Source organism: Bradyrhizobium liaoningense (assembly GCF_018130955.1).
GTDB classification, from domain to species: domain Bacteria; phylum Pseudomonadota; class Alphaproteobacteria; order Rhizobiales; family Xanthobacteraceae; genus Bradyrhizobium; species Bradyrhizobium liaoningense_C.
The window spans coordinates 55,046-95,834 of record NZ_JAFCJM010000025.1 but is presented as its reverse complement, the minus strand read 5'-3'; the positions used below and the strand labels follow the sequence as shown (position 1 = coordinate 95,834).

The window sequence follows — 40,789 nt, the reverse complement described above, 5'->3', positions numbered from 1 at the left end:
ACCGAACCGCCGTATACGGACCCGTACGTACGGTGGTGTGGGAGGGGCGGAGCTGAGAGGCTCCCCCCTATCCCGATCGATGACGAGCGAACGGCGCGTGCTCACATCTGAGGACAGGCCAGCCCCAGAAAGCCGGAGCGTCGTGCGATCGCGGCCTCAAGACCATTTGGCAAGAAACTCACCGCCTCGTCCAACTTGTCGTCGCACACGCTGCAGCGGCAAAACCGCCTGACTCCGGCGAGCAGTTCCTCCCGCGACACGCCCTCATAGGCTCGTCGCGTCGTTTCAAGCGCCGCCTCGACCTCAAGCGGAGATAGCAGCAGGTTTCCCATCTGCCCCGGCAACGCTTGCGCGTGCTCGGAGCCCAGCGCATGCCAGACGATGCTGACGGTCGGATGACGACCTGTGATTGTCATCCGGAAGACATGTTGTTCATCGACGAGGTCCGAAAGCGCGCCCTCCATCGCCACCAGCTTTCTTGCGAGCTTGACGAACCCCGGACGATCGAATGCGCGGAAAAATGGCGTGGACCCGGGAGGCCAACTCGTCGCTTGCGGTGAGCCATGCGTCTTCCTCATATTCGCGCGGGTGCGCCCGCCAATCGTCGATGGCCTGCCATGCCTCCGCGGACAACGGGCTTTCCGCCGCGGCCGCAGCAAAATGTGGCTGAATGCGCGCATGCTCGCGCTCATCGACGAACAAACCGATCCACCAATAGTCGAAGGCCACGCGTCACCCCCTGCAGCACGTTTCAGGCTGCGCTGGATGGCCGACGGGTTACCAAGCGCCAGCCGTCTTCGGGACCGCGTGTTGGTCGCGGCACGCGAGCAACCGGTTCGCCTCACCAGTCGTCAGAGCAGGACAGAACCGCCGTGTGCACTATGTGCCGGCCTCCGGTACCGGCTTTGGCCGCGGCTTCCGTGGGGCGGGGGGCGGAGGAGGAGGGGCCTTCGGCTGCATGGTCACGATGACGGGATTCGGCTTGTGGTCGGTCGCGGCGCCCGTCACGGCGTCGACCCCCATGCCCACGAGACCGCCCGCGATGATATTGCCGGCGAAGCCGGCGGCGCCGGTCGCCGGGACTTCCTTCGTGAGCTGCACCGTCTGCGATTCAAAACCTTCCTTCTGGAGGGTGATGGAAATGTCGGCGTTGCGCTTGGCGACCACGGAGCACGGCGTCATGCAGGTGGTCGGCACCTCGAGACCGCTAACCACGGCTTCAACGCCTGATGGTGTCGATGAAATGCTGATGTTTTCCGTCGTGCCGCGTGTAACGGACGCGCAGCCGCCCAGCATGGCGCCAAGCGCCAAAATTCCCACAATACGCATGAAACAAAATCCCCAGCCCGAGATGCAATCAAGTGCAACCGGAGCGCGAAGGCAAGGGGCGCTACGACGAATAGTTAAGCCACGCCAAGGTTGTGCGCTGGCTTACTCGCCCTTCATGCGCTGGCCGTCGTGGATGCGGACATGTTCGGCGCCGCGCGCGCCGGAGGGGGAGAGCCTCAGCATGCTCAACATGGCTCCGCACAGCGCAAAACCGACGGCGGCCAGAAGCGCGATCCGCGAGCCCTCGATGGCGTAGCGGCCAAGGAAGAGCGCGACCAGCGCCGCGCCTGTGGTCTGACCCAGCAGCCGCGCCGTGCCTAACATCCCGCTGGCGCCGCCGGAGCGCTCGCGCGGGGCGGCCGCGATCATGGTGCGGTTGTTCGGGGTCTGGAACAGGCCGAACCCGAGACCGGCAAGCGCCATTCGCCAGATCACATCGGTATGTGCCGGGCTGGCAGGCAGCAATGCGAGCGAGGCGAGCCCGGTCGCGAACAGCAGAAGGCCGATGCCGCCCAAGAGCCCGGCCGGATAGTGCTCGACCAGCCGTCCGGCCAGCGGCGCGGCAAAGGCCACCGCGATCGGCCAGGGCGTGATCAACAGTCCCATCTCGACTGCCGAATAGCCAAAGCGGTGTTGCAGGAAGAAGGGGATCGCGACGAAGGCCAGCATCTGCGCGCAGAACGAGGCGATCGAGGTCGCGATCGACAGGCCGAAGATCGGGATGCGCAACAGATCGATCGGCAGCAGCGGCACGGCGACGTGCGTCTCGCGATAGATCAGGAGCGCGCCGGCGGCTGCTGCGACGCCGAATTCGATCAGGCAGATGAGCAGCGGCTCGCCATGGCCGACACTGTCGATCGCGAAAATGCCGACGCCGAAGGTAAGGGCGCTGAGCGCTGCGCTCTGCCAGTCGAAAGGGTGCGATGCGAGATGCGTGTGCGGCAGGCAGTTCCAGCCGAGAACCAAAGCGACGAGTCCGAGCGGGATGTTGATCGCGAACAGATAGGGCCAGTTCGCAACCGAAAGGATGGCCGAGGCGAGCGTCGGTCCGATCGCGGCCGACACCGCGACGACCAGCGCATTGCGGCCGATGCCGCGTCCGAGCAAGGCGTGCGGATAGGTGAACCGCACCAGCGCGGTGTTGACGCTCATGATGCCGGCGGCGCCAAAACCCTGGATGATGCGCGCGAGCGTCAGTTCCAGCAGCGTGTGCGACAGCGCGCAAAAGGCCGAGGCGAGGGTGAACAGCAGCAGCCCTGCGAGATAGACGCGGCGATAGCCGACGATCTCACCCATCGAGGCCAGCGGCAGCAGCGAGATGGTGATGGCAAGCTGGTAGCCGTTGACGATCCAGATCGAGAAGGCGGGGCTGGCGTTCAGATCGGCCGCAATGGTCGGCAGCGCCACATTGGCAATGGCGCCGTCGACGACCGACATGGTGATGCCGAGCGCGATGGTGAGAATGGCCCATTGTCGCTGCGGCAGCGGCAGGCCGTCGGCATGCTCGATGATATTCGTCGACATCGTGAACGGCGTCGGCTCGCGGATCGCCTGCGATGAGATCGCAACTTGACAGAGTCGCGATGGTTCCGGAACTGCGCCGCTACCAGCGCGCCGTTAACTTGCCGAACAGGTAGAGCGCGATCAGCCCGGCCGTCACCGCGGTCGAATAGATCAGGATATTGCGGTCCCAATCGATCCGCTTGCGCCCGGCCTTGCTGAAGGTGAGCGCCGCGAACAGGGCCTTCATGGCAAATCGGCGCATATGGCGTCCTCGAAAGCCGGAGGATGCCATCGTCGGCCCCGGCGGGCTTGATGCACGTCAACGACGCGGAAGCCGCACGACCGCGGCGTGACGCATTGCCAGCAGGATATGAGTCCGCGTGACGAATCCCCAAAGATCTTGCTTGACTGATACATTCCTCGTTGGCTATACGTTAATCAATAACTTACTGGTTATGGATTTGGAATGCCGAGCGCCCACGACGTGATTTTCAGGACGCTGGCCGATCCGACGCGGCGGGCCATCTTCGAACGTCTCTGTCGCGACGGCGAGCAGACGGTCGGAGCGCTCACGGCGCGCGCCGGGATCTCGCAGCCGGCCGTCTCAAAACATCTCGGGGTGTTGAAACAGGCGGGCCTCGTGCGCGACCGCCATGAGGGCCGCCAGACCCACTACAGCGCGCAACTCGGGGCGCTCGGCCCGCTGATCGACTGGACCCGCCAGATGGCCGGGTTCTGGGAGCGGCGGTTCGACGACCTCGAAGACCTGCTCAAGAGGATGGATCAATGAACAAGCCTGAAACGCGCTCCGTCATCGTCGAGCGTGAGATCCCGCATCCGCCGGAAAAGCTCTGGCGCGCGCTCACGCAGCCGCATCTGATCGAGGAGTGGCTGATGAAGAACGACTTCAAGCCCGAGGTGGGGCACCGCTTCAATCTGCGCGGCGAATGGGGCGGCGTGCTCGATTGCGAGGTGCTGACCATCGAGCCGCACAAGACGCTGTCCTACACCTGGAATTTCGCGCATGCGGACGCGGCCTTCGACTTGCGGAGCGTCGTGACCTTCACGCTGACCCCGACGGGCCGGGGAACGCATCTGCGCATGGAGCAGGTCGGCTTCCGTCCCGACCAGAAGCAGGCCTTTGGCGGCGCGCATGCCGGCTGGAAGCAGTTCTTCGACAAGCTCGATCAGGTTTTGGCGCGGGCAGAGTGACGCCTGCGGCGTCGTTGATCGTTTCGTCTCAAGGGAGGGGTTCTTGAACAACTGGATTCGTCAGATTCACCGCTGGCTGTCGATCGCCTTCACGCTGGCCGTCCTCGGCAATGTGATCGCCATGGTCAGGCAGGAGCAGGCCATCTGGATCGGCCTGCTGGCGCTGTTCCCGCTGATCCTGCTGCTGTTGAGCGGTCTGTACTTGTTCATGCTGCCTTATGCCGTCAAATGGCGCAGCCAGTGACAGGAAAGACGCGCAAGACGTCTGCGAGGGCTGCAAAGCCGGCTCTCCTCGCAGGCGGCAATCCCCAGATTGCGAAAGCCGAGGGCGACGCCCCCGTTCAGGCCTATATCGCAGCCATGCCGGGCTGGAAGCGCGACATTGGCCGCCGGCTCGACGAGCTCATCGTGCGCACCGTCCCCGGCGTGCGCAAGGCCGTGAAATGGAATTCGCCTTTCTATGGCATCGCTGACGAGGGGTGGTTCCTCAGCTTTCACTGCTTCACGAAGTACGTCAAAGTGGCGTTCTTCCGCCGCACGTCGCTGCGTCCTGTTCCGCCCGGCGAGTCCAGGAGCAAGGACACCCGCTACCTCGACGTCCACGAGAATGACCAGTTTGACGAAGCTCAGCTCGTCGCCTGGGTAACGCAAGCCAGCCGATTGCCTGGCGAACGCATGTGAGGCAACCAACAAGATGAAGAAAGCGATGGCAACCGCGAAGAAAAGCCTTGCGAAGGATGCAAAGGGAGGAGCGTCTCCTTCCGAGCACATCGATGCGCGGATCAAGGAGCTCGGCGACTGGCGCGGCGAGATGCTGGCGCGCGTCCGCGGCATCATCAAGCAGGCCGATCCTGAAATCGTCGAGGAGTGGAAGTGGCGCGGCGTTCCCGTCTGGGAGCATGACGGCATCATCTGCACCGGCGAGACCTACAAGGCGGTGGTGAAGATGACATTTGCAAAGGGTGCTTCGCTTGACGACCCTTCGGGCCTGTTCAATTCGAGTCTCGAAGGCAACACACGGCGTGCCATCGACATCCACGAGGGCGACAAGATCAATGAAAAGGCCCTGAAGGCGCTCATCAAGGGCGCCGTGGCGCTGAATACCGCGAAGCAATCGGCCAAGAAAAAGAAGAGCTAATGCGGCAACTGGCTCTGCCGGAAGTCGCGCGGCGACAGGCCGAAATGCTCGCGGAAGACGCGGCCGAAATGCGAGAGGTCGTTGAAGCCCCAGGCAAAGGCGATCTCGCCGACATGGCGGTGCGCGAGCACGGGTGAGGCAAGGTCGCGCTTGCATTGCGCAAGGCGCTCGGCAAGGACGTAGCGTTGAAACGAAGTCTGCTCGTCGGCGAGGAGGTCGTTGACATAGCGCGCGGAGATGCCGAGCGCGGCCGCGGTATCCGACAGCGAGAGATCCGGATCGGAGAGGCGCGCGCGGATATGCGCCTTGAGCCGGTAGAGCAGGGCGGAGCGATGGGTCGATGACGGCAGCGCCGTCTTGCCGAGACGTTCGCTCAGCGCCATCGCGACGAGGTCGACCGCCTGCTCGGACAGCGCGACGGCGTGGCTCGCCTCGATCTGGTCCGCGCTCTGGCAGACGCGGTAGACGAAGTCATAGGCAAGCCTCTGCAGCGGCGAGTCCGGGCCGAAGGTGATGGCGGTCAAGGCCTCGGTGCCGCCGAGCCGCCGCTGCAGCATGTCGCGCGGCACCTTGAAGATCGTCTGGGTGAAGGCGTCGTCGAACTTCAGCTCATACGGGCGCGTGGTGTCGTAGAGCGCGAATTCGCCGGGATGGATCACGGTCTCGCGGCCGTCCTGCACGACGCCGCCGATTCCGCGATTGCCGAGCGCGACGAGCACATAGTCCTGATCGGAGCGCGCGATGCGCGACGGCGTGCGGTAGACATGCTGGCGGTCGGAGCTGACATCGGAGCAGACCGCGCGGCCGAGCGAGGCCTGCGTCACGGTGCCGTGAAAGGCGCTGCCGAGGTCCGATTTGCAGTCGAGCCCGACGAACACGTCGCAGACGATGTCCTGCCAGAGCGACAGGCGGCGGTAGCCGGGGCTGCCGTCCGTGGTGAACTGGATGGGCATGCGTGAGCCTCCCTGTCACATCCCGCGCATTGTGCTGGCACTCGACCTGCCGGGCGGCGAGGCAATTTCCGTACCGCCCTGTCCATCGCTCCCGGTCGACTTTTCGTTCCGCCGCGGTCGAGCGCCGGCCTCCCGCTTGGCGCAATAGACTGCATCGGACGTGGTCAGATTTCAATGGAGGCGGGAATGGGCATCGAACATCCAAAATACAAGGTCGCGGTGGTGCAGGCGGCACCGGCCTGGCTCGATCTCGACGCGTCGGTCGACAAGTCGATCGGGCTGATCGAGGAGGCCGCCCAAAAAGGCGCCAGGCTGATCGCCTTCCCGGAAGCGTTCATCCCCGGCTACCCCTGGCACATCTGGATGGACTCGCCGGCTTGGGCGATCGGCCGCGGCTTTGTGCAGCGCTACTTTGACAATTCGCTCGCCTATGACAGCCCGCAGGCTGAGAGGTTGCGCGCTGCCGTGCGCAAGGCAAAGCTCACCGCCGTGATCGGGCTGTCGGAGCGTGACGGCGGCAGTCTTTATCTGGCGCAATGGTTGATCGGGCCCGATGGCGAGACCATCGCAAAGCGTCGCAAGTTGCGGCCGACCCACGCCGAGCGCACCGTCTATGGCGAGGGCGACGGCAGCGACCTCGCGGTCCATAATCGTCCGGACATCGGTCGCCTCGGCGCGCTCTGCTGCTGGGAGCATCTCCAGCCGCTGTCGAAATACGCGATGTACGCGCAGAACGAGCAGGTGCACGTCGCGGCCTGGCCGAGCTTTTCGCTCTACGACCCCTTTGCGGTGGCGCTCGGGGCCGAGGTGAACAACGCGGCCTCGCGCGTCTATGCGGTCGAGGGCTCCTGCTTCGTGCTGGCGCCGTGCGCGACCGTCTCGCAGGCCATGATCGACGAGCTCTGCGACCGGCCGGACAAGCACGCGCTGTTGCATGTCGGCGGCGGTTTTGCCGCGATCTACGGTCCTGACGGCAGCCAGATCGGCGACAAACTCGCGCCCGACCAGGAAGGACTGTTGATCGCTGAGATCGATCTCGGCGCCATCGGTGTCGCCAAGAACGCGGCGGATCCGGCCGGGCATTATTCGCGCCCCGACGTTACGCGGCTGCTGCTCAACAAGAAGCCCTATAAGCGCGTCGAGCAGTTTTCGCCGCCGGCCGAGGCGGTCGAGCCTACGGATATCGCAGCGGCGGCAAGCTGAGCGCGGAGGATATGACCATGGAATCCGCGATCCCTCCGCATCTGGAGACAAAGCGCTCGCGCCACAAACGCGTGCCGGATGACTACCAGCCGCCATATCCGTCCTTCGTGGCGCGCTACAAGCCCACCGTCAGCCGCGTCGTGATGGCTTATTTCGGCGTGCAGTATCGCGGCGCAACGCCGGCTGCTGCGACTGACGCACTGGCGCGGATCGCAAGGCGTTTTGCGGCGGCAGATGGCCCCTCGCATTGGGACCGCGCGAGTTACGTGGACCATGCCGGCTACTCGAATGTCGTCTCCGTCGCCTATTGGGACGACGTCGCGCGCTTCGATGCCTGGTTCGCTCTTGCGCGTGAGGATTGGACCGGGACGGCGACCGAGGGCATCGGCACCTTCATCGAGGTGCTGCGCCCCTCGGTCGACAGGCACGAGACGCTGTTCTCATCGCTCGGCCGGCCCGAAGGCGTTGCTGTGATTGCCGACGGCATGAGCGGCGACGTGCAGGAGCACGCCTATTGGGGCGGCATGCGCGACCGCATCCCGCTGTCGCAGACCAATGAGATGGCACCTGCCGGCAAGCCGGAGCTGGTGCGCGATGGCGCGCGGCTGCGGGTCAAGGCCAATGACAATCTCTGCCTGATCCGTTCGGGCCAGGACTGGAGCGATACCGAAGCGTCCGAACGGAAGCTCTATCTCGAGGACGTCGAGCCGGTGCTGCGCGAGGGTATGGACTTTCTGCGCGATGATGGCGTCGCCATCGGCTGCTACGCCAACCGCTACATGCAGGTGCTCGGAAGCGACGGCCGACCTACCGAAAAATCCTACGGCCAGAGCTGGTGGAAGAGCCTGGCCGCGCTGGAGCGCTGGGCGGAATCGCACCCGACCCATGTCAGGATTTTTGGCGCGGCGATGAAGTATCTCTCGACGCTCGGGCCGTCAGCAAAACTGCGGCTCTATCACGAGGTCACTGTGGCAGCATCGGACGAGCAGTTCTTCGAGTATCTCAACTGCCATCCCAAGACGGGGATGCTGACGGCGGTCGAGGCGGTGATCGCCTAGTTTTACGCTGGGAGCGCCGCGCAGCGGTCGAGCAATTCGGGATGCGCGGCGCAGATGTGATGCGCGCCGGCGTCCCGCAGCTCGGCCTCGCTGCCATAGCCATAGAGCACGCCGATCGCCGTCATGCCGTTCCTGCGCGCGCCGACGACGTCGTGGCTGCGGTCGCCGATCATGACGCCAGAGCGCGGGTCGACCTTCGCCTCATCGAGCGCGTAGGCCAGCAGGTCACCCTTGTCGACGCGGGTGCCGTCGAGCTCGGAGCCGAACACGCGCTCGAAATAGCGGCCCAGGCCAAAATGGTCGATGATGCGCTCGGCAAAAACCCGGGGCTTGCTGGTCGCCACGAACATGCGCGGGCTTGTCGCCGCCAGCGCCGACAATGTCTCCTCGATCCCGCCATAGGCCTCGTTCTCGAACAGGCCGACATCGCCAAACCGCTCGCGGTAGAGCAGCAGCGCGCGGTCGGCAAGCTCATCGGTTCCCGTCAGCCTCTTCAGGCTGGCATGCAGGGGCGGGCCGATGCACCAGGTCAATTCGTCCTCGGTCGGGACGGCCTGGCCGAGCGTCTTGAGGGCATACTGGATCGAGCGGGTGATTCCGGGCTTTGGATCGGTCAGCGTGCCGTCGAGATCAAAATAGATTGTATGCATCGGGGTCCGGCTCGCGTTGATTATCCTGGCCGTTGCTAGTTGCCTTGCTGCCCGGTTTCAAGGCCGAATTATGTGATGTTGCGGACCCAATCGCGGATATCCTTGCCAGGAACGCTGCTCGGCTGTGGCCTCGCGACGCTGCTACTGCATGCGCCTGTCAGGGCCGAGGAGCAGCCGATCCGCGGCGCGCGGCCGAGCGTCGAGGAGCTGGCGATGGCGCCGGACAAGCCCGCCGATGCCGCGCGCGAGAGCGACACCCGTGAATCGATCTGCCTGATGATCGAGGCCGCGGCGAAAGCCTCGAACCTGCCGCTCGAATTCTTCGCCCGCGTGATCTGGCAGGAGAGCCGTTTCCAGACCGACGCGGTCGGTCCCGTGACGCGCAATGGCCAGCGCGCGCAGGGCATCGCGCAGTTCATGCCGGGCACCGCGAGCGAGCGCGGTTTGCTCGATCCCTTCAACCCCGTCCAGGCGTTGCCGAAATCGGCCGAGTTTTTGGACGAGCTGCGCAACCAGTTTGGCAATCTCGGTCTTGCCGCCGCTGCCTACAATGCCGGTCCGCGACGGGTGCAGGAGTGGCTCGCCGGCACCGGAGGGATGCCGCAGGAGACGCGGAACTACGTCGTCGCCATCACCGGCTCGACGGTGGAGGATTGGGCCGCGACGGGAAGGGGCGGCAAGGCCACGCCCAGCGCGCCGCCGACGAGCTGTCGTGATCTGATGGCGCTGCTCAAGCGCGCGCCCAATCCCTTCATCGCCGAGCTCGAACAGCATGTGCAGTTGGCCGCGGCAAAGCTCTGGGGCGTGCAGCTCGCCGCCGGCTTCGATCGCAACAAGGCGCTGGCGATGTACTCCCGCGCCATCAAGCGGCTGAGTGACATCATCGGCGACCGCGATCCGAGCCTGCTGAGTTCGGTGATGCGCAGCCGCGGCACGCGCGCCTTCTACCAGGTACGCATCGGCGCCGACACGCGAGGCGAGGCGGACGAGCTGTGCGGTCGCATACGTAAGGCAGGAGGGGCGTGTTTTGTGCTCAAGAACAGGGGCGTGAGCGGGTGAAGGTGCCGTCATTCCGGGGCGCGACGAAGTCGCGAGCCCGGAATCCATTGGCCCGCAGAGTTTGCCGAACGATGGATTCCGGGCTCGCCCAAAGGGGCGCGCCCCGGAATGACGAGCGATTGTTGCAGCACGCATGCCAGCCCCGCCGCACCCTTCCTTGACGTGACGCGCCGTCTCGCCCGTTATGCCGCCACCATTTCTCTCATCCCCGGCAGCCCGTGGCGCTTCCTCCGCTCGATTCCCCGCAATGGCACAGCTCTTCGCGCGCCTTTCTGTGGGGCCTGCGCTCGATCACGCAGACCATCCTCACCATCGTGCTGTTCGTGACCTATCTCGGCATCGGGGCGCTGGCTCATGATACGGGCTTCAGCCTGGCCTGGGCGCTGGCCTCGACCCTGTTCGTGTGGGCGGGACCGGCGCAGATCATCCTCATCACCACGCTCGGCTCCGGTGCGACCATCATCCAGTCCGCGATCGCCGTGACCGTGAGCGCGATCAGGCTGTTCCCGATGGTGGTCTCGGTGCTGCCCTTGATGCGCGCGCCCGAGACCAAGCGGCGACAGCTCTTCTTCGTGGCGCATCTGACCGCGGTGACGCTGTGGGTCGAATGCCACCGCTTCCTGCCGCTGGTGCCGCGCGACCGGCGCATCGCCTTTGTCCATGGGCTCGGCTTTGGCCTGGTCTCGGTCTGCCTCTGCGCCAACACGGTCGGCTATTTCCTCGCGGCCAACCTCACGCAGACGCTCGGTGCCGCGATCCTGATGCTGACGCCGCTGTCGTTCCTGTTCTCGACCGCGCGCAACAGCCGCGAGCTCGCCGACATCGTCGCGCTCGTGCTGGGGCTCTTGCTCTACCCGCTGGCCGCGAAGATGAACTCAGGCCTCGACATCCTCGTCAGCGGCGTCGTCGCCGGCACCATCGCTTACGGCGTGCATTGGTTCCGGGAGGCGCGCACATGAGCAGTTTTATCGGCGACTGGCACGCGCTTGCCGTGCTTTTCGTCGCGGGCGTTATTCCCAACCAGATATGGCGCATGCTAGGTCTCTGGTTTGGCGGCGGTCTGGACGAGGGCTCGGAAGTCCTGGTCTGGGTGAGGGCGGTGGCGACCGCGATCCTTGCCGGCGTCATCGCCCAGATCGTGGTGCACCCGCCCGGCGCGCTGGCAAGCGTGCCGGATGTGTTGCGCTACGGCGCGGTGATTGCCGGCTTCATCGTGTTCACCCTGACGCGCCGCTCGATCTTTGCCGGCGTCGTCACTGGCGAGTTCGTGATGCTGGCCGGCCGGGCGTGGCTGGGCTAGAGTCGGGCTGAACAATAGGGAACAGTGAGAATGGTTCGCGAAAACGAACTCCGCGAAGGCGAGCTTGCGATCGAGCTGCCGAAGGCCGAGGACGCCGGCCTCGTCTTCATCGGCCGCATCCGCACGCCCTGGACCTCGCGGCTGGAGACGCCGCGGCAGGGACGCCATGACGGGCCGGTATGCCGGCTCGAGATTTTTGGGCCCTTCGTGCCGGCGATCAAGGGCGTCGATTTTTACAGCAATCTCGAAGTGCTCTACTGGCTCGACAAGTCGCGCCGCGACATCCTCTTGCAGAGCCCGAAGAACAACGAGAAAACACGCGGCACATTCTCGCTGCGCTCGCCGGTGCGGCCCAATCCGATCGGCACGTCGATCGTCAAGCTGGTCGGCATCGAGGGCAACACCATCCTGGTGCGCGGCCTCGACTGCCTCGACAACACGCCGCTGATCGACATCAAGCCCGACCGCTGCGAGTTCACGCCGCTGGCCGCTCCGCAGCCGGGGGATTTTGAGACGGAGTAGGTGTCTCCATCCGTCATTCCGGGGCGACGCGAAGCGTCGAGCCCGGAATCCATCGGGCTGCAGAGACAGTGGAGAAATGGATTCCGGGCTCGCGCCAAGTGGCGCGCCCCGGAATGACGAGGGGAGAGACCTACCCCTTCAACGCCGCGATCAGCTTCGCCGCGTTTTCCTCGAGCACCTTGTTGTCTTCCTTGCGGCTCGCAGGTGGCAGCATGGCGACACCGTCATGGCGCGGCATCACGTGCATGTGCAGGTGAAACACCACCTGTCCGCCGGCCGGCTCGTTGAACTGCTGCACGGTGATGCCGTCCGCTTCAAATGCCTTCATCGCGGCCGCGGCAACCTTGTGCGCGCCGCGCGCGACGTGCGCGTAGTCGTCCGGCTTGATGTCGAGAATGTTGCGGGCAGGGGCCTTCGGAATGACCAACGTATGCCCTGATACTCGCGGCATGATGTCGAGGAAGGCGAAGACGTGCTCGTCCTCATAGACCTTGTGGCAGGGCAGCTCGCCGCGCAGGATTTTTGCAAAGATGTTGTTGGCGTCGTAGGCGGTCATGGCGCGGCTCCTCGTAGATTTCGTGTACTGTCACCAGCCGGCGCAAGGCGTCAAGGCGCCTCTTCGGTCGCTTTTCGGAATGGCCCCATCTCGGTGAGTTCGCGACCGGCTTCCGCGACATAGGCGCGCTCGCGCTTGAGGTAATCGTCGATCGCGCGGCGCAGGCCGGGATCGGCGATGAAGTGCGCGGAATGCGTGGTTTGCGGCAGGTAGCCGCGCGCGATCTTGTGCTCGCCCTGCGCGCCGGCCTCGACGTTTTTCAGTCCGCGCTTGATCGCAAAATCGATCGCCTGGTAGTAGCAGACCTCGAAGTGCAGGAACGGGTGGTGCTCGACCGCGCCCCAGTTGCGGCCGAACAGCGTGTCGGCGCCGATGAAGTTGATGGCGCCGGCAATCCAGCGGTTGTTGCGGCGGGCCATCACCAGCAGCACGTCCTTGGCCATGGTCTCGCCGATCAGCGAGAAGAATTCGCGCGTGAGATATGGCCTGCCCCATTTGCGCGAGCCGGTCTCCATGTAGAACGCAAAGAAGGCGTCCCAGGCGTCCTCGGTGATGTCGCTGCCGGTGAGCCAGTGGATGGTAATCCCGGCGGCGAGCGCCTCGCGCCGCTCGCGCTTGATCGACTTGCGATGGCGCGAATTCAGCGTCGCCAAAAAATCGTCGAACGTTGCGAAGCCGTGATTGTGCCAGTGGAACTGCTGGTCGGTCCGCTGCAGGAAGCCGTGGCTTGCGAGCAGCTTCCATTCGGCCTCGCGTGCGAAGGTGACATGCACGGACGAGGCCTTGCTGACACCGCAGAGCGCGATCAGCCCGCTCGCCAGCGCATCCGCAATGCGCGGGCGATCGACGCCGTCGCGGATCAGGAGGCGCGGGCCGGTTGCAGGCGTGAAGGGAACCGAGACCTGGAGCTTTGGATAGTAGCGGCCGCCGGCGCGCTCATAGGCGTCGGCCCAGCCGCGGTCGAAGACATATTCGCCCTGCGAATGCGATTTCAGATAGCAGGGCACGACTCCGGCGACGGCGCCGTCAACCTTGGCGACGAGATGCCGGGGCCCCCAGCCGGTGCGCGCCGTGGCCGCGCCGGAGTATTCGACGGCCGACAGAAAGGCATGCGAGACGAAGGGGTTATAGGCGGGTGTTGAAAGTCCGGTGCAATCACCCGGCAGCGCGGATGAAGCGGTCGGATCGGCGATTCCCGACGGATTGGCGCAAGCGTTCCAATCCTCAGCGGACACCTCGCCAATGGAAGGAACGGCCTCGAGCGTGATTTCGGAAGATGCCATCGCGTATCTTGAACAACCCCTGCGTCAAAGATCGTGCATTGCAGCAGCGACTTCAAGGGGTGTGGGAACTCGGGGCTGTGCCGCGGACTCGTCTTGCAATAGGAGCGAGATGCCTTTCAAGAGTCGTCTTGGCGAAAGCCAGGACCCATATGTGGACGGCCCCCGTGGCACAAGAGCTTTTTGGCGAGATCGGGTCGCTTGCATCCATATGTCCGGCCTGTTGAGTGCGATCGGGTAGATCGCTGGCCAAGATGGTTTGCGCGATGCGAGTTCCAAACACCGCTGCGACCTGTTGACGGCCGATGGGTCCCACGGATTGTCTCGCATCGTTGCTCGATCGATCGCTCCATCTGCTCTTGCAGCTCCGGGTCGTCCGGCGAGCGAGCCCGCCGGACGGCCAATCTGTTAGGCGGCGACTGCTGCAGCGGCATTCAATCGTGCCGCGTCATAACTCTCGCCCGTCGCCATCAGCTTCCAGGCGATGCGGGCCACCTTGTTGGCGAGAGCCACGGCCGCAAGCTTCGGCGGCTTGCGCGCGATCAGGGCCAGCAGCCAGCGCGAGTGATGACCACGTCCCCGCCTGGCCTGCTGGATCACCGCTGTGGCCCCGATCACGAGCAGCCGTCTCAGGTCCTCATCGCCCGCCCGGGTGATCTTGCCGAGCCTGGTCTTGCCGGCGGTGGAATGGTCCTTGGGCGTGAGGCCGAGCCAGGCCGCAAAGTGACGGCCGGAGCGGAACGCCCGCGGATCAGGCGTCTTCATCACCATCGCCGTCGCAATGATCGGGCCGACCGACGGGATTTGCGCCAAACGTCGGCCCATGGCATCGCCACGATGCCAAGCCATCAGCTTGGTCTCGATTGCCTCCAGCTCACTCTCGAGTCTGGCGCATTCGCGGCCCAACACGACAAACAGCTCGCGCGCCAGGACGGGAAGCGTCTCGTCCTGCGCAATCTGCGCCAATAACGGCTCGATCTTGTCCAGCCCCTTGGGCAATCAGGCCGAACTCCGCCGCATGGCCGCGGATCGTATTGGTCAACTGAGTGCGCCGGGCGATCAGTCCGTCGCGGATACCCGTCAGCATCAATGCGGCTTGCTGCTCGGCGCTCTTAACCGGCACGAACCGCATGCTCGGCCGGCTCATCGCCTCACATAGCCCTTCCGCATCCCGGCAGTCGTTCTTGTTCCGCATCACGTAGGGCTTCACCAGTTGCGGCGCCATCAGCTTCACCTCGTGACCGAGCTTGCGAAGCTCTCGCGCCCAATATTGCGAAGCCCCGCAAGCCTCCATCCCGATCACGGTCGGCGGCAATTTGGCGAAGAAGCCCGCCACCTGCTTACGCGATAGCTTCTTGCGCAACACCACCTGCTCTGCCGCATCAACCCCATGCAGTACAAAAATATACTTCGACGTATCCATCCCAATGCGGATAATCTGGCTCACGGACGGCTCCTGTGAATGTGTTTTTGACAACCTCATTGGCACACTGATGCCGTAGGGGGCCGTCCACCCCATCACCCCAGGGAGAGGTTTGGCGAAGACTCGTAGTTTTCAATCCTCCCGCGGTACTCACACCGCGCGTCACCGAGCGATCACGCGGTATGGGTCCTGGCTTTCGCCAGGACGACCTCTGGGCTACGGCACGAACCCCTCAAAGATCATCTGATCGGCATATTTCGCCGCCGCGGCGCGCTGCTCGGCCGTGCGCACAGTCCAGGTCAGCAGCGGGCAGCCAAAGACGTTGCGCGCGATCCAGGGGGCGGGCGCCGGGAGCTGGTTGACCGAGAAGGCGACGAAATGCGGCTGGGTCTGAAAACCGTGGCGCAGATACAGCATGCTGTCGCGCTGCCCCTCGGTGAGCTTGGTCCAGTGGCCGTCGTCATAAGTCCGCTGCGCGACGATGCCGCGTGGCCGCGACGGAATCAGCTCGCGCAGTGCCAGCACCTGGTCGGGATCGAAGGACATGCCGACCGCCGGCCCCTGGTAGGAGGCGAGCACCTCGGCCATCCGAGCTACCAGCTTGCGGTCGCCGCCAAAATGGCTCTTCACCTCGATCACCAGCGGCACGCGGCCGGCGACCATGGCGCAGAGGTCGGACAGCGACATCATCCGTTCGGACGTGTCCTTGAAGGTGATGGACCTCAGCTCGGCCGCGGTCTTCTCGATGAGGAGACCGCTGCCGTCGGTGAGGCGGCCGAGTGCATCGTCGTGATGCACCATGGCCTCGCCGTCGGTGGTGAGCTGGATGTCGACCTCGATCGCGAAATTGCCCGCTATCGCAGCCTGTACCGCGCCCGGCATGTTCTCGACCACGCCGCGTGAGATGTCGTGCAGGCCGCGGTGAGCGACCGGCCGCTTCGTCAGCCAATCCGGAGCGCGCAACGCCCGTCCTCCCGCCTCAGGCGACCTCGAACACGCCTTCGACCTCGACCGCGGCATCCGCCGGGAGCGAGGCGACGCCGACCGTGGTGCGGGCGTGGCGGCCCTTGTCGCCGAAGGCGGCGACCATCAGGTCCGAGGCGCCGTTCAGCACTTTTGGCCCGTCGACGAAATCAGGTGCGGAATTGATGAAGCCGCCGAGCCGGACCACGCGCACGACCTTGTCGAGGTCGCCGAGCGCCGCCTTGACCTGGGCGAGCAGGTTGACCGCGCAGCCGCGGGCCGCCGCCGCACCCTGTTCGATGCTGACGCCGGCGCCAAGCTTACCCTTGGCGATCAACTTGCCGGCGGGGTCGAAGCAGACCTGGCCGGAGACGAAGATCAGATTGCCGGTCCGCACGAACGGAACGTAGTTGGCGACCGGGGCAGGGGCCTCATGCAGGACAATGCCCTGTTCCGCGAGCTTCTGTTCGACCGTTCCTGCCATGTTGCGCCCTCGATGCCTGCTGTGAAGACCGGGGCGCGGATGCGCACCCGGCGCGCCTGTTTCGCCGATTGCCCGGTCACATGCAAGGTCGCCGCGGGGCGCCGGCCAGCGGTTCAGGGTTGCATTTTTCTGAGGCAGAACAGGAGGTTCAAGGCAAAACCGCAACTTTCCGTGAAGCCGCCGCAGTTGCGACGCAATGGAACGGCCATTAATGTGGCGAATCTTCGCATCCCCAGGGAACAGACATGGTGCACCTTTTCCGGACGTCGCTCGGTGTGATGGCGTTTGCGGCGGCCGCGCTTGCGGCGGGCGGCGAAGCCGCGGCGGCGAACGGCCCGTTCCTTCCGCACCAGGCGCTGTACGAGCTGAGCCTCGTCAAGTCGCGCAGCAACTCCGTCAACAGCGCGCGCGGGCGCATCCTCTACAATTTCAACGGCAATAGCTGCGAGGGCTACACGTCCGAATTCCGCCAGGTCTCCGAGCTCGACAGCGGCGAGGGCAAGATCACGCTCAGCGATCTCCGTTCCAATTCCTGGGAAGACGCCGCGGGCAAGAGCTACCGCTTCAAGATCGAGACGCGGATGAACGACGTCGACAGCGGCCGGGTCGACGGATCGGCCGAGCGTGACGGCGACCACATCAACGTCAAGCTGAAGCTTCCGGCGCCAAAGACCTTCAAGCTCGATGGCACCACCGTGTTCCCGACCGAGCAGATCCAGCGCATCATCGCCGCCGCCAAGGAAGGCAAGTCGCTGCTCGAGTTGTCGGTCTATGACGGCTCCGACAATGGCGAAAAAGTCTACAACACGCTCACCGTCATCGGTCAGCCGATCCCGGCCGAGCGCACGGCCGCTTCACCCGATCCCTCGACCAGCGACGACCACATGAAGTCGCTGATGCGCTGGCCGGTCACGGTCAGCTACTTCGATCGCGAGGCGCAGCAGAAAGAGGGTGAGCAGACGCCGGTCTACGCCATGGCGTTCGAGCTCTACGAGAACGGCGTCTCCCGTGCGCTCGTGCTCGACTACAACGATTTCGTCATCTCAGGCGCGATGGGCAAGTTCGACGCCAAGGACGCCAAGCCCTGCAATTGAGCGCTCCTCAAGCCTTTGAACGTGCCTCAGTCGGTGCGGATCTGATAGTGGCGCAGCTTGGCGTAAACGGTGCTCTTGGCGAGACCGAGTGCGGAGGCGGTAGCTGCCACATTGCCATTGCATGACCGAAGCGTGCGCGCGATGAGGTCGCGTTCCGTCGCCTCGGTGAGCGACAGGCCCAGACCGTTTCCGGCGTGGACGTCCGTCCGGACGGAGAGGTAGAGGTCGGCCAGGTCTGAAGGCTCAATCACCTCGCTCGCGCTGGTCAGCAGCAGGCTCTCAACCCGGTTGCGCAGCTCGCGCACATTGCCCGGCCAGTCATGGCCTTGCAGAAGCGCCAGCGCCTCCGGCGAGAAGCGGCAATCGCCGAGGCCGTAGCGCGTCCTCGCCTGGGCCACGAAATGATCGACCAGCATCGGAATATCATCCGCCCGCTCGCGTAGTGGGGGAATGGCGATCGGGACCACCGCCAGCCGGTAGTACAAATCCTTGCGGAAGCGCTGCCCGTTGACCTCAGCCTCGAGGTCGCGGTTCGTCGCGGCGATCAGGCGGAAGTCCACCTTCCGCACCGTCGCTTCGCCGACGCGGCTGATCTCGCCGCTCTCCAGCGCCCGCAGCAACATGGGCTGCAGGTCGAGCGGCAGTTCGCCGATCTCGTCGAGGAAAAGACTGCCGCCGGACGCGGTTTCGATCTTTCCGGCCATGCCGCCGCGCCGCGCGCCGGTGAAGGCGCCGTCCACATAGCCGAACAGCTCGCTGGCCAGCAATTCGCGCGAGATGCTGCCGCAGTTGACGACGATGAACGGCTGGTCGCGGCGGGGCGAGGCCGTATGGAGTCCCTGGGCAAAAATCTCCTTGCCGACGCCGGTCTCGCCAAGCAGCAAGACGGGCGCGGACGTCCACGCGACGCGGCGGCATTTCTCGACCACTGCATGCATCCTCGGGCTCGCGTGGATGATGTTTCCGAACGTGCGGGCGGAGTTTTGCGCTGATGGCGAGACGGTCCGGGCCGCCGCCTTCGGCGCCACCATGATGGTGCCCAGATGCTCGCCGTCATGGTTCACCGGCCTCAGCCATTCCTCCTTGATCCAGGCTGGACGCGAGGCGTCCCATGGCCGATCGTCGCTGCTCCTGAGTTGCGGAAAGCTCGGCTCGCACCGGGGCGCGCCGAGATCGCGCATGATCTGCGTGATCTCTCCGTTGGCCTTGAAGGGACGCCCGGCGCTGTCGAACAGCACGGCGTGATGCCGGTCCGACGGGGGCAGCAGCCAGAAGCACTGATCGAGAAGCCGATAGCGCGCCTCCATTTCCATCTGAAGCAACTGCGCCTCGATGCGGGCGGCCGCCGAAATCGCCAGCGCGAGGGCCTGTCGGCCGTAGGAATCGGACAGCCCGGACAGATCGATCGATCCGATCACCGCGCCGTCGATCGGGTCGCGGATCACGCTGGCCGAGCAGGTCCAGCGCTGAATACCGGAGCAAAAATGTTCGGTGGCATGCACCTGAAGCGGCTGGCCGGTTTCCAAGGCCGTGCCGATCGCGTTGGTGCCGCAGACCGTCTCGCTCCAGTTGCTGCCGGGGAGGAGGTGCGTCTTCTCCACTGCATTGCGCAGCGCGATCTTGGTGTCGCCTTCGAGCCGCAGCACGATGCCGTCGGCATCGGTCAGCACCATCACGGTGCCGGTCTCCGACATGTAGTCGCGCGCCAGTGCCATGGTGGAGGCGCCCGCCTGGACCAGCCGGTTGCGCTTGTCGAGCAGGCGCTGGAGCCGTTCATCGCGCATCGGCATCGGAGCCTGGCCGCGCCGGTGGTCGACGGCCGACTCCTGACTCCGTCGCCAGGAATCGCTGATCGCGGGACGCACGACCTGTCGCGTGGCGAGGATCCCGGACTGGAAGTACTCCCAGTTCGTCAGGACGTCGCGGACGATGTCAGGATTTGCGAAAGCTTCCTCTGGCGTCTGACCCAACACGTTCCCTCCTTTGACGCGCTGAGTGGTCCCGAGCTGTGGACCCCGAGCTTCATCCCCCGATTGTGAAACCATCCATGGAAACGTGCAACGGACAATCGCGACCTTGGTGCTACCCCGGTCCGCCTCCGGCCGCACTGCAAAATGCGGCGGTTGAAGGCGGACCGAAGTGTTCAAGACGGCGGAATCTAGAGCATGATCCGGAAAAGTGTGAAGCGGTTTTCCGGCAAGATCATGCTCAAACAAAGACCTAAAGCGCGATGACGATTCATCCAAATCTCATCGCGCTTTAGGCGGCCTTGCGGTGGCTCAGGCTGTCGTAGAACGCAGTCTCGAACCGCATATAGCCGGTAAACGAAGCCACATCAGCAAAGGGCAGGATCTGGGTTGCCCAATAGCCGCCAAAGCCGTTCTGCCGGTCGATCCAGTAGAACAGGTTCGCCAATCCCGCCCAGCCGAGCGCACCGGCCGGCCGGCCCGTCGGAGCCTTCTCATCGTTGACCATGAAGGTGAACGCCCAGGATTTTGACAGGCCCGGGAAGAACTCCGCATCGTTCGAGAGCGACTTGATGACGCCCGGCAACGCCGTCACCTTCAGATCGCCGAGCTGGTTCTTCTCGGCCATCTTCACGGTCTCCGGCTTCAAGACCCGGCCATGGGGACCTGCGCCGTCGTTGAGCCACATGCGGATGAAGCGCATGTAGTCGCTGACCGTGCTGTAGAGGCCGTGGCCTCCCATATGGACCTCCGGATTCGCAGGCAATTCGAAGTCCATCGGGGTCAGCGAGCCGTCGGCGTTGCGCGCGTGAACGCCGGCAAGCTTGCCGCGCACGGCAGCGTTGATCTCGAATGTGGTGTCGCTCATGCCGAGCGGCTTGAAGATGCGCTCGGCAAAGACCTCGCCGAGCCGCTTGCCGGTGATGCCCTCGACGACCTGTCCGACCCAATCGATGTTCGTTCCGTACTCCCATTTCGAGCCGGGATCGAACAGCAGCGGCGTCATGAGCGCGGCCTTCGACGAGGTGATCACGCTCGGCTGTCCGTGCTCGGTCGCCAGGCGCAGATAATTCTCGTTGAAGAAGTCGTAGCCGAATCCGCCGGTGTGCAGCAGCAGCATGCGCGTGGTGATGTCACGCTTCGGCGCGCGAAGTTTTGGCTGGCCCTTGGCGTCGAAGCCGTCGATCACCTGGAGCTTGCCGATGTCAGGTGCGTACTTCCTCGCGGGAGCATCGATGTCGAGCTTGCCTTCCTCGATCAGTTGCAGCGCGGCCGTGCCGGTGATCGCCTTGGTCGTCGAGAAAATGGCAAAGCTGCTGTCCGTCGTCATCGGTGCCGACTGGTCGGTGCGCCGCTTGCCGACGGCCCCCTCGTAGATGTTGCCGTTGCGATCGGTCACCATCGCCACCACGCCCGGGACGCCCTGGCCCGTCGTGACGGTCTCATGGAGAATGGCGTCGGCCGCCGCCTTGAATTCCTTGGTCATGTGTTGCTCCGAATTGTCTGATAGATGCGGGATGAAGGGCCGCGCCCACCAAAGGGTTGCGCGGCCCCGTGTGCGTTCACTGCTTGGCAAAGCCGGGATAGGCCGAGGAGGCGACCTCATCGCACTTCTGGCGATAGGTCCCGACGCCGCCGATATAGGAAAGCAGACGGCGCGGCTTGCCCTCGACGTTCGAGCCCATGTACCAGGAGTGAGTCTTCGTCACGAGGGTCGTGTTCGCGACCTCATCGTGATGTGCGACCCAGGCATCCTGCGTCGCCTTGGTCGGCTCGATGACGTTCAACTGGTTCTTCTTGAGATAGGCGATGCAATCGCTGATCCACTCGACCTGCTGCTGAAGGCAGGTCGTCATGTTGCAGAGCGCCGTCGACGGCGCTAGCGGCGCGCCGGTCGTGAACAGGTTCGGGTAGCCGTGGACCTGAAGGCCCATCGTGGTGCGGATGTCGCGGCTCCACTCGTCCTTGAGCGAGCGGCCGTCGCGGCCACGGATGTCGATGCGCGTCAACGCACCGGAGCCGGCGTCGAAGCCGGTGGCCAGGATGATCACGTCAAGCGCATACGACGTTCCATCGGTGAGTTCGATGCCCGTAGGCGTGATCCGCTTGATCGGGTTGTTCTTCACGCTGACCAGCTCGACATTCGGCTGAAGGAAAGCCTCCAGGTAGTTGGTCTCGAGCGGGACGCGATGCGTGCCGAAGCCGTAATCGGTCGGGATCAGCGCCTCGCAGAGTTTTGGGTCCTTCAGGCGCGCGCGCATCTTCTTGCGGACGAACTCGGAGATCTCCTCGCTGACGTTCTCCTCGAAGAACATCTCGACAAAGGAGGCGAGCCACAGCCGCAGCGAGCCTTCATCCCAGATCTTCTCCAGAACAGCGTGACGCTGGTCCGGTGTCAGATCCTTCCAGGCGCCGTTGGTGAAGTCGTATTCGAAGCCGGTGAACGAGTGGGGCAGAACTTTCCGGAATTCCTCGAACCGCGCCTTGTAGGCCTCGACCTCCTTCGGTCCGTATTTCGGGTTCTTCATCGGAATGATGTATTGCGGCGTGCGCACGAACACCTTGAGGCTGCCGACCTCGCCGGCGATGGTCTGGATCACCTGGATGCCGGTGGCGCCATTGCCGACGACGGCGACGCTCTTGCCGGCGAGATCGAGCTTCTCCTTCGGATAGCGGCCGGTGTGGACCAGCGTCCCCTTGAACGTCTCCTGTCCGGGAAAGACCGACGTCAGCGGCGCCGACAGCATGCCGCAGCAGGTGATGAGGAACTGCGCGTCGATCGTGTCGCCCTTGTCGGTCGTGATCGTCCAGCGCTGGGTTGCCTCGTTGAAGACAGCGCTCTTGACTGTCGTACTGAAGCGGATGTCCTTGCGCAGGTCGAGCTTGTCGGCGACGTAGTTGAGCCACTTTTCGATCTCGGGCTGGCCGGGGAAGCGCTCGCTCCAGCTCCAGCCTTTGTAGAGTTCCTCCGAGAACAGGTACTGGTAGATATAGGCCTCGGAGTCGAAGCGTGCTCCCGGATAGCGATTCCAGTACCAGGTGCCGCCGACGCCGGTGGCCGTATCGACGGCCTTGACCTTGAGGCCCTGTTCGTCGCGCAGCTTGTAGAGCTGGTAGAGGCCCGCAACTCCCGTACCGATCACCACAGCGTCGAAGCGTTCCGGCTGACGCGCGCCGTTGGTCGTCCCACTCATGCATCCCTCCTAATTTGGATCTTGTCCTCCTCCCGCCGCGAGGCGCGAGATGCGATCGGGAAACGCAGATTGTGTGCCAGCTCGGGCATGAGGCGTTAAGCGCTTGCGTTGATTGGGTTTGTTGTTTGACGACCGGGGGTCCTCGGGTTCGAAATTCGAACTGGCTGACTGCGGCGAGATCGAAATTCGGTCGAGACGGCGACGCGGCCGCGCGCTTGGGTGAGCACTGGCCCGACGCGCCGCTCCCGGTTACGATCCCCCACAATCAACAAACGTCAGGGAGGCGGCACCCATGCCCAAGATCGAACATCTCCGTCCGAGCGAGCTTCACCACAATCCCGCCTATTCCCATGTCGTCGTCGCCTCCGGTGGTCGCACGATCTACATCGCAGGCCAAGTGTCGACCGACGAGGAGGGCAGGGTCGTCGGCGAAGGCGATCTAGCAGCCCAGACCACACAGGTGATGCACAATATCGGCGCCGCGCTCGCCGCTGCCGGTGCGACCTACGCCAACATCGTCAAGATCACGACCTTCGTCGTCGGCTACAAGCCCGAGCTGCGTCCCATCATCGGCAAGGCCCGCGGCGTGTTCTTCGAAGGCATGACCCCGCCCGCAAGCACGCTCGTCGGCGTCACAGCGCTCGCCGCGCCGGAATGGCTGATCGAGATCGAGGCTGTGGCCGTGGTGGATTGATGTGAGCCTGCGGGGGATGTTTGCAGATGGGTGGAGCTCTTGCGAAACCCGTCCTCGCGGCGAGCCCCGCTGATCGCGTCGCTGAGCACTATCGATTCCACCGGCACGATCCGATGGGTATCGCTGGCGACAGAGGATGCGGTCGTCGTCAGCATCGTTGTCCGTGCTGCGAGGCCAGCTTCACCGGTATCTTGAGATAGTGCACACCGTCGGACTCCGCTGGAGGAAGCTTGCCGGCACGTATGTTGACCTGAACGGACGGCAGCAATAGCAGCGGCGCTGCCAATGTCGCATCGCGCGCTTCGCGCATCTTCACGAATTCGTCTTCTGAGACGCCCTCGCGCACATGCACGTTCCTTGCCTTTTCCTCGCCTACCGACGTTTCCCAGGCGTATTGATCTCGGCCCGGCGCCTTGTAGTCGTGGCACATGAACAATCGTGTCTCCGGCGGTAGCGACAGAATGCGACGGATCGAGCGATAGAGCTCATGAGCATTTCCACCCGGGAAGTCGGCCCGCGCGGTGCCATAGTCGGGCATGAACAGCGTGTCGCCAACGAAGACCGCATCGCCGATCTTGTAAGAGACGCAGGCCGGCGTGTGGCCGGGCGTATAAATGACCTCGGCTTCGAGATTGCCGATCCTGAAGCGCTCGCCGTGCTTGAACAGATGATCGAACTCTGAGCCGTCGCCCGAAACGTCGATTGCGTTGAACACCGGGCGGAAGATGCGCTGCACATCCTTGATGTGCTCGCCGATCGCGACCTTCGCACCGGTCTTGAGCTTGATATAGGGCGCGCCGGAAAGATGGTCGGCATGGGCATGGGTTTCCAGCACCAGTCCGATCTTGACGCCGCGCTCTTTGGCCTCGGCCAGAATGGCGTCGGCCGAGGTCACGGTTGCCTCGCCGCTGCGATGATCGAAGTTGAGCACGGGATCGATGACCGCGCCTTCATTGGTTACGGGATCCCACACGAGATAGCTCACCGTGTTGGTCGGCTCGTCAAAAAACGCCCGAATGTCGGGTTTGGCGATCGCATCCATTGCACACTCCGTCGTTTCTCTCGATCTCGGACTTGACTTATATATTAGCGGTATCTAATTTAGCAATGTCTAATTTAAAGAGGTGCTCCGCTATGCCCGTGCAGTCGGTTCGGCGATCGAAAGTTGGCGGCGATATCGGCATCGACCAACTTGTGCGCAAGGCTGGTGAGGCCGCCCGCCTGCTCAAGCTGCTCGCCAACGAAAACCGTCTGCTGATCCTTTGCCGGCTGGTGATCGCAGGCGAAATGTCGGTTGGCGATCTGGCCGAGGCAGTGGAACTCAGCCAGTCGGCTCTCTCCCAACATCTGGCCAAGATGCGCGAAGACGGTCTGGTTGCCGCGCGGCGCGAAGCGCAAACGGTGTTTTACCGTATCGCTGACCGGAACGCCGAACGCCTGCTTGCGCTGCTCACGGACATCTACTGCCCGTGACGGGCCTACAGCCGAAAGAAGGAACAAGGCCGTGATTGATCTCCCGACCGTTTCACCGGCGCGCGCCGCCGAGCTTGTCCGCAAGGGCGCGGCGCTGATCGATATTCGTGAAGCGGACGAACACGCACGCGAGCGCATCGCCGGCGCACGTCATCATGCGTTGAGCCGGTTGGATGCCGAAAGCCCGGTCCACGCGGACGACAATGTGCTGATCTATCATTGCCGCTCGGGCATGCGCACCAAGAGCAACGCCGACAGGCTATCCGCCGCATCACGCAATTGCGAGGCGTACCTTCTTGAAGGTGGCGTCGATGCCTGGAGGAAAGCCGGACTGCCGGTGACTCTCGATCGGCGCCGGCCGATCGACATTATGAGACAGGTTCAAATCGCTGCTGGTGGCCTCGTGCTGTTGGGGACCGTGCTTGGTGCATTGCTTGCGCCCAGCTTCTACGTTCTGTCTGGAATGGTCGGGGCGGGTTTGATCCTGGCCGGCACTACCGGTTTTTGCGGGATGGCGCGATTGCTCTCCGTGATGCCCTGGAACCGACCCGAGCGAGTGCCGGTGCGATGACACTTCCTCACGATCTACTGGCCGTGGGGTCCGGCGGGGTGGTTGGCTTTGTTCTCGGCCTCGTCGGTGGCGGCGGTTCGATTTTGGCGGTGCCGCTGCTAGTCTACGTGGTGGGCGTGCCGTCTCCGCATGTTGCCATCGGCACCAGTGCGATCGCCGTCGCGGTCAGCGCTGCGGCTAATCTCGTCGGCCATGCGCGGGCGCAGACCGTGAAATGGCCTTGCGCGGTAACATTTGCGATCGCGGGAATGGCTGGCGCCACGATCGGCGCGCAACTCGGCAAGATGGTGGATGGAGCCCGCCTGCTCACTCTGTTCGGACTGCTCATGGTTGCCATTGGCCTCCTCATGCTGCGGCCGCGCAAATCCGGTGGCGACCCGGATGTGAGACTGAGGCGAGAAACCATGCCGCAGATGCTGCCGTCGCTGATCGGCATTGGCCTTGCCGTTGGCGCGCTGTCCGGTTTTTTTGGCATCGGTGGCGGCTTCCTGATCGTGCCGGGACTGATCGGTGCGACGGCCATGCCGCTGATCAATGCGATTGGCTCCTCGCTGGTCTCCGTCACGGTCCTGGGATTGACCACTTCGGTCAGCTATGCCTGGTCGGGCCTCGTCGACTGGCCGCTGGCCGGATTGTTCATCGCAGGTGGAATGCTCGGCGGATTCGTCGGCACTCGTCTGGCCCGTCGTCTCGCGGTTCATAAGCATGCGCTCTCACGCATCTTTTCCGGTACCGTCGTCACGGTCGGCCTCTACGTGGTCATAAGATCGCTGAGCGCCTCCTGACGCGGAAGTCTTGCGGAGGCTTCGCCGCCCAACCGGCGTTGGCGCCTGCAATCCAGGCTGGTGCCGCCGCAATCCTCGCCATCACTCCTCCGCGTCCTTCTCCGGCCCGTCATAGGCGATGCCGCGGATCACGGCGGCCTTGCCGAACTTCTTGCGCAGATCGTCGATCGCGCGCTCGGCATGCGCCGCGCGGCGGTCGAGCATGTCGGTGTCGTCGTCGGCCGAGCCTGCACGCAGCGCGCTGACGCCGGCGCCCATCAGGCGGAAGGCGGTGCCGTCGATCTCCTTCGTCAGCATCTCCCGGCAGATCGAAAAGATCTTTGCCGCGAGCTGCGTCGGCGCCGTGATCGATTGCGATCGGGTGCGCTGGCGGAAATCCGCGGTCTTCAGCTTCAGCGTAACGGTGGAGCCGGCGAGCTCGCTGGTCTTCAGCCGCGAGGATGTCTTCTCGCACAGGCGCCACAAAATCTTCTCAAGCGTCGCGAAATCGCGGATGTCGCTCTCGAACGTGGTTTCGCTGGAAATGGTCTTGGCGCCGCGATCCGGCACCACGGTGCGGTCGTCGATGCCGCGCGCGAGCCGCCACAGCCTGCGGCCGTCGCTCGGGAACTGCCGCATCAGCTCGATCTCGTCGGCCCTTTGCAGATCGGCGATGGTGCGGAAGCCGCGCTGAACCAGCCGCTCCTGCGTGGCGGGGCCCACGCCGAAAATGAAGCCGACCGGCTTGTCGGCCAGCATCGTGCGCGCTTCCTCCTGGTCGAGCGTGGCAAAGCCGCGCGGCTTGTCGAGGTCGGAGGCGATCTTTGCCAAAAACTTGTTGCAGGAGAGTCCGACCGAGACGGTGATGCCGATGTCGCGCTCGACGTCGCGGGCAAAGCGCGCCAGCACCTTGGCCGGGATCATGCCGTGGACGCGCTCGGTGCCGGAGAGATCGAGGAACGCCTCGTCGATCGACAGCGGCTCGACCAGCGGCGTCAGCGCCTGCATGGCGTGGCGCACCTCGCGGCCGACGCGAACGTATTTTGCCATGTCGGGCGGGATGACGGTCGCGTGCGGGCACGCTTCGAGCGCCCTATACATCGGCATCGCCGAGCGCACGCCAAAAGTGCGCGCGATGTAGCAGGCGGCCGAGACCACGCCGCGCTTTCCGCCGCCGATGATGACCGGCTTGTCGGCGATATCAGGATTGTCGCGCTTCTCCACGGTCGCGTAGAACGCGTCGCAGTCGATATGGGCGATGGTGAGCGCGGCGAGCGTGCGGTGGCGGACGAGGCGAGGGGAACCGCACCTCGTGCAGCGCCGCGCCGCCACATCGAGATCGGCGAGACAGTCCCGGCAGAAGCAGGCAGGTCCGGCCGGATCGGCGGCGCTCACGGCGCGTCGCGCTCCCAGTGCGGGTCGCCCAGCGCGTCTCCGAGAACTTGCCGGGCGGCGGCGATGTTGGTCGGATGGAGTTGCGAAACACTCGCAAAAGCCTTCACCGTGGCATCGTCGCGCAGCACGAAATCGAGCACGCTGATCAGGAAATTCGGGTCGCTGGCGGCGCTGCGCAGGGTCTCCGGGCCAATGCCTGTCTCAGCCAGGAACAGGCCCAGCCTTTCAGGCTCGCCCGCAACGAAAGACAGGGCCTGAATCGCAACGATTTCAGCGACTTCGCGGGGGTTTTGAACAGGCTTTTTCAAGGGGGCGGTTTGCCTTTCCGTTAACTTTCAGTGTCTACTTTGAGAATCATCATGCCCGAGTCTCGCAAGGCCAGACAAGCAAGCGGCAACCAATCGCAGAAAGTTGGGCCTCGGGTTTAACGAAACTAGAGCGAATCTGGAGCTAGTTTGAATCCAGTTTTCGAAGCGCCATCGAGAGGCGCCTGAGGCGCCGCAGATGTCAAACAGATCTCCTGGAAGTGGGGAGTTGCGGGATGGCTAAGACCGTCCTGATCGTGGAAGACAACGAGCTCAACATGAAGCTCTTCCGCGACCTGTTGGAGGCGCATGGCTACCAGACCTCGGGCACCAGCAATGGCTACGAGGCGCTCGATCTCGTTCGCAAGATGCGTCCCGACCTCGTCCTGATGGACATCCAGTTGCCGCAGGTCTCGGGTCTGGAGGTGACGCGCTGGATCAAGGACGATCCGGAACTGCGCAACATTCCCGTCGTCGCGGTCACGGCCTTCGCGATGAAAGGCGACGAAGAACGCATCCGCGAGGGCGGCTGCGAGGCTTATCTTTCCAAGCCGATTTCAGTCGGCAAGTTCATTGAGACGGTCCGGCGTTTTATCGGGTAGGGAGTCAATTGCAGTGTCCGCGCGTATCCTCGTCGTCGATGACGTCCCTGCCAACGTCAAGCTTTTGGAAGCCCGTCTCTCGGCCGAATATTTCGATGTGATGACGGCGTCGAACGGCGCTGAGGCGCTGGCAATGTCCCGCCGCGCCGAATGCGACATCATCCTGCTCGACGTCATGATGCCCGACATGGACGGCTTTGAGGTCTGCCGCCGCTTGAAGTCCGATCCGGCGACGCACCACATTCCCGTCGTGATGGTGACCGCGCTCGACAGTCCCGCCGACCGCGTGCGCGGTTTGGAAGCGGGTGCCGACGACTTCCTCACAAAACCCGTGTCCGACGTCGTGCTGATCGCGCGCGTGCGTTCGCTGACGCGGCTGAAGATGATGACCGACGAGCTGCGCATGCGCGCCATCACTTCGCTCGAGATCGGGGTGCAGGCGCCGGAGCGCAACGCGGTCACCGACACCGGCAAGGGCGGGCGCATCCTGCTGGTCGACGACCGGCAGTCGTCCTATGAGCGGCTGGCGACGTTGCTTGCGTCCGAGCACACGGTCGATGTCGAGCCGAATCCGACGGAGGCGCTGTTCCACGCCGCCGAGGGCAATTACGACCTGCTGATCGTCTCGCTCGACCTCAACAATTTCGATGGGCTTCGGCTGTGCAGCCAGGCGCGCTCGCTCGAGCGGACGCGCCACGTGCCGATCCTCGCCGTCGCCGAAGCCGAGAGCGGCACGCGGCTGCTGCGCGGGCTCGAGATCGGCGTCAACGATTATCTCCTGCGCCCGGTCGACAAGAATGAGCTTTTGGCGCGCGCCCGCACGCAAATTCGCCGCCGCCGCTACACCGATCATCTGCGCGACAATGTGCAGAACTCGATCGAGGCTGCCATCACCGACGCGCTGACCGGCCTGCACAACCGCCGCTACATGGAGAGCCATCTGGCGACGCTCGCCGAGCAGGCCTCGACGCGCGGCAAGCCGCTCGCGCTGATGATTCTGGACATCGACTATTTCAAGTCGATCAATGACAATTACGGCCACGACGCCGGCGACGACGTGCTGCGCGAATTCGCCGTGCGGGTGCGAAAATCGATCCGCGGCATCGATCTCGCGTGCCGATACGGCGGCGAGGAGTTCGTCATCGTGATGCCGGAGACGGATCTGCACGTCGCCGGCATGGTCGCCGAGCGCCTGCGCCGCTCGATCGCGGGCGAGCCCTTTGCCGTCCACAAGGGCACCAAGCGGATCGAGGTCACGATCTCGATCGGGCTGACGACGCTGGAGCAGAAGGGCGAGGCGGTCGCCGACGTCCTCAAGCGCGCCGACACCGCGCTCTACCGCGCCAAGCACGACGGCCGCAATCGCGTGGTGTCACAGGCGGCGTAATGCGGCTGACGGACGGGCACGCGCCCGCCACAGATTCCGTTGTCATGCTCCGCGCAGGCGGGGCATCCAGTACGCCGCGGCTTCTCGGCTCTACTCTCGCTGTCTCTGGAATACTGGATCACCCGCTTTCGCGGGTGATGACAGTTGTGTGCGTGGAAGCAGCGACAGACTCTCGCTCAGCAAAGGGCGCCCGGCCTTACGCGGCGCCCTTGGTCTCCTGGATCGCGCGCCAGACACGTTCCGACGTCAACGGCATGTCGAGATGCTTGATGCCGTAGTCCGAGAGCGCGTCGAGCACGGCATTCACCACGGTCGACATGCTGCCGGCGCAGCCGGCTTCGCCGCAGCCCTTGGTGCCCAGCGGATTGCTCTTGGCCGGCACCGGATGGTCGCCGACCGTCATTGCGGGGATATCCTCGGCGCGCGGCAGCGCGTAGTCGAGCAGCGAGCCGGTGACCGGCTGGCCGCTCTCGTCATATTGGATCTGCTCCATCAGCGCTTGGCCGATACCCTGCGCGACGCCGCCATGGAGCTGGCCCGCGACCAGCATCGGGTTGATGACCGTGCCAAAATCGTTGACGCCGGTATAGCGCACGATCTGCACCACGCCGGTGTCCGGATCGACCTCGACCTCGGCGACGTGGCAGCCGTTGGGGAAGGCCGACGGCACCGGCTCGGTGGTGTGGTCGACGTCGAGCGTATCGGGCACGCCCTCCGGCACCTTGCCGTCGTGCAGGCGTTTTGCGAGCTCCATGATGTCGATGCTGCGGTCGGTGCCGGCGATGGTGAAACTGCCGTCGGCGAATTCGATGTCGGCTTCGGACGCCTCGAGCATGTGCGCCGCAGCGCGCTTGCCCTTCTCGATCACGAGTTTCGAGGCCTGCACGATCGCCATGCCGCTGGCCGTGATCGAGCGCGAGCCGCCGGTGCCGTTGCCGGTGTGCACGATGTCGCTGTCGCCCTGCACCAGCTTGACGCTCTCGAAGGGGACGCCGAGCTGTGCGCAAAGCACCTGCGCGAAGGCCGAGGCATGGCCCTGGCCGTAGTCGAGCGTGCCGGTGACGAGCTGTACCGAACCGTCAGGATCGAACACGATCTTGCCGAGCTCGACGCCGGGAGGTGCGGTAACCTCGAGATAGGAGCCGACGGCGATGCCGCGCAGCTTGCCGGCCTTCTTGCTCTCCTTCTTGCGCCTGGCAAAGCTCTCGTAGTCGGAGATCTCCAGCGCCTTGTTGAACACGGCCTGGAAGTCGCCGCTGTCATAGGTGACGCCGGAGGAGGCGGGGAACGGCATCTGGTTCGGCTTGATGAAGTTGCGCTTGCGCAGCGTCAGCCGGTTGATGCCCATCTCGTCGGCGGCTTTGTCGATCAGGCGTTCCATATAGTAGTTCGCCTCGGGTCGGCCGGCACCGCGATAGGCGCCCATCAGCGTGGTGTTGGTGAGGACCACCTTGATGTCAATGCCCATCAGCGGCGTGCGATAGACGCTGGAAAAGTTCTTGCCGGTGTTGAGCGAGAGGGGCCCGGGCGCAACGCCGGTGATGTAGGCGCCGACATTGCCGTAACCACACAGTTTCGTCGCCAGGAAATGTCCTTCGGCGTCGAGCGCGAGCTCGGCATGGATTTTTTGCGCGCGGCCGTGGCTGTCGGAGAGGAAGCTGGTCGAGCGCTCATCGAGCCACTTCACCGGGCGCCCGAGCTCCTTCGCGGCGAACAGGATGCACATATATTCGGGATAGTTGATGTTCTTCATGCCGAAGGAGCCGCCGACATTGCCGGTCAGCAGGTGCACCTTCTCGTTCGGCACTTTCAGGTTCTTGGCGAGGTTGGCGCGGTTGCCGGCGACGCCCTGCGTCGGCACCTGGATGGTGTAGCGCTCGGTCTTCTTGTCATACGACGCAAGCCCGACGCGCGGCTCCATCGACACCACGGCAACGCGCGTGTTCTCGATGTCTAGCTTGGTCACATGGGCGGCGCTGGCGAAGGCCGCGTTCACCTTTTCCACGTCGCCATAGTGGTAGTCGAGCGCGACGTTGTTCGGGATATGGTCGTAGAGCAGCGGCGCGCCGGGCTGTGCGGCCTGTTCCGGATCGGTGACCGCCGGCAACGGCTCGACATCGACCGCGACGGCTTCGGCCGCATCGCGCGCCTGCGCCAGCGTTTCGGCCACCACGAAGGCGACGGGGTCGCCGACGAAGCGGACCTTGTCGGCGGCCAGCGCCATGCGGTTGGTCTGGAGCAGCGGCGTGCCGTCGCGGCTCTTCAGCGGCAAGCCGCAGGTGAAAGGGCCATAGCCAGCGGCGTTGAGGTCCGTTCCAGTCCACACGCCCAGCACGCCCGGCATCGCCTTAGCGGCCGCGGTGTCGATGCCGCGGATCACGCCATGGGCATGGGTCGAGCGGACGACATAGGCATAGGCCTGGGCGGGCAGGTTGAAATCGTCGGTATAGCGGCCCTTGCCGCGCACCAGGGTATCGTCCTCCTTGCGTCGGACCGGCTGGCCGACACCATATTTTTGCAGTGCAATAGCGTTATCGAGCGAGGACGATTTGGTGTGTTCTTGCATGGAAATGACCTAAAAAGCCGACATTTGCGCGTCGCGCGCGGGTCTTACGGACCTGACCTTAACCAGATAACGCACCGATCCCCCCGGGACAACGGACGAAAGGGCATGGTCCTGTTGCGCTGACTTGCCGCGCTGCTAATGTTTCCGGCGAATAATCAATTCCGGATCGGCCCTTTCGGGGCCGTGGAAAGACAGTTTGTATGAATGACCACATGCCGCTCCGCGACGGCGCTCAGCCGCGCGGGGAGCCGCAGGGGTCGATGGTGTCGGCAGCGCTGGCTGCCGAACCGGTGACTTCAGCGAATGGGGCGGGAACCGGCGTCTATGCGGCGCTGGATCTCGGCACCAACAACTGCAGGCTGCTGATCGCCTGTCCGACCCATGACGGCTTTCGCGTCGTCGATTCCTTTTCGCGGATCATCCGGCTCGGCGAGGGCATTTCGGCGACCGGCAGCATCAGCGACGCCGCGATCGAGCGCGCCATCGCCGCGCTCAGCATCTGCCGCGACAAGATCAACCTGCGGAAGGCGCGGCGGCTACGGCTGATCGCCACGGAAGCCTGCCGCGCGGCCTCCAACGCCGAAGGGTTCCGCAGCCGGGTCGCGGCCGAAACCGGCATCGAGCTCGAGGTGATCGACCGCGAGACCGAGGCGGCGCTCGCCGTGCTCGGCTGCTCGCCGCTGGTCGACCCAAAAGGGCGCGGCGCGATCCTTTTCGACATCGGCGGCGGCTCGACCGAGCTGGTCCGCATCGAGCGCGATCCCGCTGACGAAAATCCGCAGCCGCGCATAAAAGCCTGGATGTCGATCCCGCTGGGCGTGGTGACGCTTGCCGAGCAGTTTGGCGGCCGCGACGTGACGCCGGCGATCTATGCGCAGATGGAGCAGGAGGTCGCGAACCACGTGGCACCCTTTGCCGGGGAGCATGGCCGCGATCTCGCTGACATGCACCTGTTGGGCACATCGGGTACGGTGACGACGCTCGCCGGCATCCATCTCAACCTCGCGCGCTATGACCGCCGGCGCATCGACAGCATCTGGATGGACGATGCCGACATCAGTGCGACCATCAACCGGCTGCTCGGCATGAGCTACGAAGAACGTGCCGGCAACAATTGCATCAGCGTCGAGCGCGCCGATCTGGTGCTGGCAGGCTGCGCGATTCTCGATGCAATCCGCCGCGCCTTTCCGTTGCCGCGCCTGCGCGTCGCCGACCGGGGCCTGCGCGAAGGCATGCTGGTCGAGATGATGCGCGAGGACGGCGCGCTCAGGAGCTGGTGAGATGGCGAAAGACACCACCGGCCGCTTGCACGTCCAGGTCAAGACCGGCGGCAAGCGAAAGCTGTCGTCAAAGCTCTGGCTCGAGCGCCAGCTCAACGATCCCTATGTCGCGAAGGCCAAGGCGGCGGGCTATCGCTCGCGCGCGGCGTTCAAGCTGCTTGAGATCGATGACAAGTATCATCTGCTGAAGCAGGGAATGGCTGTGGTCGATCTCGGTGCCGCGCCCGGCGGCTGGAGCCAGATCGCGGCGAAGCGCGTCGGTTCTGTGGACGGCAAGGGCAAGGTCGTCGCGATCGACCTGTTGGAGATGCCGGAGATTCCCGGCGTCGATTTCGCCCAGCTCGACTTCATGGCCAATGACGCGCCTGAGAAGCTCACCGCCATGCTGGGCGGCGGCGCCGACATCGTGATGTCCGACATGGCCGCCAACACCACAGGCCACCGCAAGACCGACCAGCTCCGCATCGTCGGCCTGGTCGAGACCGCCGCTGCGTTTGCCTGCGACGTGCTTAAGCCCGGCGGCGCCTTTCTCGCCAAGACGTTCCAGAGCGGCGCCGACGCCGAGCTGCTCGCCCAGCTCAAGCGCGACTTTGCCACCGTGCGTCACGTGAAGCCGGCCGCAAGCCGCCAGGATTCATCCGAGCGCTACGTGCTGGCGACGGGGTTTCGAGGGCAGGCGAAGGCGTAGCTTCACACTCTGCAGCCGCCCCGGGCAAGTGCAGTTGCTGACAATGCGTAGCGTTGTCCGGTAGCGCGGACTGATCCGGACCGCGCGAGCGCTTGCGCTCGTCGCGGTAACCACAGGCAGCAGTTTGCCAATTCAAGGACGTTCAACGAGCAATGGCAGCACGTTTTCACCGCCTGCCATCTGAGGATTTGACGGCTCGAAATGCTCTCGCCGTTCCCGCCTCCGAACGAGCAGGCTCGCGTCGAGAAACGCATCCCTCACACTTGTCGCTTGCCTTAGCGCAACGTTGAAAAAAGCGTCGCCGAAATAGGTCCACTTGGCCTTGTCCTGACAGCCGAACGAAGAATGATGGGCATCGGCCGCGGTGATGACCAGCACATCGGGATTCGCGAGGCGTGGGATGAAAACTCCAGAATAACAGGCAGAGATGACCACTACCTTGTGTCGCACGCCCGTTTTCGCGAGCATGTCAGCGAGACGGGACGGCGTAAGCGTTTGCGTGAGCCGCCCCGCCTTGATTGCAAGGCCATCGGGAGAGCCATGCGAGGTGAGAATCAAAAAGAGAACATCTTTCTCGGGATCTAGGCGGCTGGCCACAATCTGCAACGAGCTAGCCAGGGCCTCGATCGTCGCATGTCCGCCCTTCTTTGAATTGTACTGTAGGTCGATCGAGGCAGTCTCAAAACGGGCCGCTACGACCTGAGCGGCGCCAGTCGCCTCGGCTCTAAACACGCCTTGATCGCCGAAAAGGCCAAAGGACACCACGCCAACCTTTCGGGCATCCTCAATAGCGCGTACCGGCGAAACCAGCCCGACGATCAAAATCAATGCGACGAACGGCGCGCCGAGCCGGCTGATCCAAGACCCTGAGGTCATGCATACCCCGCTGCGAGATGGCCGCCACAGAGCTGCGGCCCAATAGAAGACAGGCGAACTACAGCGAATTTGCATGGCTCGCAATGTTATCTCTCCGACCGCGCTCATGCTTCGCCGCTCCCCCTTGACCGCCACGCCGGCCGGACTCGTCCGAGCGTTGGGGGCGGGGTGAAGAAGTAGCCGCATACTTCGCCGTCGTCCCGGCCAGCCCGACATTTGAACCAACCCCCGATCCGGCCACACCAAGATCAGGCAACCAATTGCCTGTGTGGCCCCGGACGCCCGAATGCATTTCTTCATCTATGAGGTCGGTTATCGCATGGTCGCGCTCGCGGCGTGCATCTACTGCGGCCGCAGGGTGTGGTACGGCGCGGTCGAGCGAAAAATCACGATGTACAACACGGATTGGTGGGACTGGTGGACGCCGGACCTCGTGTTTCAGCGCGACGCCATGCCGATCCGCTACTGGATGACGATGGTGATGGCGGCGGGCGGCACGGTCCTGTGCTTCCTGGCTACGATCCTCGGATACTACCAGCCGGGCACCTGAGCATCGGCTAATCCCGCGATGAACTTGATCGGGAGATGCGCGACTTATCCTGTGACCGGATCAAGGGAACAGGACGATGAAGCGTAGGGCATTTTGGATCGGCCTGCTCGTGGCCGCCAGTCTCGGCTTCTGCAGTGCGGCGACCGCCGCGCAGCCGGCGGCTCCGCCCGCGGGTTACGCGATCGCAGAGAAGCACACCAAGACATCGCCCGACGGCGCGACGACGATCGAGCAATATCTGAACCAGGAGACCGACGACTGGAAATGGCTGTTCTGGGCCCGCCGGGCGGGCACGTTCGCGCTGCTTGATCCGGAGCCTGCCGGCTACGCTGCGGCCTTTGTCTTCACCAATGACCAGAACTGGATCGTTCGCCTGCAAAAGACCGGCTCGGGCGAGCAGTCGCTCTATCTGTATCGCTTCACGCCACAGGGCTATGCGAGCGCGACCAAGAAGCCGCTCGGTGACCTCGCCTGGGCCTATATGAAGACCAGGCCGGAGTGGCGAAAGGTTGTGAAGGCGCCGGAGTATCACGAGGCGGCCTATCTGTGGGAAGGGTTTGAAGACAACTATCGCAAGCTCGGCGTCGATTGGCCGGCGAACCGCTATCTTGTGATCGGCCTGTCGGGGGATGCCGACGTCAAGCGGCGCAAACCGTCGCAGACCGCTGTCGTGAACGGCTGGCGCTGCCGATATGATTTGCAGACCGGCAAGTTCGACGTGCCGCCAGCTTTTTCGCGTGACAACGCGAAAGCCGTCGTGCCGGAGTGAGCGGCGGGAGCGAGCCCAAAATTCGCCTGGCCGCCCCCACGGCCTCAGAAACCGTACTTCATTGCGCCGCGCACTCTCTGGCTTTCGACGCCGGTGATTGAGCTCGTCAGCAGATACTCCAGATCGAGGCTGAGCGCGTTGCCGACATCGGCTCTCACCGAAAGGCCGCCGGTCACGGTGTCGCGTGCGGTCGCGGTGCCGCTGAGCGTATAGCCGGAGGTCAGGCCGACGAGATCGACGTAGTTCAGACCCTGCACATATCCGCCGTCGAAGGCATGTCGCCATTCCGCGCGAACGGCCGGGGTCAGCACGCCCCAGCTTTGCAGGATCGGATAGGCGAGGCGGCCGCCGAGAACGCTGGCAACGCTGGTCGTGTTCATCTTGTCGTAGGTCAGGGCCCATGCGCTCGAGCCGGTCTCGCTGTAACCGTCGAGCGCCGCCCTCACGACATCGAGGCGGCCGTAGGACGAGAGCTTGAAGTCGTCCCATTTGGATACATGGGTCAGGCCGAGCGTGCCGAAGAGCTGGCTGCCCGCGCGCTGACCGGTCAGCATGACGTTGCCGTCGCTCGACCAGCGCTTGTTGTCGAAACGGAGCCAGCCGTAACCGCCTGCCATGTCGAGATACGTATGCGGCAGGAAGCGCCAACTCGCATAGATCGTGGCGTCAAAGCTCCGTGCGTCGATCCGCGATCCGTCGGTGCCGATCTTGGTGTTGTCGAAACCGAGCCCAAGAGCCGCGCCGGCCTTGAAGCCGTCGGCGAGGCGCCGATCGAAGCCCAGGGTCAGCCCTGAGGTGGTGAAGCGATTGTCAAAATTGTTGTCGCGCTGCAGCCGGCCGAACCCGACCGTACCGGAGGCCCAGATGTGGAACGGCAGCAGATTGGTCTTGTCGAGCGCTTCCATCGCCTGCGGCAGTGCGGCGGAGAGCTGGCTTACGGCACGGCCTGCGTCGCTCTGCATGGGCGGGCTGAGGATCGGCAAATCACCGGCATAGCCGAGCGCTTGGGTGTAGCCGAGAGCCTGCGTCATGCCGGACGGGGCGTTGAAGAGGCCGGCCGCCCGGCCGTCGATATCGAGGTTGCCGGCCGGCGCGCCATTTGCGCCTGCGCCCGTGCCGCCCGATGCAGGCCGACGATCCACCTCGGAAGGGGAGCCACCGGCGTCATCCCGGTCGTGCAGGCTTTCGAAGCGGTGGAAGATATTGCCGATCTGGGTCTGACCGAACCTCATGGCGGTGGATACCTGCGAGCCAACCAAGCCGCGCACCGCTGCGCTGGCCGTGGGATCGGAGCGCCCGACCGAGAGCGTGATCGCGCTCGACGTCGCGCCGGCATTGCTGCCATCTCCGGCGTAGACGGCGACGATCGAATGCGAGCCTGCGGCAAGCGTCGTTGCGAAAATCGCAGTTGAGCCGGAAACGCCCGCAGTGCCGAGCGCCGTCGTTCCGTCCTTGAAGGTGACGGTGCCGCCTGGGTTGGCCCCTCCCGAGAGCGTCGCCGTCAAGGTCACGGATTGGCCGGCCGCCGGTGCGCTCGACGAGCTCGAAACCGAGATTGTGGGCGCAGCCTTGCCGATCGTCACGCTGACCGCGCTCGAGGTCGCCGCGGCATTGTTGCTGTCGCCGCCATAGACCACAGTCATGGAATGCGTGCCCACCGCAAGGGTCGACGTGGCGAGCACCGCGACCGTGCCGGAAATGGTCGCAGTGCCGAGCGTCGTCGCGCCGTCCTTGAAGGTGATGGAGCCGGATGGCGATGACCCGCCGGAAAGTGTTGCCGTGAGTGTTACGGTCTGGCCTGATGTCGCCGAGCTCACCGAGCTCGACAGTGAGAGGGAGGGAGAGGCCAGCCCGACCGTCACGGTGACCGCGCTGGATGTCGCGGTGGCATTGCTGCTGTCGCCGGCATAGGCAGCGGTGATCGAATGCGTGCCGGCTGCAAGCGCCGCGCTGGAGAAGGTGGCGCTCGAGCCCGAGATCGTCGCAGTGCCAAGGACTGTCGAGCCGTCCTGGAAAGTCACTGTGCCGCTTGGCGAGGAGCCGCCGGAGATCGTTGCCGTGAAGGTCACCGACTGGCCAGCCGCCGGCGAGGTCCGCGAGGCCGACACCGCGATCGAGGGAGACGTCTTGCCGATCGTCACCGTGATGGCGCTGGATGTTGCGGTGCCATTGCTGCTGTCGCCGCTATAGGAGGCGGTGATCGAATGCGACCCGACTGCGAGCGCCGATGTGGTGAAGGTCGCGCTCGAACCCGAGATCGTTGCCGAGCCGAGTGCAGACGCGCCGTCATTGAAGGTGACGGTGCCGCCGGCGGAGGCGCCGCCGGAGAGCGTCGCCGTGAAGGTTACGGACTGGCCGACGGAGGCCGATGCCGGTGAGGCGGAGACGGCAACCGAAGGCGATGTCTTGCCGACCGTAACCGTCACGGCACTCGATGTTGCCGTGGCGTTGCTGCTGTCGCCGCCATAGACGGCGGTGATCGAATGCGTGCCGACCGCGAGCGCCGCGGTCGCGAAGGTCGCGGTCGCGCTCGAGATCATCGCCGAGCCAAGGACCGTCGAGCCGTCCTGGAAGGTCACGGTGCCGCTCGACGATGATCCGCCGGAGAGCGTCGCCGTGAACGTCAAGGACTGGCCGACGGCCGGCGAGGTCGATGACGCCGAAAGCGAGACCGAGGGTGAGGCCTGGCCGACCGTGACCGTGACCGCGCTGGAGGCGACCGTGGCGTTGTTGCTGTCGCCGCCATAGACGGCGGTGATCGCATGCGTCCCCACCGTGAAGGCGGCGGTTGCAAAGGTCGCGGTCGAGCTCGAAATCGTGGCGGAGCCGAGCACCGTGGAGCCATCCTGGAAGGTCACGGTGCCGCTCGGCGATGAGCCGCCGGAGAGCGTTGCGGTGAAGGTCACGGACTGACCCACGGTCGGCGAAAGCGAGGAGCTCGAAATCGCGACCGCGGGCGAGATCTTGGCGACGGTAACGGTGATTGCGCTCGACGCCGCCGTAGCATTGCTGCCGTCGCCACCATAGACGGCTGTGATCGTGTGTGAGCCGACCGCGAGCGCGGATGCCGCGAAGGTCGCGGTCGAACCTGAGATCGTCGCGGTGCCAAGGGTTGTGGAGCCGTCCTTGAAGGTCACGGTGCCGCTTGGCGAAGACCCGCCGGAGAGTGTCGCGGTCAAGGTTACCATGTCGCCGAGCGTCGGCGAGAGCGAGGAGCTTGACAGTGAGATCGAGAGCGATGCCTGGCCGACCGCCACCGTGACAGGGTTGGACGTCGCGCCGGCATTGTGGCTGTCACCGCCATAGACGGCGGTGACCGTGTGCGATCCGGTCGACAGCGACGACACCGTCAGCATCGCAGCCGATCCGGAAATGGTGCCGGAGCCGAGCGAGGTGGCGCCGTCATAGAAGGTGATGGAGCCGGTCGGCGAGGCGCCGCCGCTGAGCGAGGCGACGAGGGTCACAGAGGAGCCCGAGCTGATCGATGTGGAAGATGCACTCAAGGCGACAGTCGGCGTATCCTGCGTGATGGTCACGGTCACCGAGCCCGACGTCGCCGACGCATTGTTGGCATCGCCACCGTAGCTCGCCGTGATGGTGTGCGTTCCCACCGGGAGTGACGATAGCAACAGGATCGCGGTGGTCCCGGAGACAGTCGCGCTGCCGAGCGGGGTCGCGCCTTCCAGAAAGGTCACGGAGCCGGTCGCCGAGACGGCGCCGGACAAGGTTGCGACCAGCGCCACCGACGAGCCATAGCTCGCCGAGGACGGCGAGGCGACGAGTGCCAGGGTCGGCGTGGTCTGCGCCACCGTCACGGTGGCCCCGCTGCTCGTCGTCGCGGAATTGTTGTTGGCATCGCCGCCGTAGCTCGCCGTGATCGTATGCGAGCCGGCCGGAAGCGAGCTGGTCGCCAGGCTTGCCGTGGTCCCCGTGATGGACGCCGTGCCGATCGGGGTTGCGCCATCGTAGAAGGTGACCGTT

General features: G+C 64.5%; 42 protein-coding genes and 1 pseudogene (1 of these 43 only partly in view). 22 read left to right on the top strand and 21 right to left on the bottom strand.

The features are described 5' to 3' along the window. Positions 1-101: 101 nt before the first annotated feature. The 5 genes from JQ632_RS21375 to JQ632_RS21355 form a co-directional block, all read right to left on the bottom strand. On the bottom strand, positions 102-470 hold the full coding sequence (locus tag JQ632_RS21375) for a hypothetical protein (RefSeq protein WP_212404552.1): 369 nt from the start codon (positions 468-470) through the stop codon (positions 102-104). After that, entirely contained in the window at positions 433-729 is a 297-nt protein-coding gene (locus JQ632_RS21370; protein ID WP_212404551.1) for a hypothetical protein, read from the bottom strand. Before JQ632_RS21370 ends, JQ632_RS21375 begins: the two co-directional genes overlap by 38 nt. Positions 730-879: 150 nt before the next feature. Then, on the bottom strand, positions 880-1,329 hold the full coding sequence (locus JQ632_RS21365) for a PEGA domain-containing protein (protein WP_212404550.1): 450 nt from the start codon (positions 1,327-1,329) through the stop codon (positions 880-882). A 102-nt stretch (positions 1,330-1,431) separates the two neighbouring features. After that, positions 1,432-2,853 carry an MFS transporter gene (locus tag JQ632_RS21360; protein WP_212404549.1) on the bottom strand — a complete coding sequence of 474 codons (1,422 nt, stop codon included), beginning with the start codon at positions 2,851-2,853 and terminating at the stop codon, positions 1,432-1,434. Between the two features lie 79 nt (positions 2,854-2,932). Then, positions 2,933-3,094: a hypothetical protein gene (locus JQ632_RS21355; protein WP_212404548.1), complete on the bottom strand. Its 162-nt coding sequence runs from the start codon at positions 3,092-3,094 to the stop codon at positions 2,933-2,935. A 204-nt stretch (positions 3,095-3,298) separates the two neighbouring features. On the opposite strand from JQ632_RS21355, the gene JQ632_RS21350 reads away from it, so the two are divergent. The 5 genes from JQ632_RS21350 to JQ632_RS21330 are packed head-to-tail and all read left to right on the top strand — an operon-like array spanning position 3,299 to position 5,182. After that, positions 3,299-3,622 (top strand): helix-turn-helix transcriptional regulator, encoded by a 324-nt coding sequence (locus JQ632_RS21350; RefSeq protein ID WP_212404547.1) that lies wholly within the window; start codon positions 3,299-3,301, stop codon positions 3,620-3,622. Next, positions 3,619-4,044, top strand: coding sequence for an SRPBCC domain-containing protein (locus tag JQ632_RS21345; protein WP_212404546.1), 426 nt, complete (start codon positions 3,619-3,621; stop codon positions 4,042-4,044). The genes JQ632_RS21350 and JQ632_RS21345 overlap by 4 nt, the downstream gene beginning before the upstream one ends. 43 nt (positions 4,045-4,087) lie before the next feature. Then, positions 4,088-4,288: a hypothetical protein gene (locus tag JQ632_RS21340; RefSeq protein ID WP_212404545.1), complete on the top strand. Its 201-nt coding sequence runs from the start codon at positions 4,088-4,090 to the stop codon at positions 4,286-4,288. Next, a complete protein-coding gene (locus JQ632_RS21335) occupies positions 4,285-4,725 on the top strand; it encodes a DUF1801 domain-containing protein (RefSeq protein ID WP_312015641.1) in 441 nt (146 codons plus the stop codon). Before JQ632_RS21340 ends, JQ632_RS21335 begins: the two co-directional genes overlap by 4 nt. A gap of 13 nt (positions 4,726-4,738) precedes the next feature. After that, on the top strand, positions 4,739-5,182 hold the full coding sequence (locus tag JQ632_RS21330) for a DUF1801 domain-containing protein (protein ID WP_212404543.1): 444 nt from the start codon (positions 4,739-4,741) through the stop codon (positions 5,180-5,182). Here the strand turns inward: JQ632_RS21330 and JQ632_RS21325 are convergent. Continuing rightward, the gene (locus JQ632_RS21325; protein WP_212404542.1) at positions 5,179-6,135 is read right to left on the bottom strand and encodes a helix-turn-helix domain-containing protein; all 957 of its coding nucleotides are present in this window, start codon (positions 6,133-6,135) and stop codon (positions 5,179-5,181) included. The two genes, JQ632_RS21330 and JQ632_RS21325, sit on opposite strands and share 4 nt — an antisense overlap. 186 nt (positions 6,136-6,321) lie before the next feature. Here JQ632_RS21325 and JQ632_RS21320 point away from each other — a divergent pair, with 186 nt between their 5' ends. Beyond that, entirely contained in the window at positions 6,322-7,338 is a 1,017-nt protein-coding gene (locus JQ632_RS21320) for a carbon-nitrogen hydrolase family protein (protein ID WP_212404541.1), read from the top strand. 17 nt (positions 7,339-7,355) lie between these two features. Next, positions 7,356-8,396 carry a phenylacetaldoxime dehydratase family protein gene (locus JQ632_RS21315; RefSeq protein WP_212404540.1) on the top strand — a complete coding sequence of 347 codons (1,041 nt, stop codon included), beginning with the start codon at positions 7,356-7,358 and terminating at the stop codon, positions 8,394-8,396. A gap of 2 nt (positions 8,397-8,398) precedes the next feature. Here the strand turns inward: JQ632_RS21315 and JQ632_RS21310 are convergent, their stop codons facing one another. Beyond that, positions 8,399-9,046 carry an HAD family hydrolase gene (locus tag JQ632_RS21310; protein WP_212404539.1) on the bottom strand — a complete coding sequence of 216 codons (648 nt, stop codon included), beginning with the start codon at positions 9,044-9,046 and terminating at the stop codon, positions 8,399-8,401. Positions 9,047-9,190: 144 nt separating this feature from the next. On the opposite strand from JQ632_RS21310, the gene JQ632_RS21305 reads away from it, so the two are divergent. The 4 genes from JQ632_RS21305 (at position 9,191) to tsaA (ending at position 11,927) form a co-directional block, all read left to right on the top strand. Continuing rightward, a complete protein-coding gene (locus JQ632_RS21305; protein ID WP_409363502.1) occupies positions 9,191-10,105 on the top strand; it encodes a transglycosylase SLT domain-containing protein in 915 nt (304 codons plus the stop codon). 218 nt (positions 10,106-10,323) lie between these two features. Beyond that, positions 10,324-11,064, top strand: coding sequence for an AzlC family ABC transporter permease (locus tag JQ632_RS21300; RefSeq protein WP_212404537.1), 741 nt, complete (start codon positions 10,324-10,326; stop codon positions 11,062-11,064). Then, a complete protein-coding gene (locus JQ632_RS21295; RefSeq protein WP_212404536.1) occupies positions 11,061-11,405 on the top strand; it encodes an AzlD domain-containing protein in 345 nt (114 codons plus the stop codon). Before JQ632_RS21300 ends, JQ632_RS21295 begins: the two co-directional genes overlap by 4 nt. 30 nt (positions 11,406-11,435) lie before the next feature. After that, positions 11,436-11,927: a tRNA (N6-threonylcarbamoyladenosine(37)-N6)-methyltransferase TrmO gene (gene tsaA, locus JQ632_RS21290; protein WP_212404535.1), complete on the top strand. Its 492-nt coding sequence runs from the start codon at positions 11,436-11,438 to the stop codon at positions 11,925-11,927. 130 nt (positions 11,928-12,057) lie between these two features. Here tsaA and JQ632_RS21285 read toward each other — a convergent pair whose 3' ends face one another. The 5 genes and pseudogenes from JQ632_RS21285 to JQ632_RS21265 all read right to left on the bottom strand — a co-directional run bounded on the left by JQ632_RS21285 (position 12,058) and on the right by JQ632_RS21265 (position 16,633). Then, complete coding sequence (locus tag JQ632_RS21285) at positions 12,058-12,483, bottom strand: HIT family protein (protein WP_212404534.1); 426 nt, start codon at positions 12,481-12,483, stop codon at positions 12,058-12,060. 50 nt (positions 12,484-12,533) lie between these two features. After that, positions 12,534-13,766, bottom strand: a complete 1,233-nt coding sequence (locus tag JQ632_RS21280) for a GNAT family N-acetyltransferase (protein ID WP_212404533.1) — start codon at positions 13,764-13,766, stop codon at positions 12,534-12,536. A gap of 405 nt (positions 13,767-14,171) precedes the next feature. Then, positions 14,172-15,210, bottom strand: a pseudogene (locus JQ632_RS21275) (IS110 family transposase). Positions 15,211-15,402: 192 nt separating this feature from the next. Further along, complete coding sequence (locus JQ632_RS21270) at positions 15,403-16,149, bottom strand: glycerophosphodiester phosphodiesterase (RefSeq protein WP_212404532.1); 747 nt, start codon at positions 16,147-16,149, stop codon at positions 15,403-15,405. A 16-nt stretch (positions 16,150-16,165) separates the two neighbouring features. Further along, entirely contained in the window at positions 16,166-16,633 is a 468-nt protein-coding gene (locus JQ632_RS21265; protein ID WP_212404531.1) for a RidA family protein, read from the bottom strand. Between the two features lie 245 nt (positions 16,634-16,878). Between JQ632_RS21265 and JQ632_RS21260 the strand changes: the two genes are divergently transcribed. Beyond that, positions 16,879-17,727, top strand: coding sequence for a cell envelope integrity EipB family protein (locus JQ632_RS21260; RefSeq protein ID WP_212404530.1), 849 nt, complete (start codon positions 16,879-16,881; stop codon positions 17,725-17,727). Positions 17,728-17,753: 26 nt separating this feature from the next. Here the strand turns inward: JQ632_RS21260 and JQ632_RS21255 are convergent, their stop codons facing one another. The 3 genes from JQ632_RS21255 to JQ632_RS21245 form a co-directional block, all read right to left on the bottom strand. Beyond that, positions 17,754-19,700 carry a sigma-54-dependent Fis family transcriptional regulator gene (locus JQ632_RS21255; RefSeq protein ID WP_312015640.1) on the bottom strand — a complete coding sequence of 649 codons (1,947 nt, stop codon included), beginning with the start codon at positions 19,698-19,700 and terminating at the stop codon, positions 17,754-17,756. Positions 19,701-19,986: 286 nt separating this feature from the next. Further along, the gene (locus JQ632_RS21250) at positions 19,987-21,180 is read right to left on the bottom strand and encodes a serine hydrolase (RefSeq protein ID WP_212404528.1); all 1,194 of its coding nucleotides are present in this window, start codon (positions 21,178-21,180) and stop codon (positions 19,987-19,989) included. A 76-nt stretch (positions 21,181-21,256) separates the two neighbouring features. Next, positions 21,257-22,888, bottom strand: coding sequence for an NAD(P)/FAD-dependent oxidoreductase (locus tag JQ632_RS21245; protein ID WP_212404527.1), 1,632 nt, complete (start codon positions 22,886-22,888; stop codon positions 21,257-21,259). A gap of 292 nt (positions 22,889-23,180) precedes the next feature. Between JQ632_RS21245 and JQ632_RS21240 the strand changes: the two genes are divergently transcribed. After that, positions 23,181-23,582: a RidA family protein gene (locus tag JQ632_RS21240; RefSeq protein ID WP_212404526.1), complete on the top strand. Its 402-nt coding sequence runs from the start codon at positions 23,181-23,183 to the stop codon at positions 23,580-23,582. A gap of 148 nt (positions 23,583-23,730) precedes the next feature. On the opposite strand, the gene JQ632_RS21235 is transcribed toward JQ632_RS21240, so the two are convergent. Then, positions 23,731-24,624, bottom strand: coding sequence for an MBL fold metallo-hydrolase (locus JQ632_RS21235; protein WP_212404525.1), 894 nt, complete (start codon positions 24,622-24,624; stop codon positions 23,731-23,733). Between the two features lie 92 nt (positions 24,625-24,716). On the opposite strand from JQ632_RS21235, the gene JQ632_RS21230 reads away from it, so the two are divergent. From JQ632_RS21230 to JQ632_RS21220, 3 genes are read left to right on the top strand one after another with little or no spacing between them, the layout of a single operon-like run. Next, positions 24,717-25,055: a helix-turn-helix transcriptional regulator gene (locus tag JQ632_RS21230; RefSeq protein ID WP_212404524.1), complete on the top strand. Its 339-nt coding sequence runs from the start codon at positions 24,717-24,719 to the stop codon at positions 25,053-25,055. A gap of 31 nt (positions 25,056-25,086) precedes the next feature. Next, on the top strand, positions 25,087-25,626 hold the full coding sequence (locus JQ632_RS21225; protein WP_312015639.1) for a rhodanese family protein: 540 nt from the start codon (positions 25,087-25,089) through the stop codon (positions 25,624-25,626). Continuing rightward, positions 25,623-26,411 carry a sulfite exporter TauE/SafE family protein gene (locus tag JQ632_RS21220; protein ID WP_212404523.1) on the top strand — a complete coding sequence of 263 codons (789 nt, stop codon included), beginning with the start codon at positions 25,623-25,625 and terminating at the stop codon, positions 26,409-26,411. The genes JQ632_RS21225 and JQ632_RS21220 overlap by 4 nt, the downstream gene beginning before the upstream one ends. Before the next feature lie 81 nt (positions 26,412-26,492). Here the strand turns inward: JQ632_RS21220 and JQ632_RS21215 are convergent, their stop codons facing one another. Together JQ632_RS21215 and JQ632_RS21210 are read right to left on the bottom strand one after the other, a co-directional pair. Further along, complete coding sequence (locus JQ632_RS21215) at positions 26,493-27,785, bottom strand: DNA polymerase IV (protein ID WP_212404522.1); 1,293 nt, start codon at positions 27,783-27,785, stop codon at positions 26,493-26,495. Further along, positions 27,782-28,093: a DUF3572 domain-containing protein gene (locus JQ632_RS21210; protein ID WP_212404521.1), complete on the bottom strand. Its 312-nt coding sequence runs from the start codon at positions 28,091-28,093 to the stop codon at positions 27,782-27,784. The genes JQ632_RS21215 and JQ632_RS21210 overlap by 4 nt, the downstream gene beginning before the upstream one ends. 233 nt (positions 28,094-28,326) lie before the next feature. Here JQ632_RS21210 and JQ632_RS21205 point away from each other — a divergent pair, with 233 nt between their 5' ends. Both JQ632_RS21205 and JQ632_RS21200 read left to right on the top strand, forming a co-directional pair. Continuing rightward, complete coding sequence (locus tag JQ632_RS21205) at positions 28,327-28,692, top strand: response regulator (protein WP_027523000.1); 366 nt, start codon at positions 28,327-28,329, stop codon at positions 28,690-28,692. A 13-nt stretch (positions 28,693-28,705) separates the two neighbouring features. Next, positions 28,706-30,079, top strand: a complete 1,374-nt coding sequence (locus tag JQ632_RS21200; RefSeq protein WP_212404520.1) for a PleD family two-component system response regulator — start codon at positions 28,706-28,708, stop codon at positions 30,077-30,079. A gap of 196 nt (positions 30,080-30,275) precedes the next feature. Here JQ632_RS21200 and JQ632_RS21195 read toward each other — a convergent pair whose 3' ends face one another. Beyond that, positions 30,276-32,645 carry a xanthine dehydrogenase family protein molybdopterin-binding subunit gene (locus JQ632_RS21195; protein ID WP_212404519.1) on the bottom strand — a complete coding sequence of 790 codons (2,370 nt, stop codon included), beginning with the start codon at positions 32,643-32,645 and terminating at the stop codon, positions 30,276-30,278. Positions 32,646-32,845: 200 nt separating this feature from the next. On the opposite strand from JQ632_RS21195, the gene JQ632_RS21190 reads away from it, so the two are divergent. Both JQ632_RS21190 and JQ632_RS21185 read left to right on the top strand, forming a co-directional pair. Then, positions 32,846-33,925, top strand: a complete 1,080-nt coding sequence (locus tag JQ632_RS21190; RefSeq protein WP_212404518.1) for a Ppx/GppA phosphatase family protein — start codon at positions 32,846-32,848, stop codon at positions 33,923-33,925. A 1-nt stretch (position 33,926) separates the two neighbouring features. Beyond that, complete coding sequence (locus JQ632_RS21185; protein ID WP_212404517.1) at positions 33,927-34,613, top strand: RlmE family RNA methyltransferase; 687 nt, start codon at positions 33,927-33,929, stop codon at positions 34,611-34,613. Positions 34,614-34,745: 132 nt separating this feature from the next. Here JQ632_RS21185 and JQ632_RS21180 read toward each other — a convergent pair whose 3' ends face one another. Continuing rightward, complete coding sequence (locus JQ632_RS21180) at positions 34,746-35,489, bottom strand: C13 family peptidase (protein WP_212404516.1); 744 nt, start codon at positions 35,487-35,489, stop codon at positions 34,746-34,748. 286 nt (positions 35,490-35,775) lie between these two features. Between JQ632_RS21180 and JQ632_RS21175 the strand changes: the two genes are divergently transcribed. Both JQ632_RS21175 and JQ632_RS21170 read left to right on the top strand, forming a co-directional pair. Further along, entirely contained in the window at positions 35,776-36,039 is a 264-nt protein-coding gene (locus JQ632_RS21175; protein WP_212404515.1) for a hypothetical protein, read from the top strand. 76 nt (positions 36,040-36,115) lie between these two features. Further along, a complete protein-coding gene (locus JQ632_RS21170) occupies positions 36,116-36,808 on the top strand; it encodes a hypothetical protein (RefSeq protein WP_212404514.1) in 693 nt (230 codons plus the stop codon). Between the two features lie 44 nt (positions 36,809-36,852). Here the strand turns inward: JQ632_RS21170 and JQ632_RS21165 are convergent, their stop codons facing one another. Beyond that, positions 36,853-40,789: the 3' portion of an Ig-like domain repeat protein gene (locus JQ632_RS21165; RefSeq protein ID WP_212404513.1), read on the bottom strand. The gene runs 287 nt beyond the window's last position; 3,937 of the gene's 4,224 nt are visible here — the last part of the coding sequence; the start codon falls outside the window, past its right edge — the gene reads right to left on this strand; the stop codon is at positions 36,853-36,855.

What these genes read in the sequence shown, in the direction of transcription:
- JQ632_RS21310 (WP_212404539.1), bottom strand. Translation starts at nt 9,046, where the DNA reads ATGCATACAATCTATTTTGATCTCGACGGCACGCTGACCGATCCAAAG.
- JQ632_RS21220 (WP_212404523.1), top strand. Translation starts at nt 25,623, where the DNA reads ATGACACTTCCTCACGATCTACTGGCCGTGGGGTCCGGCGGGGTGGTT.
- JQ632_RS21170 (WP_212404514.1), top strand. Translation starts at nt 36,116, where the DNA reads ATGAAGCGTAGGGCATTTTGGATCGGCCTGCTCGTGGCCGCCAGTCTC.
- JQ632_RS21355 (WP_212404548.1), bottom strand. Translation starts at nt 3,094, where the DNA reads ATGCGCCGATTTGCCATGAAGGCCCTGTTCGCGGCGCTCACCTTCAGC.
- JQ632_RS21325 (WP_212404542.1), bottom strand. Translation starts at nt 6,135, where the DNA reads ATGCCCATCCAGTTCACCACGGACGGCAGCCCCGGCTACCGCCGCCTG.
- JQ632_RS21205 (WP_027523000.1), top strand. Translation starts at nt 28,327, where the DNA reads ATGGCTAAGACCGTCCTGATCGTGGAAGACAACGAGCTCAACATGAAG.
- tsaA (WP_212404535.1), top strand. Translation starts at nt 11,436, where the DNA reads ATGGTTCGCGAAAACGAACTCCGCGAAGGCGAGCTTGCGATCGAGCTG.
- JQ632_RS21280 (WP_212404533.1), bottom strand. Translation starts at nt 13,766, where the DNA reads ATGGCATCTTCCGAAATCACGCTCGAGGCCGTTCCTTCCATTGGCGAG.
- JQ632_RS21320 (WP_212404541.1), top strand. Translation starts at nt 6,322, where the DNA reads ATGGGCATCGAACATCCAAAATACAAGGTCGCGGTGGTGCAGGCGGCA.
- JQ632_RS21180 (WP_212404516.1), bottom strand. Translation starts at nt 35,489, where the DNA reads ATGACCTCAGGGTCTTGGATCAGCCGGCTCGGCGCGCCGTTCGTCGCA.
- JQ632_RS21315 (WP_212404540.1), top strand. Translation starts at nt 7,356, where the DNA reads ATGGAATCCGCGATCCCTCCGCATCTGGAGACAAAGCGCTCGCGCCAC.
- JQ632_RS21265 (WP_212404531.1), bottom strand. Translation starts at nt 16,633, where the DNA reads ATGGCAGGAACGGTCGAACAGAAGCTCGCGGAACAGGGCATTGTCCTG.
- JQ632_RS21230 (WP_212404524.1), top strand. Translation starts at nt 24,717, where the DNA reads ATGCCCGTGCAGTCGGTTCGGCGATCGAAAGTTGGCGGCGATATCGGC.
- JQ632_RS21185 (WP_212404517.1), top strand. Translation starts at nt 33,927, where the DNA reads ATGGCGAAAGACACCACCGGCCGCTTGCACGTCCAGGTCAAGACCGGC.
- JQ632_RS21295 (WP_212404536.1), top strand. Translation starts at nt 11,061, where the DNA reads ATGAGCAGTTTTATCGGCGACTGGCACGCGCTTGCCGTGCTTTTCGTC.
- JQ632_RS21345 (WP_212404546.1), top strand. Translation starts at nt 3,619, where the DNA reads ATGAACAAGCCTGAAACGCGCTCCGTCATCGTCGAGCGTGAGATCCCG.
- JQ632_RS21365 (WP_212404550.1), bottom strand. Translation starts at nt 1,329, where the DNA reads ATGCGTATTGTGGGAATTTTGGCGCTTGGCGCCATGCTGGGCGGCTGC.
- JQ632_RS21260 (WP_212404530.1), top strand. Translation starts at nt 16,879, where the DNA reads ATGGTGCACCTTTTCCGGACGTCGCTCGGTGTGATGGCGTTTGCGGCG.
- JQ632_RS21235 (WP_212404525.1), bottom strand. Translation starts at nt 24,624, where the DNA reads ATGGATGCGATCGCCAAACCCGACATTCGGGCGTTTTTTGACGAGCCG.
- JQ632_RS21285 (WP_212404534.1), bottom strand. Translation starts at nt 12,483, where the DNA reads ATGACCGCCTACGACGCCAACAACATCTTTGCAAAAATCCTGCGCGGC.
- JQ632_RS21195 (WP_212404519.1), bottom strand. Translation starts at nt 32,645, where the DNA reads ATGCAAGAACACACCAAATCGTCCTCGCTCGATAACGCTATTGCACTG.
- JQ632_RS21350 (WP_212404547.1), top strand. Translation starts at nt 3,299, where the DNA reads ATGCCGAGCGCCCACGACGTGATTTTCAGGACGCTGGCCGATCCGACG.
- JQ632_RS21360 (WP_212404549.1), bottom strand. Translation starts at nt 2,853, where the DNA reads ATGTCGACGAATATCATCGAGCATGCCGACGGCCTGCCGCTGCCGCAG.
- JQ632_RS21240 (WP_212404526.1), top strand. Translation starts at nt 23,181, where the DNA reads ATGCCCAAGATCGAACATCTCCGTCCGAGCGAGCTTCACCACAATCCC.
- JQ632_RS21245 (WP_212404527.1), bottom strand. Translation starts at nt 22,888, where the DNA reads ATGAGTGGGACGACCAACGGCGCGCGTCAGCCGGAACGCTTCGACGCT.
- JQ632_RS21250 (WP_212404528.1), bottom strand. Translation starts at nt 21,180, where the DNA reads ATGACCAAGGAATTCAAGGCGGCGGCCGACGCCATTCTCCATGAGACC.
- JQ632_RS21330 (WP_212404543.1), top strand. Translation starts at nt 4,739, where the DNA reads ATGAAGAAAGCGATGGCAACCGCGAAGAAAAGCCTTGCGAAGGATGCA.
- JQ632_RS21175 (WP_212404515.1), top strand. Translation starts at nt 35,776, where the DNA reads ATGCATTTCTTCATCTATGAGGTCGGTTATCGCATGGTCGCGCTCGCG.
- JQ632_RS21190 (WP_212404518.1), top strand. Translation starts at nt 32,846, where the DNA reads ATGAATGACCACATGCCGCTCCGCGACGGCGCTCAGCCGCGCGGGGAG.